General features: G+C 73.1%; 51 protein-coding genes and 1 pseudogene (2 of these 52 cut by a window edge). 29 read left to right on the top strand and 23 right to left on the bottom strand.

Annotation, left to right across the window (positions count from 1 at the left end; translation table 11 throughout):
- The 11 genes and pseudogenes from ctaD to ACZ53K_RS15150 form a co-directional block, all read right to left on the bottom strand.
- Window positions 1–462 (bottom strand): annotated as a pseudogene (gene ctaD, locus ACZ53K_RS15200) (aa3-type cytochrome oxidase subunit I) (its annotated part extends 1,200 nt beyond the left edge of the window); the annotation flags it as partial.
- A gap of 196 nt (window positions 463–658) precedes the next feature.
- Window positions 659–934 (bottom strand): gas vesicle protein K, encoded by a 276-nt coding sequence (locus tag ACZ53K_RS15195; RefSeq protein ID WP_031008978.1) that lies wholly within the window; start codon window positions 932–934, stop codon window positions 659–661.
- A gap of 31 nt (window positions 935–965) precedes the next feature.
- Window positions 966–1,187 (bottom strand): gas vesicle protein, encoded by a 222-nt coding sequence (locus ACZ53K_RS15190; RefSeq protein WP_468835877.1) that lies wholly within the window; start codon window positions 1,185–1,187, stop codon window positions 966–968.
- Window positions 1,184–2,020 (bottom strand): GvpL/GvpF family gas vesicle protein, encoded by an 837-nt coding sequence (locus ACZ53K_RS15185; RefSeq protein ID WP_468835874.1) that lies wholly within the window; start codon window positions 2,018–2,020, stop codon window positions 1,184–1,186. The genes ACZ53K_RS15190 and ACZ53K_RS15185 overlap by 4 nt, the downstream gene beginning before the upstream one ends.
- Entirely contained in the window at window positions 2,017–2,343 is a 327-nt protein-coding gene (locus tag ACZ53K_RS15180) for a gas vesicle protein (RefSeq protein ID WP_468835872.1), read from the bottom strand. The genes ACZ53K_RS15185 and ACZ53K_RS15180 overlap by 4 nt, the downstream gene beginning before the upstream one ends.
- On the bottom strand, window positions 2,340–3,476 hold the full coding sequence (locus ACZ53K_RS15175) for an SRPBCC family protein (protein WP_468835869.1): 1,137 nt from the start codon (window positions 3,474–3,476) through the stop codon (window positions 2,340–2,342). Before ACZ53K_RS15175 ends, ACZ53K_RS15180 begins: the two co-directional genes overlap by 4 nt.
- Entirely contained in the window at window positions 3,469–4,137 is a 669-nt protein-coding gene (locus tag ACZ53K_RS15170) for a DNA primase (protein ID WP_468835867.1), read from the bottom strand. The genes ACZ53K_RS15175 and ACZ53K_RS15170 overlap by 8 nt, the downstream gene beginning before the upstream one ends.
- Window positions 4,138–4,276: 139 nt before the next feature.
- Complete coding sequence (locus tag ACZ53K_RS15165; protein WP_468835865.1) at window positions 4,277–4,522, bottom strand: gas vesicle protein GvpG; 246 nt, start codon at window positions 4,520–4,522, stop codon at window positions 4,277–4,279.
- Between the two features lie 4 nt (window positions 4,523–4,526).
- The gene (locus ACZ53K_RS15160) at window positions 4,527–5,267 is read right to left on the bottom strand and encodes a GvpL/GvpF family gas vesicle protein (RefSeq protein WP_468835863.1); all 741 of its coding nucleotides are present in this window, start codon (window positions 5,265–5,267) and stop codon (window positions 4,527–4,529) included.
- A complete protein-coding gene (locus ACZ53K_RS15155) occupies window positions 5,264–5,695 on the bottom strand; it encodes a gas vesicle structural protein GvpA (RefSeq protein WP_030019468.1) in 432 nt (143 codons plus the stop codon). The genes ACZ53K_RS15160 and ACZ53K_RS15155 overlap by 4 nt, the downstream gene beginning before the upstream one ends.
- Window positions 5,692–6,012 (bottom strand): gas vesicle protein GvpO, encoded by a 321-nt coding sequence (locus ACZ53K_RS15150; RefSeq protein WP_468835859.1) that lies wholly within the window; start codon window positions 6,010–6,012, stop codon window positions 5,692–5,694. Before ACZ53K_RS15150 ends, ACZ53K_RS15155 begins: the two co-directional genes overlap by 4 nt.
- A gap of 401 nt (window positions 6,013–6,413) precedes the next feature.
- On the opposite strand from ACZ53K_RS15150, the gene ACZ53K_RS15145 reads away from it, so the two are divergent.
- On the top strand, window positions 6,414–6,629 hold the full coding sequence (locus ACZ53K_RS15145) for an I78 family peptidase inhibitor (RefSeq protein WP_468835856.1): 216 nt from the start codon (window positions 6,414–6,416) through the stop codon (window positions 6,627–6,629).
- Window positions 6,630–6,747: 118 nt separating this feature from the next.
- Here ACZ53K_RS15145 and ACZ53K_RS15140 read toward each other — a convergent pair whose 3' ends face one another.
- Window positions 6,748–7,770, bottom strand: a complete 1,023-nt coding sequence (locus ACZ53K_RS15140; RefSeq protein ID WP_468835853.1) for a phosphatase PAP2 family protein — start codon at window positions 7,768–7,770, stop codon at window positions 6,748–6,750.
- A 267-nt stretch (window positions 7,771–8,037) separates the two neighbouring features.
- The gene (locus ACZ53K_RS15135; protein ID WP_468835851.1) at window positions 8,038–9,216 is read right to left on the bottom strand and encodes a hypothetical protein; all 1,179 of its coding nucleotides are present in this window, start codon (window positions 9,214–9,216) and stop codon (window positions 8,038–8,040) included.
- 212 nt (window positions 9,217–9,428) lie between these two features.
- On the opposite strand from ACZ53K_RS15135, the gene ACZ53K_RS15130 reads away from it, so the two are divergent.
- Window positions 9,429–11,048, top strand: coding sequence for an MFS transporter (locus tag ACZ53K_RS15130; protein WP_468835849.1), 1,620 nt, complete (start codon window positions 9,429–9,431; stop codon window positions 11,046–11,048).
- Window positions 11,049–11,248: 200 nt separating this feature from the next.
- The gene (locus tag ACZ53K_RS15125) at window positions 11,249–12,445 is read left to right on the top strand and encodes an acyl-CoA dehydrogenase family protein (RefSeq protein WP_468835847.1); all 1,197 of its coding nucleotides are present in this window, start codon (window positions 11,249–11,251) and stop codon (window positions 12,443–12,445) included.
- A gap of 72 nt (window positions 12,446–12,517) precedes the next feature.
- On the opposite strand, the gene ACZ53K_RS15120 is transcribed toward ACZ53K_RS15125, so the two are convergent.
- The gene (locus ACZ53K_RS15120) at window positions 12,518–12,970 is read right to left on the bottom strand and encodes a cell division protein SepF (RefSeq protein ID WP_030019475.1); all 453 of its coding nucleotides are present in this window, start codon (window positions 12,968–12,970) and stop codon (window positions 12,518–12,520) included.
- Window positions 12,971–13,713: 743 nt separating this feature from the next.
- Here ACZ53K_RS15120 and ACZ53K_RS15115 point away from each other — a divergent pair.
- The 10 genes from ACZ53K_RS15115 to ACZ53K_RS15070 all read left to right on the top strand — a co-directional run bounded on the left by ACZ53K_RS15115 (window position 13,714) and on the right by ACZ53K_RS15070 (window position 25,754).
- Window positions 13,714–15,669 (top strand): FAD/NAD(P)-binding protein, encoded by a 1,956-nt coding sequence (locus ACZ53K_RS15115; RefSeq protein WP_468835845.1) that lies wholly within the window; start codon window positions 13,714–13,716, stop codon window positions 15,667–15,669.
- Between the two features lie 21 nt (window positions 15,670–15,690).
- The gene (locus tag ACZ53K_RS15110; RefSeq protein WP_468835843.1) at window positions 15,691–16,731 is read left to right on the top strand and encodes an LLM class flavin-dependent oxidoreductase; all 1,041 of its coding nucleotides are present in this window, start codon (window positions 15,691–15,693) and stop codon (window positions 16,729–16,731) included.
- Between the two features lie 53 nt (window positions 16,732–16,784).
- Window positions 16,785–18,074 (top strand): NtaA/DmoA family FMN-dependent monooxygenase, encoded by a 1,290-nt coding sequence (locus ACZ53K_RS15105; protein ID WP_468835953.1) that lies wholly within the window; start codon window positions 16,785–16,787, stop codon window positions 18,072–18,074.
- A 4-nt stretch (window positions 18,075–18,078) separates the two neighbouring features.
- Window positions 18,079–18,879, top strand: a complete 801-nt coding sequence (locus ACZ53K_RS15100) for a DUF1684 domain-containing protein (RefSeq protein ID WP_468835841.1) — start codon at window positions 18,079–18,081, stop codon at window positions 18,877–18,879.
- A 255-nt stretch (window positions 18,880–19,134) separates the two neighbouring features.
- Entirely contained in the window at window positions 19,135–20,043 is a 909-nt protein-coding gene (locus ACZ53K_RS15095; RefSeq protein ID WP_468835839.1) for a S1 family peptidase, read from the top strand.
- A 219-nt stretch (window positions 20,044–20,262) separates the two neighbouring features.
- On the top strand, window positions 20,263–21,210 hold the full coding sequence (locus ACZ53K_RS15090; RefSeq protein WP_468835836.1) for a slipin family protein: 948 nt from the start codon (window positions 20,263–20,265) through the stop codon (window positions 21,208–21,210).
- 446 nt (window positions 21,211–21,656) lie between these two features.
- Entirely contained in the window at window positions 21,657–22,721 is a 1,065-nt protein-coding gene (locus tag ACZ53K_RS15085; RefSeq protein ID WP_468835833.1) for a S1 family peptidase, read from the top strand.
- 765 nt (window positions 22,722–23,486) lie between these two features.
- Window positions 23,487–24,317, top strand: coding sequence for a GNAT family N-acetyltransferase (locus ACZ53K_RS15080; RefSeq protein WP_468835831.1), 831 nt, complete (start codon window positions 23,487–23,489; stop codon window positions 24,315–24,317).
- A complete protein-coding gene (locus ACZ53K_RS15075) occupies window positions 24,314–25,141 on the top strand; it encodes a lysophospholipid acyltransferase family protein (RefSeq protein WP_468835828.1) in 828 nt (275 codons plus the stop codon). The genes ACZ53K_RS15080 and ACZ53K_RS15075 overlap by 4 nt, the downstream gene beginning before the upstream one ends.
- On the top strand, window positions 25,134–25,754 hold the full coding sequence (locus ACZ53K_RS15070) for a DedA family protein (RefSeq protein ID WP_468835826.1): 621 nt from the start codon (window positions 25,134–25,136) through the stop codon (window positions 25,752–25,754). The genes ACZ53K_RS15075 and ACZ53K_RS15070 overlap by 8 nt, the downstream gene beginning before the upstream one ends.
- Window positions 25,755–25,872: 118 nt before the next feature.
- Here ACZ53K_RS15070 and ACZ53K_RS15065 read toward each other — a convergent pair whose 3' ends face one another.
- Complete coding sequence (locus ACZ53K_RS15065; RefSeq protein ID WP_468835823.1) at window positions 25,873–26,298, bottom strand: subtilase-type protease inhibitor; 426 nt, start codon at window positions 26,296–26,298, stop codon at window positions 25,873–25,875.
- Window positions 26,299–26,794: 496 nt separating this feature from the next.
- On the opposite strand from ACZ53K_RS15065, the gene htpG reads away from it, so the two are divergent.
- Window positions 26,795–28,717 carry a molecular chaperone HtpG gene (htpG, locus tag ACZ53K_RS15060; protein WP_468835821.1) on the top strand — a complete coding sequence of 641 codons (1,923 nt, stop codon included), beginning with the start codon at window positions 26,795–26,797 and terminating at the stop codon, window positions 28,715–28,717.
- A 63-nt stretch (window positions 28,718–28,780) separates the two neighbouring features.
- Here the strand turns inward: htpG and ACZ53K_RS15055 are convergent, their stop codons facing one another.
- The gene (locus ACZ53K_RS15055; protein ID WP_468835819.1) at window positions 28,781–29,434 is read right to left on the bottom strand and encodes a TetR family transcriptional regulator; all 654 of its coding nucleotides are present in this window, start codon (window positions 29,432–29,434) and stop codon (window positions 28,781–28,783) included.
- A 128-nt stretch (window positions 29,435–29,562) separates the two neighbouring features.
- Here ACZ53K_RS15055 and ACZ53K_RS15050 point away from each other — a divergent pair, with 128 nt between their 5' ends.
- A complete protein-coding gene (locus tag ACZ53K_RS15050) occupies window positions 29,563–30,327 on the top strand; it encodes an SDR family NAD(P)-dependent oxidoreductase (RefSeq protein ID WP_468835816.1) in 765 nt (254 codons plus the stop codon).
- Between the two features lie 93 nt (window positions 30,328–30,420).
- Window positions 30,421–30,624, top strand: a complete 204-nt coding sequence (locus ACZ53K_RS15045; protein WP_468835813.1) for a hypothetical protein — start codon at window positions 30,421–30,423, stop codon at window positions 30,622–30,624.
- Window positions 30,625–30,689: 65 nt separating this feature from the next.
- On the opposite strand, the gene ACZ53K_RS15040 is transcribed toward ACZ53K_RS15045, so the two are convergent.
- Window positions 30,690–31,799, bottom strand: a complete 1,110-nt coding sequence (locus tag ACZ53K_RS15040; RefSeq protein WP_468835810.1) for an ABC transporter permease — start codon at window positions 31,797–31,799, stop codon at window positions 30,690–30,692.
- A gap of 244 nt (window positions 31,800–32,043) precedes the next feature.
- Between ACZ53K_RS15040 and ACZ53K_RS15035 the strand changes: the two genes are divergently transcribed.
- Window positions 32,044–35,766 carry a DNA polymerase III subunit alpha gene (locus tag ACZ53K_RS15035; RefSeq protein ID WP_468835807.1) on the top strand — a complete coding sequence of 1,241 codons (3,723 nt, stop codon included), beginning with the start codon at window positions 32,044–32,046 and terminating at the stop codon, window positions 35,764–35,766.
- Window positions 35,763–36,851: a DNA polymerase Y family protein gene (locus ACZ53K_RS15030; protein ID WP_468835804.1), complete on the top strand. Its 1,089-nt coding sequence runs from the start codon at window positions 35,763–35,765 to the stop codon at window positions 36,849–36,851. Before ACZ53K_RS15035 ends, ACZ53K_RS15030 begins: the two co-directional genes overlap by 4 nt.
- Here the strand turns inward: ACZ53K_RS15030 and ACZ53K_RS15025 are convergent.
- Window positions 36,815–37,297, bottom strand: coding sequence for a pyridoxamine 5'-phosphate oxidase family protein (locus tag ACZ53K_RS15025; RefSeq protein ID WP_468835802.1), 483 nt, complete (start codon window positions 37,295–37,297; stop codon window positions 36,815–36,817). The genes ACZ53K_RS15030 and ACZ53K_RS15025 overlap by 37 nt on opposite strands.
- Window positions 37,298–37,521: 224 nt before the next feature.
- Between ACZ53K_RS15025 and ACZ53K_RS15020 the strand changes: the two genes are divergently transcribed.
- Window positions 37,522–38,379 (top strand): esterase/lipase family protein, encoded by an 858-nt coding sequence (locus ACZ53K_RS15020; protein WP_468835800.1) that lies wholly within the window; start codon window positions 37,522–37,524, stop codon window positions 38,377–38,379.
- A 38-nt stretch (window positions 38,380–38,417) separates the two neighbouring features.
- On the opposite strand, the gene ACZ53K_RS15015 is transcribed toward ACZ53K_RS15020, so the two are convergent.
- On the bottom strand, window positions 38,418–39,002 hold the full coding sequence (locus tag ACZ53K_RS15015) for a TetR/AcrR family transcriptional regulator (RefSeq protein WP_468835797.1): 585 nt from the start codon (window positions 39,000–39,002) through the stop codon (window positions 38,418–38,420).
- Between the two features lie 117 nt (window positions 39,003–39,119).
- On the opposite strand from ACZ53K_RS15015, the gene ACZ53K_RS15010 reads away from it, so the two are divergent.
- Window positions 39,120–39,605 (top strand): SRPBCC family protein, encoded by a 486-nt coding sequence (locus ACZ53K_RS15010; protein ID WP_468835950.1) that lies wholly within the window; start codon window positions 39,120–39,122, stop codon window positions 39,603–39,605.
- Window positions 39,606–39,957: 352 nt separating this feature from the next.
- Here the strand turns inward: ACZ53K_RS15010 and ACZ53K_RS15005 are convergent, their stop codons facing one another.
- A complete protein-coding gene (locus tag ACZ53K_RS15005) occupies window positions 39,958–40,965 on the bottom strand; it encodes a lytic polysaccharide monooxygenase (RefSeq protein WP_468835794.1) in 1,008 nt (335 codons plus the stop codon).
- Window positions 40,966–41,292: 327 nt separating this feature from the next.
- Between ACZ53K_RS15005 and ACZ53K_RS15000 the strand changes: the two genes are divergently transcribed.
- The 5 genes from ACZ53K_RS15000 to ACZ53K_RS14980 all read left to right on the top strand — a co-directional run bounded on the left by ACZ53K_RS15000 (window position 41,293) and on the right by ACZ53K_RS14980 (window position 49,101).
- Window positions 41,293–42,579: an ATP-grasp domain-containing protein gene (locus tag ACZ53K_RS15000; RefSeq protein WP_468835791.1), complete on the top strand. Its 1,287-nt coding sequence runs from the start codon at window positions 41,293–41,295 to the stop codon at window positions 42,577–42,579.
- A gap of 74 nt (window positions 42,580–42,653) precedes the next feature.
- Window positions 42,654–44,582 carry an IucA/IucC family protein gene (locus tag ACZ53K_RS14995; protein WP_468835948.1) on the top strand — a complete coding sequence of 643 codons (1,929 nt, stop codon included), beginning with the start codon at window positions 42,654–42,656 and terminating at the stop codon, window positions 44,580–44,582.
- Between the two features lie 92 nt (window positions 44,583–44,674).
- A complete protein-coding gene (locus ACZ53K_RS14990; RefSeq protein ID WP_468835788.1) occupies window positions 44,675–46,456 on the top strand; it encodes an IucA/IucC family protein in 1,782 nt (593 codons plus the stop codon).
- Entirely contained in the window at window positions 46,453–47,748 is a 1,296-nt protein-coding gene (locus ACZ53K_RS14985; protein WP_468835785.1) for a type III PLP-dependent enzyme, read from the top strand. The genes ACZ53K_RS14990 and ACZ53K_RS14985 overlap by 4 nt, the downstream gene beginning before the upstream one ends.
- A gap of 84 nt (window positions 47,749–47,832) precedes the next feature.
- The gene (locus tag ACZ53K_RS14980) at window positions 47,833–49,101 is read left to right on the top strand and encodes a methyltransferase domain-containing protein (protein WP_468835782.1); all 1,269 of its coding nucleotides are present in this window, start codon (window positions 47,833–47,835) and stop codon (window positions 49,099–49,101) included.
- A 13-nt stretch (window positions 49,102–49,114) separates the two neighbouring features.
- Here the strand turns inward: ACZ53K_RS14980 and ACZ53K_RS14975 are convergent, their stop codons facing one another.
- On the bottom strand, window positions 49,115–50,044 hold the full coding sequence (locus ACZ53K_RS14975) for a GNAT family N-acetyltransferase (protein WP_468835778.1): 930 nt from the start codon (window positions 50,042–50,044) through the stop codon (window positions 49,115–49,117).
- Between the two features lie 238 nt (window positions 50,045–50,282).
- Between ACZ53K_RS14975 and asnB the strand changes: the two genes are divergently transcribed.
- From asnB to ACZ53K_RS14960, 3 genes are all read left to right on the top strand, one after another.
- The gene (asnB, locus tag ACZ53K_RS14970; RefSeq protein ID WP_468835772.1) at window positions 50,283–52,133 is read left to right on the top strand and encodes an asparagine synthase (glutamine-hydrolyzing); all 1,851 of its coding nucleotides are present in this window, start codon (window positions 50,283–50,285) and stop codon (window positions 52,131–52,133) included.
- A 175-nt stretch (window positions 52,134–52,308) separates the two neighbouring features.
- Complete coding sequence (locus ACZ53K_RS14965; protein ID WP_468835766.1) at window positions 52,309–52,707, top strand: GntR family transcriptional regulator; 399 nt, start codon at window positions 52,309–52,311, stop codon at window positions 52,705–52,707.
- A 48-nt stretch (window positions 52,708–52,755) separates the two neighbouring features.
- Complete coding sequence (locus ACZ53K_RS14960) at window positions 52,756–53,184, top strand: VOC family protein (RefSeq protein WP_468835763.1); 429 nt, start codon at window positions 52,756–52,758, stop codon at window positions 53,182–53,184.
- A 115-nt stretch (window positions 53,185–53,299) separates the two neighbouring features.
- On the opposite strand, the gene ACZ53K_RS14955 is transcribed toward ACZ53K_RS14960, so the two are convergent.
- The gene (locus tag ACZ53K_RS14955; protein ID WP_468835760.1) at window positions 53,300–53,656 is read right to left on the bottom strand and encodes a hypothetical protein; all 357 of its coding nucleotides are present in this window, start codon (window positions 53,654–53,656) and stop codon (window positions 53,300–53,302) included.
- Between the two features lie 250 nt (window positions 53,657–53,906).
- On the bottom strand, window positions 53,907–55,019 hold the full coding sequence (locus tag ACZ53K_RS14950) for a DUF5925 domain-containing protein (protein WP_468835758.1): 1,113 nt from the start codon (window positions 55,017–55,019) through the stop codon (window positions 53,907–53,909).
- 307 nt (window positions 55,020–55,326) lie between these two features.
- Here ACZ53K_RS14950 and ACZ53K_RS14945 point away from each other — a divergent pair, with 307 nt between their 5' ends.
- A protein-coding gene (locus tag ACZ53K_RS14945; protein WP_468835945.1) for a GH39 family glycosyl hydrolase crosses the window boundary here: on the top strand, window positions 55,327–56,023 show its 5' portion. 605 nt of this gene lie beyond the right edge of the window; the window shows 697 of its 1,302 coding nt (coding positions 1–697); its start codon is at window positions 55,327–55,329; its stop codon lies off the right edge, out of view.

The following is a 56,023-nucleotide window of genomic DNA, read 5'->3' as shown; positions in this document are numbered from 1 at the left end:
GACCATCGAGCTGAGCGGGGCATAGGCGGTCCAGCCGAAGTTCGCGCTGCCCGACGCCAGCATGCTGCCCACCACGATCAGGCCGCCGAAGAGGAACAGCCAGTACGAGAGCATGTTCAGCCGCGGGAAGGCCACGTCCGGCGAGCCGATCTGGAGCGGCATGATCTCGTTGGCGAAGCCCGCGAAGGCCGGGGTGGCGAACAGCAGCAGCATGATCGTGCCATGCATCGTGAACGCCTGGTTGAACTCCTCGTTCGTCAGGATCTGGGTACCGGGGCGGGCCAGTTCGGCACGCATCAGCAGCGCCAGCACCCCGCCGAGCAGGAAGAAGCCGAACGCGGTGATCAGATAGAGATGGCCGATCTTCTTGTGGTCGGTGGTGGTCAGCCAGTCCACCACCACCGCGCCGGGCCGCCGCGCCCGCACCGGCCCCGGGCCCGCCTCCACGGTGTCCGTACCCATCTGCGCCACCTCGTTCGCCAGGAATCACCGGAGCGGCCGGAAGCCGGCGCGCCCGGAAGTCGGTAAGAGACGTGCTCGGGCACAGGCCATGATGGCCGTACGGGCCCGGTCGCGCGAGAGGGTGTGCGCAGCCCGGCCGGATCATTGCGGCGGGCAGCGGCGGGCAGCGGCGGGCAGCGGCGGCGTGGCGCGGTGTTCACTCCCGGGGCAGCAGCGGGCCCAGCGGGCCCAGGTCCAGGTTCAGTTCGTCCTTCCCGATGCCGTACCGCTCGCACAGCTCGCCCATCCGCCGCTCCAGCAGCATCAGCGTCAGGCCGATCCGCTCCTCCTGGTCCTCGGACAGATCGCCCTGGTCGACGCGGCGCAGCGCCTGCCGTTCCATGAGCTGGTGCAGCAGTTCCACCACCGTCAGCACGAGCCGCACCAGGTCGCGCTCCACGGTGTCCTCGTCCAGTTCCACACGCCGGCTCACGGCGCCACCTCCTCCTCGGCTTCCTCGGACCTCATGAATCCAACTCCTCGAACGGCGAGGGAACGTTGGCGTTGACCGAGCTGATCAGGGCCCGCAGATCGATCCGTACGAGATCCACGTCGGCGATGCGCAGGGTCAGGTCGCCCGCGATCACCGCGCCGCCGCCCAGCAGCCGGTCCAGCAGGTCGACCAGCGCGATCTGCCGTTCGGCCAGCGGATTGTCCGGCTGCGGACCGGCCACCGGGGACGTCATACGGCACCGGACCCGGCGTCCCCGCCCGCCTCCGGGGGCTGCGGCGGCTGCGCGAAGGAGTACGGCGCCCACGGCCCGGTCAGCTCGATCCGCACACCCGGGCTGCGGTCCGCCAGCTCGCCGACCAGCCCCGCGAAGGTGCCGGCCTGCTCGCGGGGGATCAGATAGGCGCCGTTGAGCACATTGCGCCCGCTGACCCCGGACAGCCGGGCGTCCTGCGGGCGGTGCAGCCGGCTGCGCTCGGCGAACTTGTCCAGCGCCTCATGGGCGGCGTGGGCCAGCTCGTCGGCGCGCCGCTGGCCCTGCTCCTGGGCCTGCCGGTGGGCGAGCCGCCGGCGCAGGAAGTCACGGCCGGAACCGTCCGCGGGCGTCTCGCGGGCGGAACCGCCGGCCGGCACGGCCGGCACGGCGGGCTTGGCGGTCCCGGCGTCCTCGACGTACGCCTTGACGCCCCACTCCATCCGGCCGTCCAGACTCACCAGCGCGCTCAGGAACTCCTCCGCGCGCTGCGTGAGCACCTGCCGGACCCCGCGCTCGTCGCGGTGGACCGTCACCAGGCGCAGCGGCAGCACACAGAACTCCGCGGCCGCGGTGTCCACCACGCTGCGGTGCGCCCGGGCGGTCCGCTCCAGCCACGCCATGTCCTCCAGGTGGGCGCGGAGTGCCTCCTCCTCGAAGTCGATGGCGGGCACCCGGGAGACCAGGGCGGCGAGCGCGCCCTCCGTGACGGTCTCCACGGGTGCGTCCGCCACGCCGAGCAGGCCGTCCGGCGGTCGGCAGCCGGCCCGGGCGACGGCGTAGGTGTACATCAGCTCGGCGCCGTGCGTACTCAAGTGATCTCCTCTCGCGGCTCCTGCTCCCCTTCCAGGGCGGCGATCCGCTCGCGCAGCCGCTCGTTCTCCCGGGCGAGTTCGCGGCGCCGGGCACCGGACGACAGCGACGGATCGTCACGCCACCAGTCGATGCCCATCTCCTCCGCCCGCTCGACCGAGGCCACGATCAGCCGCAGCTTGATCGTGAGCAGCTCGATGTCGAGCAGGTTGATACGGATGTCACCGGCGATGACCACGCCTTTGTCCAGGACGCGTTCGAGGATGTCGGCGAGGTTGGCGCCGCCGTTGGAGGAGGCGTAGGGGGACGGGACCTGGGAACTCATCGGGCCGGCTCCGGCTCGGGCTCGTAATCGGCGTCCTCCTCGTCCGCCGGCTCCTCCTCGTACTCGTCCGCGGCGTCCTCTTCGTCGGTGTCCTCGTCGTCGTACGCGTCCTCGGGCTCGTCCTCGTCGTCCTCGTCTGCGGCCCCGGCCTCGGTGCCGTCCGCGTCCTCGGTGTCCGCCTCGTCGTCCTCGTACGCGTCCTCGTCACCGGAGTCGTGGGAGCCACCCGGATCACCCGAGTCGTCGGACTCCTCCTCGTACGCGTCCTCGGACGGCTTGCCCGCGACCTCGGTGTCCTGCCCCTCGTGCTCCCGTTCCTCGCGCTCGACGGCCTCGTCGTGGCCGACGACGACCTCGCCGTCCCGGATCTCACCGCGCCACTCGCCGGTCGCCTCGCCCCGCATCATCACGAAGCGGCGGAAGTTCTTGAGGTCGAGCCGTGCGCGGCGGCCCTGTGCCCGCCAGATGTTGCCGGTCTTCTCGAACAGGCCCTTCGGGTAGTACTCGATGACCAGCAGTACCCGGGTCAGGTTGGCGGCCAGCTCGTGGAAGGTGACGACGCCCTTGAGCGTGCCCTTGGCCCCCTCGGAGGTCCAGGTGATGCGCTCGTCGGGGAGCTGTTCGGTGGTGTGCGCCTTCCAGCTGCGGGTCGACCAGAAGATCTTGGCGCGCCAGTTGGAGTCGGTGTCGTCCGCGGCCTCGACCCCCTGCACCCCCTTGGCGAAGGTGCTGAACTCCTGGAACTGCGTCCACTGGTTGTACGCCTCGCGCACCGGTACGCCGACGTCGACGTCCTCGCTGATCGTGACGAACTTGCCCTTGCCGCCACCGCCCTTGCGCCCGCCGGTGAGCTTCTTGAAGGCGCCCTTGACGGAGTTCTTGGCGGTGTCCTTGACCGCGCCCTTCAGCGTGTCCTTGATCACCGGCCCGACCAGGCTGTCACTGCGGCCCTCGGCCACGTCCGTGAGCCGGGTGGTGGCCTCGCCGAGCCGCTTCCCGGTGGCCACCAGCAGGCGCTGGGCCTGCGCGGCGGCGAACGAGACGGCCTCCTCCTTGAGGCGGTCGACGGCCGGGTTGCCGGCCACGGTGTCCTTGACGGCGGCCATCGGGCCGCCGGACTTCGTGTCAGCCACGGTCCTCACCCCCGCTCCGGCGGGTGCCGGCGCGCGCCGTCTTCTTCGCGGCCGAAGCGGTCTTCTTCGGCGCGGCGGCGGCCTGCTTGGCGGGCCGCTTGCGCTGCTCCGGCGCGGCCTTGGCGCCGGAGCCGGACCCGGCACCGGACTTGGCGGGGGTCTTCGAGGACCGCGCGCTCTGCTTCTTGGCGGCGCCGCGTGTCCCGCTTCCGGCCTTCCGCGACCCGCTGCCGCGGCTTCTCGCCGAGGTCTCCTCCTCGCCGTCGTCGGACGCTTCCTCCTCGTCCCGTCCGCCGCCGGCCGCGCCGCGTACGGTGTCGGCGGCCTTGCCGCCGATCTCCCCCGCGTCCAGCTGGTCGCGCACGTTCAGGGTCCGCTCGTGCAGGCTGTCCGCCAGGGAGTCCAGGCGCTTGGTGACCAGTGCGCCGGTCGCCGCCTTGCCCACACCCTTGAGGTCGCCGCGCAGCTGTTCGCGCAACTCCTTGAGCTGCGGGTTGGCGGCTATCTGGTCGTTGACCAGAGAGACCAGTTGCTGCGGGCTCAGATTCAGGCGCTTGCCCAGGACCATGCTGCCGATACCGATGGCGAGCTTGGCCTTCTTGGTGCGGCCGAGCAGATAGCCTCCGGCGACGGCCAGCACCAGTGCCGGCCGGTTCTTCATGTCGGGGATCTCCTCCACGTCAGGTCGCGCCCGTTCGCCGTTCGGGCGTTCGGCGCGATGCTCTTCGGGGATCTCGTACTGTCCGGGTCGGTGATGTCCTTGTGGCGCGGGGCGCGGTGCCCCGCGGGGGCCGGGGCGGTTACGCCCCGGCCTGCCGACGCCGCAGTTCCTCCAGCCGGTCCAGCAGCGCGTCCTCGCGCCGGTCGAACTCGGCCTCGTCGATCTGCCCGTTGTCCAGCTGCTCCGCCAGTTCGCGCAGTTCGCGCTGGACCACGGCCGGGTCGTAGTACTGCCGCTCGGCCTCCGTGAGGACCTGCCGCAGCACCCAGCCGGTCCCGCGTATGGGAGCGGCCGGGAGCAGCAGCAGTTCCTTGATCAGGCCCACCGGTTCACTCCGCGGCGGCGGACTCTAGCGGGCGGACGAAGCTGTACGGCGGGAGCGGCCCGTTGACCAGCAGTTCCAGGTGCGGGTGGTCGGTGGCGAGCCGGTCGGCGGCGTCCAGGAACGCGGCCGCGTCCTCGCGCCGCATCAGGAAGGACAGGTTGACCAGCCAGCCGGAGCCCTCGGGCCCGGGGCAGGACTGCTCCGCCTTCGGCACGAGCGCCGCTTCCACGGTGTGCGCGTCGGCGACCTCGCGGGCCCGTACGGCGTTGGCCACCAGCTCGCCGAGGCGCAGCTTCTCCTGGTACGCGCCGCCGCCGGAGGCCTGGTTGGCCTCGTTGAGGGCGCGGATCTCCGGCTCCTCCGTCAGGACCCGCCGCAGTACGTCGTCCTCGCGGTGGGCGGCCTTGACGTTGTACTCGATCCGTCCGTTGAGGTCGTCCAGCTGCCGCTTGTAGTGCTCGGCGTGTTCGGTCAGGACGTCCTGGACCGCTTCGTCGTCGTCGGAGAGCGAGCCGAAGCGCAGCGGCAGTACCGCTCCGTCCGCCCCGGCCTCGGTCAGTACGTGCTGGTGGGCGAGCAGGTCACGGCGCTTGGGCCGCAGCTTGTCGGGGCAGTCGCTGACGATGGCGGCCAGGTCGCCCTGGCGGACGATGCGGACCGGGCGCGGCGGGTCGCCGATGCCCAGGATCTCCTGGTCGGGCTTCGGGTGGTCGGCGCGGGCGATGCCGTAGACGTACGTGCTCACTCGCTCTCCTCCTTCTTACGGGAGGTGGTGCGCCGCGGCCTGCGCTGCGGTTCGCCTTCGCTCTCGGCCTTGTCCCGTCCCGAGCCGATGGCCTCGGCGAAGGTCTCGGCCGCGCCCGAGAGCGCGCCCTTGGACTTGCCCTTGGCGCCGGACTCGGTGACCTGGCCGACGACGTCGGGCAGGCCGGGGCTCTTGTTGGCGCCGGTCTCCAGGTCGAGGCGGTTGCAGGCCTCGGCGAAGCGCAGGTAGGTGTCGACGCTGGCCACCACCACACGGACATCGATCTTGAGAATCTCGATACCGACCAGTGAGACGCGGACGAACGCGTCGATCACCAGGCCGCGGTCGAGGATCAGCTCCAGTACGTCGTAGAGGCCACTGGTGCCGCCCCCGCCCCCGGACTGCTGTTGTGCCGGGACAACGGTCATGACTGTGGTCTTCCTCTCGCACGCTCGTAGCGGCTGACGCGCCGGTAGCCCGTGAGCATTCCGTCCGGGTCGAGCGAGACCTCGTACAACGCCATGAGGCTCATCGTCTCGGGGACCCGGGCGAGCTCCAGCACCTCGGTCTCCAGGACCCAGCCGTCCTCGGTCTTCTCGAACCGGGACACGGTCTCGGGGGTCAGTCCGGTCAGCTCGGCGAGCTGTTCCCGGGCCGACCGCAGGAGTTCGGGTGTGCTGGGGCGGGCGGACGCCGCTCGTCGGTTGTTGCTCTTGTCCGGTGTGTTCGCTGTGTTGTCTCCCATGGGCTCCTCGGCATCAGCGAGTACCGCACGGCGGGGGACTCAAACCCGTCTACCGGCACCGATGCTCGCGAAATATGCGCGGACGGCGTGCCGTCGACCAATTCCCGGAGAGGCCGGACACCGTAAAATGGAAGGAATGAAAGGCTGCTGACGGGGAATTGATTCGGGCCGCGCCCAGGGCGTCCCGTGAAGGCCGCCCACCGTTGATCAAGGCTGAAATCAGGCCGTTCCCGATTCCCACCCGGTTGGTGCAGTGCCCGGCTCGCACGGGTGACGGAAACGGCGGCAAACACACGCCGTCATGCTGTGACAGAAGTGTGACCAAGGGGGGACCGGGCAGGTACGCGGCTGTGGCACCCCGGCCCTTCCAACCGCCGTGCGCGGCGCCTACGGTGGCTGCCATGGCACCCGTACCGAAGTCCCCTTTCGAACCCGATGACGACCCCGAGAGCTATGTCGGGCTGACGCAGGAGACCGCCGAGGAGCGCGCCCGCGAACGCGGCTGGACCACGGTCCGTTCCCTGGCGCCGGGCACGTTCATCACCATGGAGTATCTGGGGGGCCGCCTGAACTTCGAGGTCAAGGACGGCGCGGTGACCCGCAGCTGGAAGGGCTGAGCCGCCCGCGAAGGCACCCGGACGAGGCGACGGCCCCGGCGCTCCGGGAGGAGCGGCCGGGGCCGTCGGCCGCGCGGGGGAGAGGCTGTGCGTACCGTCCCCGCGGGTCCGGTGGCGGTCAGCTGCCGCCGGTGCGTCCGCGGGCCGGTGCCGGGGCCAGCGGCGCGGTGCGCGGTGCGCGGTCGGCGTGCGGCGGGCGCCGGCTGCCGGTCGGGGTGACCGGGGTGCGCTCCGAGCGGGCCGTGTGCGGCCGCGGCGGGTGGTGCGGTCGGCTGTCCGCGGTACGGGTGGCGGTGCCGGTGCGCGCGGCGCCCAGCGCGTCCCGGACCAGCACCTCTTCCTCGGGTGCCGGCCGCGGCGCGGACAGGCCGGAGCGGGCGTGTGCCGGGGCGAGCGGTGCGGGGCCGGGCAGCCAGCGGGTGCGCAGCCGCAGCCACAGGGCGGTCAGCCGGGCCTCGGCCCATTCCACGCCGGGCTCGAACCAGGGCAGCGCGAGCAGCACCAGCAGTCCGGCGGCCCAGCCGAGCAGCACATCGCTGACCCAGTGGGTACCGAGGTAGACGGTGGTCATGCCCACGCCCAGGGCGCCGAGCGCGGCGATCACCGAGAGTGCGCGGCGGCGCAGCGGCGTGGTCGCCAGGTAGGCCAGGACACCCCAGGTGACGACGGCGTTCGCGGTGTGGCCCGAAGGAAATATATCGCCGCCGAGCCACATCTCGTTGGCGCCGATGGTCGTCGCGTAGTGGGGGCCGAGACGGCCCATGCCCAGCTTGGCGGCGCCCGCGGTGATGTTGAGCAGCAGCAGCGAGGTGCCCAGCACCAGCAGTGGGTGGAGGTTCTTGGTCCGCCAGCAGCGCCAGCCCAGCCAGGCCGCCACGGCGACCGCGGTGGGGCCGCGCTGGCCCAGGACCACGAAGTAGTCGAGAAAGGCGTGGATCTCCGGCCACTGCTTGTAGGGCCGGAAGAGCATGGCCTGCCAGTCGAAGGTGACCAGCCATGAGGTGGCGAGCACGCCCACCACGATCGCCACGTACACCGCGAGCGTGCCCCCGAACAGCCACCAGCGGGTCCGGGTCATGCGTGACGGTGGGCGGTCGGGCGGGTGCTCCTCCATCTGGTCGAGCTTGTCATCGGTACGCACTCAATCGACGTTACCGCGTGTGATGTCGGCGCTTGGTCAAACTGTGAGCTTTGTAATGACGATGTGATGTGCAATCCGTCTCAATCACTACTTTGGCCAGGGGTTTTCGGAGGGAATTCACCAGCCGTCGGATTGTGTCCGCGAGGGGTGTCGGCGTCCGTCCCGGGAGGGCCCTTTCCAATTCTCCGGGGGGAGTTTATCGCCGATTCGCGCGGGTGTCGCGGTCCGTTTCCCCGCGGCGGCGGCCCACGGAAGGGAATATTCCGTTCACGGCGGGCCGGAACCATTCAGCCAGAACGCCCCGTACACCGCCGACCCTGCGCTGACCAGGGCCGTCACCGTCCAGGCCCACGCCGGACGCCACCGCGCCAGCCCCGCGGCGAGCGGCAGCAGCAGCGGATAGGCCGGCATCATCAGCCGCGGCTTGGACCCGAAGTACCCCTTGGCCGTCAGGGCGAGCAGCAGGACGACACCGCCGTAGACGAGCAGCGGCAGCGGCTGTCCCCGGCGCGCGCCCAGCACGTACAGCCACACCACCAGCGCGACGCCGGCCAGCAGCCCGAGGCCCGCCGGAAAACCGAGGTCCCACAGGAACGAGGCGAAGGCCGCACCGCCGTCGAAACCGTTGCCCCAGCCGCCCTGGACCTCCAGATACGCGGTGAGAGAGCCCTCCCGGGCACCGACCCAGAGGAAATACCCGCACCAGCCCAGGGGGGCCAGCAGCACGCCCAGCAGCATCCGCCGGTGCCGGCTCCCGCGCGGGCCGCCGCCCGCCGGGCGGTCCCGCCACAGCGTCACCGCCGCGGTGATCCACACGGCCGCGACCACCGCGGCCCCCACCGGCCGGGTCAGTCCCGCCAGCGAGGCCAGCACCCCGGCGGACACCCACCGCCCGGTCAGTACGCAGTACGCCCCCCACGCCGCGAGCGCGGTGAACAGTGACTCCGAGTACGCCATCGACTGCACGATCCCCACCGGCAGCGCCGCCCACAGCGCGGCCAGCGCGACCCCGGCCCGCGGCCCGTGCAGCCGCTCGCCGGTCAGGTACAGCGCCCAGGCGGCGGCGAGCGACGCGAGCCAGGACACCACCAGCCCGGCGTCGGCGGCGGACAGCTGCGTCACCGCGGACAGGCCGCGCTCCAGCCACGGCAGCAGCGGGAAGAACGCCAGGTTGGAGTGCACGTCCCCGTTGGCGAGCTGGACGCTGTAGCCGTACCCCTGCTCCGCGACGCGGGTGTACCAGAGGGAGTCCCAGCGGGCGGTGAGCAGGGTGTGCCAGCTCTTGCCGTGGGTGGCGGACCAGGCGGCCAGGACGACGAGCCCCAGCGCCCGGATCGCGGCGTACGCCAGCAGGGCGGGGGCGGCCCGGCGCAGCGCGGAGCGCACCCGGTGTGCCCGGCCGGGGCCGGTGCGCTCCGGAACGCGGAGGGGGGCAAGATCGTTCATCCGGTCGATTATCCCGTGGCCGGAGTCCGCCGTCCGTCAGCGGGTATGGGAACCGCCGGGCCCTGCGATGAGCGTCTCATCGTGGGGTGAGCCACGCGTCATGTCACGCGACTCGCGTAGTCTGACGTCTCAACTCGCCCGTCCGCCGGTTCCGCCGGAGCGTTTCCCGCGCCCCGGCCCGCGGCCGCGAGAGCATGACAGGAGGTACGCGAATGTCCGGGACGACCACGTCCGGCAGCGAGCGGACGGCGGGTGTTCCCCGGCATGGAGGCGGCGGCGCAGGCCGCTGGACCGTTCTGGTCGTGCTCTGCGTCAGCCTGCTGTTCGTCGCGCTGGACACCACCATCCTGTACGTGGCGGTGCCGTCGGTCACCGAGGACCTGCGTCCCGGGCCGGTGGAACTGCTGTGGATCGTGGACATCTATCCACTGATCGCGGCGTCCCTGCTCATCCTCTTCGGCACGCTCGGCGACCGGGTGGGCCGCCGCCGCATCCTGCTCCTGGGGTACGGCCTGTTCGGCGCGGCCTCGGCCGCCGCCGCGCTGGCCCCCAACCCGCAGACCCTGATGATCGCCCGCGCGCTGCTCGGCATCGGCGGCGCGATGATCATGCCCGCGACGCTGTCGATCCTGCGCCAGGTCTTCCCCGACCGGCGCGAGCGGGCGGTCGCCATCGGCGTGTGGAGCGCGGTGGCCGCCGTCGGCGCCGCCGTCGGCCCGGTCCTCGGCGGCTTCCTCGTCGAGAACTTCTGGTGGGGCTCGGTCTTCCTCATCAACATCCCGATGATGGCGGTCATGGCCCTGATAGGGCGCTGGCTGCTGCCGGAGTCCCGGGGCGAGCGCAACGGGCCGTGGGACACCGTCGGCGCCGTCGTCGCGGCGCTCGGTGTGCTCGGCGTCGTCCTCGGCGTCAAGCGCATCGGCAGCGGCGAGGCGCTGCTCGGCCCGACCACACTGGGCTCCCTCCTCGTCGGCGCCCTGCTGCTCATCGTCTTCGTACGGCGCCAGCGCAAGCGCGAGCACCCGCTCATCGACATGCGGCTGTTCGCCCGGCCGGCCTTCGGCACCTCCGTGGGCTGCATCGTGCTGGCGATGCTCGCCCTCGTCGGGCTCCAGCTCATAGCCGTCCAGTACCTCCAGCTCGTCCTCGGACTGAGCCCGCTGGAGACCGGGCTGCGGATGCTGCCGCTGGTCTTCGCCGCGATGGCCGCCGGGCTGACCGGCTCGAAGGTGCTGCAGGCCGTCGGGCCCCGGGTGATGGTCTCGCTGGGCTTCGTGCTCACCGCGGCCGCGGTGCTCTGCCTGACCGCGATGGACGAGACGGACCGGCCCTGGCTGCTCGTCCTGGGCTTCGTGCTGCTCGGCTTCGGCTTCCAGAGCACCCTCTTCGGCGCCTACGAGTCGATGCTCAGCGAGGCCCCCGCCGACCAGGCGGGCGGTGCCGCGGCCATCGGCGAGACCTCGTACCAGCTCGGCGCGGGCATCGGTGTGGCGCTGCTCGGCAGTGTCATGAACGCCGCCTATGCGCCGGGGCTGTCCCACGTGGACGGCGTTCCGGAACGGGCGTCCGCCTCGGCCGCGCACTCGCTGGGCGAGGCGTACAAGGTCGCCTCCTCGCTCGGGGGCAAGGCCCAGGGGGTGCTGCGTGATGTCGCGCAGGGCGCCTTCGTCCACGGACTGCACGTCACGCTCGTCACCAGCGCCGTGCTGCTGCTCGTCGGCGCGGCGATCGCGCTGCGGCTGCCGCGGCGGGCCGCGGACGCGGGGGACCGGACGGACGGCGACGGCGCGCACTGCGGCTCGGAGCCGGCGCGCGCGAACTCCGGCCGGTAGCGGAAACGGGAAGCGGGGACCTGGCGGGAACCGCGGGGATACGGCGCTGACCGGGGGCTTCGCGGACCGGCGGGGCGGCCGGGCAGTGGCTCCGGCCACGGCGGGGGCTCTTGCCGCCGCGCCATGGCCGGTCGTAACGTCGGACCCGGATAACTAACACCGCTAGTTTTTGTGCGCGCGCAGCTACCGGAGGCCCCGCCATGTCCGCACCCCCGTCCCCGCAGCTCCCGCCCTTCGACGCGGCCGACCCGCTGGGCCTCGACGACCTGCTCTCCGACGAGGACCGGGCGGTACGCGCCACCGTCCGCCAATGGGCCGGCGACCGGGTCCTGCCGCACATCGCCGAGTGGTACGAGCGCGGCGAGCTGCCCGGCATCCGCGACCTGGCCCGCGAACTGGGCTCCCTCGGCGCCCTCGGCATGGCGCTGACCGGCTACGGCTGCGCGGGCGCCTCGCACGTCCAGTACGGCCTGGCCTGCCTGGAGCTGGAGGCGGCCGACTCCGGCGTCCGCTCCCTGGTCTCCGTACAGGGCTCGCTCGCCATGTACGCGATCTGGCGCTTCGGCTCCGAGGAGCAGAAGCAGCGCTGGCTGCCGGACATGGCGTCCGGCGAGATCATCGGCTGCTTCGGCCTGACCGAGCCGGACCACGGCTCCGACCCCGGCAACATGCGCACCTACGCCAAGCGGGACGGCGCCGACTGGGTGCTGACCGGCCGCAAGATGTGGATCACCAACGGTTCGGTGGCCGGTGTCGCCGTGGTCTGGGCGCAGACCGACGACGGCATCCGCGGCTTCCTCGTCCCGGCCGGCACCCCCGGCTTCACCGCCCCCGAGATCCGGCACAAGTGGTCGCTGCGCGCCTCGGTCACCAGCGAACTGGTCATGGACGAGGTACGGCTGCCGGCCGACGCGCTGCTCCCCGGCGCCAAGGGGCTGGGCGGCCCGCTGCGCTGTCTGAGCCACGCCCGGTACGGCATCGTGTGGGGCGCGATGGGCGCCGCGCGGGCCAGTTTCGACGCGGCGCTGGAGTACTCCCGTACCCGCGAGCAGTTCGGCAAGCCCATCGGCGGTTTCCAGATCACCCAGGCCAAGCTGGCCGACATGGCCGTGGAACTGCACAAGGGCGTGCTGCTCGCGCACCATCTGGGGCGGCGCTTCGACGCGGGACGGCTGCGGCCGGAGCAGATCAGCTTCGGCAAGCTCAACAACGTACGGGAGGCGATCGAGATCTGCCGTACGGCCCGTACGATCCTCGGCGCGAACGGGATCTCGCTGGAGTACCCCGTCATGCGGCATGCGACGAACCTGGAATCGGTGCTCACCTACGAGGGCACCGTCGAGATGCACCAGCTCGTGCTGGGCAAGGCACTCACCGGCTTCGACGCGTTCCGGTGAGCGGGACCGGCCGTGGCCGGGGGCGCGTCGGCCGCCCCGGCCCCGGCCGGAACGACGCACCGGCCCCCGAGGTCAGCTCTGGTTGAAGAAGCCGCCCTCGGGACGGCGCCGGCCGGGCTCACCGCTGAGGATGCGGTAGTCCGCCGGGGTGAGCAGGAAGACGCGCGTGGCGACCCGCTCGATGGAGCCGCGCAGCCCGAACGTCAGTCCGGCCGCGAAGTCCACCACCCGCTTGGCGTCGGAGGAGTCCATCGCGGTCAGATTGACGATGACGGGAATGCCGTCCCGGAACAGTTCCCCGATGCCGCGGGCGTCCCCGAAGCCCTCCGGGGTGACGGTGGCGATACGGGTGCCCTGGTCCTGGGCGCTCTCGTCGGCGACCTGGACGCGCGGGTCGGTCACCCAGGGGCTGTTCCCGGTGCTGCCGGGCTCGGACCCCTCGGCGTAGTCGTCGTCGTAGTAGCGCTCGTCATCGTTGTCGTCGACGAGGCCCAGCCAGGCGCTTGCCTTGCGTACCGATCCCATTGACGCCTCCTCTCACCCGCGGTCTGTGTGTCCGCACCTCTATCGTCGTCCATGATGCGGATGCTCTGCCAAGTGGATAGCCGCCGCACGGGGGGTTCGTGACACATCTGGTGCAAAGAGGGTGGCATGGCGTCAGAACTGGGAAGAGTCGCGGGAACTGACAGTGTGAAGGCTGTCACATCGGGTGTCGGAACGTCCAGTGGCGGACGGGTACCCGATCGTTCTTAGAACCAAACCGGACGGAATACGAACGGCCCGCGTACGAACGGTGTCCCGTTCCGCCCGTACGGGGGGTCAGGTGAACCCGGCCGGACGCAGGGTGAAGGCGCCGCGTTGACCGGGGCGGGTGCTGCGAGGGGAAGGTGCGCCGACGGGGCGCGGGTGTGTGAAGGCGCGGCGGACGGGAGAAGGTGCCGCGGGAAGGCCCGGCCGGGACGACGGCGGGCGGGGGCAGGGGGTCAGCTCAACAGGAGGACGACCACACACGACCGAAGTCGATGTGGTCGCGGGTGACCAGCCGCTGCCATGAGTCCATGCGGCCAAGTGGAACAGGCATCCGGTTTCCCGTCAACCATGTCGTGACCCGCTGCTCACAGTCCGGACAGCCTTGACAGCAGGGCGTGCCGGGCGCATAGCCTCAAGGATCGGCCGCGCTGAGGGGCGTGGTCCGGTGGCGGCCCACGGGCCCGTGTGAAGGCGCTTCACTCCGCAGTGGAAGCACTGCGTCCACGGAGCCTTCACGCATGTCTGCGACCGACAACACCGACAACGCTGTGTACGCCGCGCCGCCCCCGCCTCCCCGGCACCCCCCGTCCCGCCCCGCCGTCGTCCTCGTCGGCGCGGGCCCGCGCGGCACCGGGCTGATCGAGCGGATCGCCGCCAACGCCCCCGAGCTGTACGGCGCCGCGCCACTGGACCTGCACCTGGTCGACCCGTACCCGCCGGGCGGCGGGCGCGTCTGGCGTCGCGACCAGTCGCCACTGCTGTGGATGAACTCGACGGCCGAGGACATCACCATGTTCACCGACGAGTCCGTCGAGCTGCGGGGACCGGTACGGCCCGGCCCCTCCCTCGCCGAATGGGCCGGCCGGGTGCGCGCCGGAACGGTCCCGGTGTCCGTGGAAGTGGCGGAGGCGGTGCGCGGGTTAGGGCCGCAGGGTTTCGCCGGCCGGCGGGTGCAGGGCGCCTACCTGGAGTGGGTGTACGAACAGGCGGTGGCCGTGCTGCCGCCGGGCATCGCCGTGCACCGGCACCGCCGCCGCGCGGTGCGGGTCACGGGCCCCCGCGACGGCCGCCAGCAGGTGTGGCTGGAGGGCGGCGGCACGCCGCTCACCGCCGACCTCGTCGTCCTCGCCCTCGGCCACCTCGACGCCCAGCCCCCGCCGGAGCAGCGGGCCCTGGCCGCCTTCGCCGCCCGCCACCACCTGACCTATCTTCCGTCCGGCTTCACGGCGGACACCGGCCTGGACGGCCTGGCCCCCGGCGAGCCGGTCCTCGTACGCGGCCTGGGGCTGGCCTTCGTCGACCTGATGGTGCTGCTCACCGAGGGGCGCGGCGGCTCGTACCGGACCGGGCCGGACGGCGTGCCGGTGTACCGGCCGTCGGGGCGGGAACCGGTCCTGTACGTCGGCTCGCGGCGCGGCGTCCCGTACCACTCCAAGATCGGCTACGTAGGGGAGGGCGAACGGCCACCGCTGCCGCGGTTCTTCGGGCCCGCGCAGGTGGACGAGCTGCTCGCCCGGCCCGGCGGCTTCGACTTCCGGCGCGACGCCTGGCCGCTCATCGACAAGGAACTGGGCTTCGCGCACTACCACCGGCTGTTCACCGCGCACCCGGAGCGGGTCCGCGCCGAGTGGTCCGCCTTCGAGGAGAAGTACGCGGCCGCCGATCCGCTCGGCGCGGAACTGCGGGAGCTGATCGCCGCCGCTGTGCCCGACCCCGCGGACCGTCTCGACCTGGACGCCCTGGACCGGCCGCTGGCCGGCGTCCGCTTCCCGGACGCGGACGCCCTCCAGGACGGCCTGCGCGGCCGCATCGCGGCCGACCTCGCCCGGCGGCACGACCCCGCGCACAGCCCTGACCTGGCCGTCTTCCTCGCCCTGCTGTCGGTGTACGGGCAACTCGTACGGCTCGGGGACCACGGCCCGTGGTGGCACGGCTTCTTCAGCCACCTCGCCTCCGGACCGCCGGGACCACGGCTGCGGCAGCTGCTCGCGCTGTCCCGCGCCGGTGTGGTGCGCTTCCTCGGCGCCGGCACCACCGTCACGGCGGACCCGGAGCGCGGCACGTTCTCGGCCACGAGCGACAGCGTGCCGGGCATGCGCGTCGAAGCCCGGGCGCTGGTGGAGGCGCGACTCCCGCAGCCCACCGTGACGGACACGAAGGACGCCCTGCTGCGCGGCCTGCACGACGACGGTGCCGCCTCCACCGGCAGCGGCCTGCTCGCCGTCGGCCCCGACGACGGCCGGGTGCTGGACCGCGCCGGGCGGCCGCACCCGCGCCGCTTCGCGCTCGGCCCGCACACCGACGCCCGCGCCTCCGGCGCCTTCGCCCGGCCCCGTACCAACGCGCCCGCCTTCCGGCAGAACGACGCGACCGCGCGCGCCCTGCTGCGGTTCCTGCGCGAGCACGCCGTACCGGAACCGGCCCGGCGCGCGCCCCGCCCAGCAGCACCGCGGCAGTCCGCCACCCCTTCGTGACCAGCGACGAAAGGCCGTCTCATGTCCTTGCCCCCCTGCTCCCTGCGTCCCCTGCACCTCGCCTTCGCGCTCGACGGGCCGCGCCGCAGAACGCGCCGTGACCCCGAGACGTACGACCCGGAGCACTACGTACGCCTGGCCCGGCTCGCCGAGCGCGGCGCCCTGGACTTCGTCACGCTCGGCGACTCCTTCGGCCGGCCGGGACCGGACGCCCTCGCCGTGCTGGCCCGGGTCGCGCCGCGCACCGGGCGCATCGGCCTGGTGCCGTCCGTCACCACCACCCACACCGAGCCGTTCCACGTCTCGACCGCCGTGAACACCCTGGACTGGGTCAGCCGCGGCCGGGCCGGCTGGACGGTGGAGGTGTCCCGGACCCCCGCCGAGGCCCGGCTCTTCGGCCGCCGGGACGCCGCGCCCGCCGACGCGCTGTGGCGGGAGGCCGGCGAGGCCGCCGACGTGGCCGCCCGGCTGTGGGACAGCTGGGAGGACGACGCGGAGATCCGCGACACCGCCACCGGCCGCTTCGTCGACCGCGACAAACTGCACCACGTCGACTTCCGCGGTACGTCCTTCTCCGTACGCGGGCCCTCCATCACCCCCCGGCCGCCGCAGGGCCGCCCGGTCGTCGCCGTCGACTCGACGGCCCGGCCCGCGCGGGAGGTGGCCGCGGCGCACGCCGACATCGCGTTCGTACGGGTGGAGGACCCCGCCACGGCCGGCGCCGCCCGCGCCGACCTGCGCGCACGCGCCCGCGCCCTGGGCCGCGACCCGGACCGGCTGCTGGTGCTCGCCTCGCTGCCGGTCGAGCTGTACTCCTCCGGCGACGCCGTCGGCCTCGCCGACCTGATCGGCGACTGGCACGCGGACGGCGCGGCCGACGGCTTCCACCTGCGGCCCGCCGACCCCGGACGCGACCTCGCCCGCCTCGTCGACGGCACCGTGCCGGTGCTCCAGCACCGCTGCCTGCTCCGTCACTTCTACCCGGGCGCCACACTGCGCGAGCACCTCGGCCTGCCGCGCCCGGCCAACCGCTACGCCCCGGCCCGGAAGGTCTCCTCGTGACCACGTCCAGCACATCGTCCCGAACCCGGCCCACGGCGCCGGGGCCCCGGCGCATGCACCTGGCGGCGCACTTCCCCGGCGTCAACAACACCACCGTCTGGAGAGACGCGGGCGCCGGATCGCAGATCGACTTCGACTCCTTCACACACCTGGCCCGCACCGCCGAGCGCGGCCGCTTCGACTTCTTCTTCCTCGCCGAGGGGCTGCGGCTGCGCGAGCACAAGGGCCGCATCCACGACCTCGACGTCATGGGCCGCCCGGAGTCGGTCACCGTACTGAACGCGCTGGCCGCCGTCACCGACCGGCTGGGCCTGGCCGCCACCGTCAGCGCCACCTTCAACGAGCCCTACGAGCTGGCGCGGCGGCTGGCGACCCTGGACCACCTCAGCGCGGGCCGAGCCGCCTGGAATGTGGTCACCACCTCCGACGCCTTCACCGGCGAGAACTTCCGGCGCGGCGGCTTCCTCGATCACGCCGACCGCTACACCCGCGCCGCCGAGTTCGTCGCCACGGCCCGGGAGCTGTGGGACTCCTGGACCGAGGGGAACGCGCCGCGGCCGGTCGACCACCAGGGCCCGCACTTCCAGGTCCGGGGCGCGTTCACCCTCCCGCGCAGCCCGCAGGGCCACCCCGTCATCATCCAGGCGGGCGACTCCGCCGAGGGCCGCGACTTCGCCGCCGCCACGGCCGACGTGGTGTTCGCCCGGCACCGCACGCTCGCCGCCGGCCAGGAGTTCTACGCCGACGTCAAGGGCCGGCTGGCCGCCCACGGCCGGACCGCCGACTCCCTGAAGATCATGCCCGGGGCCACCTTCGTCCTCGGCGACACCGCCGCCGAGGCCCAGGAGCGGGCCGCCGCGATCCGCCGGCAGCAGGTCTCCCCGCAGAACGCGCTGCTGGCCCTCGAACAGGTATGGGGCGTGGACCTGTCCGCGTACGACCCGGACGGCCCACTGCCGGACACCGACCCGGTCCCGGACTCCGGCCTCGCCCAGGGCCGCGTCCGGATCGCCGACCCCAAGGCGGTCGCCGACCGCTGGCGGGCGCTGTCCGAGGCCAAGGGCCTGTCCATCCGGGAGACCGTGATCGAGACGACCGGGCGGCAGTCCTTCGTCGGCACCCCGGCAGCCGTCGCCGAGGAGATGGCCGCCTCCGTGGCCGCCCGTGCCGCCGACGGCTTCATCCTCATACCGCATCTGACCCCCGGCGGCCTGGACGGCTTCGTGGACCGGGTGGTGCCGCTGCTCCAGGAGCGCGGCGTCCTGCGGACGGAATACGAGGGCACGACGCTGCGCTCTCACTTGGGGCTGCCGGATCCGGTACGTCCCGTAGGGAAGGACTGACCGCATGAGCACCACCAGCACCGGCACCCAGGCCGAGCAGGCCTGGCAGGCCTGGCACGAGCAGCGCGCCGCCGACATCGCCCTGCCGTACGGCCCGCTCGCGCTCACCGCCACCCACTGGCTCGCCGGCTTCCCTGACGGCCGCCTCGACGGCGTACCGGGCCACTGGAGCGCGGACGGCGACGTGGTGCTCCTGCGCGCGGCCGCCGCCGACGGGCTGACCGTCGACGGCGGCCCGCTGGACGGCACCGTACGGCTCGGCACGGACAGCGCCCCCGCGACGGCCCGGGTGGCGCACGACGGCAGGCGGCTGCCGGTGCTGCGCCGCGAGGGGGAGTGGGCCGTACGGGTCTTCGACCCGGGCTCCGCGGCCCGGCGCGCCTTCGGCGGGATCGACGTCTTCCCCTACGACGGGCGCTGGGTACGGCCCGGACTGTTCCGGCCGTACGCCGCCGGGCGCACCGTCCGGGTGCCCAACGCCGACGGCCGGCAGCGCGGCCTCGGACTCGCCGGTGAACTGGCCTTCACCCTGGACGGCGACGAGCACACCCTCCAGGTCGCCGTCGAAGCCGACGGCACGCTGTGGGCCGTCCTCGCCGACGCCACCAGCGGCACGGACAGTTACCGCTTCCGCTTCCTGCGGACGCCGGCCCCCGCGGCCGACGGCACCGTACCGGTGGACCTCAACCGCACCCAGCTGCCGCCCTGTGCCTTCGCCGACCACTTCATCTGCCCCTTCCCGCCGCCCGGCAACACTCTGCCCATCGCACTGCGCGCGGGCGAGCGGAACCGCATCGCGCGCTGAGCCGTCACACCCCCGACCGAGGGGGTCAACCACCGCCCCGGCAGCGCCTGTTGGTGCCGCCGGGGCGAGTGTGAGTACGGGCGCCGGGCGTGCGTCCGAAAGGCACCCTTGCGCGTGCGCGCCGGGCCCTCGAAACTCCCGAGCAGCGCTGTCCGGGGCACGCGCCGAAGGGACGTGCGGAGTCCCGCGTGCCCACCGGGCGGCGTCACACGGACCTGCCCACCGGCAGGTCTTCCGATCCCCTCGGAGGTAGCAGTGAGGTTCGAGCGCACTACCCCCCGGAGCGGCATCGCGAGACGCGGCCGGCTGATCGCCGTCGCGTCCGGGCTGGCCGCGATCGGCGCCATGGCCCTGCCGACCGCCCACGCGGGCGAGCCCGCCCCGCCCACCACGTTCAGCGCCTCCCAGCTCGCCGCCGTGAGCGACTCCGTACGCTCAGCGGACGTCGCGGGCACCGCCTGGGCCGTCGACCCCAAGACCAACAAGGTGGTCGTCCAGGCCGACAGCCGGGTGACCCGGGCCCAGCTCGACAGCATCAAGCAGGCCGCGGGCGCCAACGCCGGCGCGCTGAAGGTCGAACGCATCCCCGGCGTGCTGCGCAAGCTGATCTCCGGCGGCGATGCCATCTACGCGACCAGCTGGCGCTGCTCCCTCGGCTTCAACGTCAAGAAGGGCAGTACGTACTACCTGCTGACGGCGGGCCACTGCACCGACGGCAACCCGCCCTGGTACACCAACTCCTCGCACAGCACGAGCATCGGCCCGACCGCCGGCTCCAGCTTCCCCGGCAATGACTACGGCCTGGTCCGGTACAGCAACAGCAGCGTCTCGCACGAAGGAACGGTCGGCGGCCAGGACATCACCAGGGCCGGCAACGCGACCGTCGGCCAGACGGTCACCCGCCGCGGCTCCACCACCGGCACCCACAGCGGCAAGGTCACCGGCCTGAACGCCACCGTCAACTACGGCAACGGCGACGTCGTCTACGGCATGATCAAGACCACCGTGTGCGCCGAGCCCGGCGACAGCGGCGGCCCCCTGTACGCCGGCAGCACGGCACTCGGCCTGACCTCCGGCGGCAGCGGCAACTGCCGCTCCGGTGGCACCACGTACTTCCAGCCGGTCACCGAAGCGATCAGCGCGTACGGGGTCAGCATCTACTGACACCCGGGGGCCGTCCGGCCTCGGCGCACCGCGCCCGGACGGCCCCACGCCCAGCCTCCACGCAGCCGGCAGCACCGGAGCCCCCGTCCAACGCCGGGCGGGGGCTCGTCCGTTGCGCACCGGCAAGACCGACGCGCACCCTCGACCGTTCCCGGGACCGGTCATACCGTGGTGAGGACGCATGAACTCGGACATGGGCGCATACGGCAGGGGGCCGTGATGGTCGAGGAACTGGTGACGGCCGGGATCGCGCTGGCCGCGGCGGGCGCGGTGTACGTGATGGCGGCGGCGCGGGTGGTCAAACAGTACGAGCGAGGCGTCGTCCTGCGGCTGGGCAGGCTGACCTCGATCCCGCGCGAGCCGGGCTTCACCATGATCGTCCCGGGTGTCGACCGGATGCGTAAGGTCAACATGCAGATCGTCACGATGCCGGTGCCGGCCCAGGAGGGCATCACCCACGACAACGTGACGGTCCGGGTGGACGCGGTGGTCTACTTCAAGGTCGTGGACGCCGCCGACGCGGTGGTCAAGGTCGAGGACTACCGTTTCGCGGTCTCCCAGGTCGCCCAGACCTCGCTGCGCTCCATCATCGGCAAGAGCGATCTCGACGATCTGCTCTCCAACCGGGAGAAGCTCAACCAGGGCCTGGAAGTGATGATCGACAGCCCGGCGCTGGGCTGGGGTGTGCAGATCGACCGGGTGGAGATCAAGGACGTGTCGCTGCCGGAGACCATGAAGCGGTCGATGGCGCGCCAGGCGGAGGCCACCCGTGACCGGCGGGCCCGGGTCATCAACGCCGACGCCGAACTCCAGGCGTCCAAGAAGCTGGCCGAGGCGGCCCAGGCGATGTCCGACCAGCCCGCCGCGCTGCAACTGCGGCTCCTGCAGACGGTGGTGGCGGTCGCAGCCGAGAAGAACTCCACGCTCGTGCTGCCGTTCCCGGTGGAGCTGCTGCGCTTCCTGGAGCGCTCCGGCCTCCAGGCACAGGCGCAGACGGAGGCGTACGAGCGCCGGGGGCCGGCCGCCGCACCGGAGGCCCGGCCGCAAGCCGCCCCGGACGTCCGGCCGCACGTCGCGCCGGAATCCATACCGTTGTCCGGAACCGCGCCGCAAGCCGAAGCGGATGCCGCGCTCGAAGAGCTGCCGGAGGCGGAGCAGCTTCCCTGACACGGGAGCGGCGGCTCCCGGAGGCAGCAGAGTCGTCCTGATGTGCGAAAGGTGTCCCTCAATGGGCTGAATCTCCCTTGCGGAGTTGCGGCTCAGGCAGATGAAGTCCGGCCTGGAGCATCGTTTTTCGGACAGGTGTAGACCGCGCTGAGGCCCGTCCGCGACCACTCCAAAGTGTTCGTTTGGTGTCCGCCCAGGGAAACGACGTGCGCGGATATCGGAACACGAGACGAACGGCCGGTCGGACGGGTCCCGTTCTCCAGACCGGATCTCGGTCTTGTGCGCGAGCGCCGGCCGTCGGAATACTCGGTACCGCGCATTGGCATGGACGCGACTTCCTGCGGCAGGCTGCGCAGGCAACTCCCGTTCCGTGTCTGTTCCTCAACACCTCCCGGGCACGCGGCCCCCCACACACCGCGGCCCATCCCCCCACGGAAGGCTTTGAGTTGAAGCATCGACGGAATACTCAGCGGCACGCGGTCCTGGCCGGCGCGGGCGCCCTGGCCCTCGCAGCCACCGCGACGCTCACCCTGGCCAACGCCAACGCGGCGGACGGGCCGGCCGCGAAGCAGCTGACACCCGCCGCGGCCACCGCACTGGCGTCCCAGCTCAGCGGCCACGCGGCCGGTTCGTACTACGACGCGGGGTCCAAGAAGCTCGTGGTCAACGTCGTCGACCGGGCGTCGGCCGACGCCGTGCGGGCGAAGGGCGCCGAGGCCAGAATGGTCCGGCACAGCCTCGCCCAGCTCGACGCGGCCCGGCAGACGCTCAAGGAACAGGCCACCATCCCCGGTACGGCCTGGGCGATGGACCCGCGGGCCAACAAGGTCGTCGTCACCGCCGACCGCACGGTCTCGGGTGCCAAGTTCGACAAACTGAACAAGGTCGTCAAGAGCCTCGGCAGCAAGGCCACGCTGCAGCGCAGCAAGGGCGAGTTCACCCCGTTCATCGCCGGCGGCGACGCGATCTGGGGGAGCAGCTCGCGCTGCTCGCTCGGTTTCAACGTCACCAAGGGCGGCCAGCCCTACTTCCTGACCGCCGGGCACTGCGGCAACGCCGTCAAGTCGTGGTCGGACAAGCAGGGCGGCCAGGAGATCGCCAGCACCGAGGACTCCAAGTTCCCGGGCAGCGACTACGCCATCGCCAAGTACACCGCGGACATCGCGCACCCGAGCGAGGTGAACACCTACAGCGGCAGCCCGCAGAAGATCACCAAGGCCGCCGAGGCGACCGTCGGCGAGAAGGTCACGCGCAGCGGCAGCACCACCCAGGTGCACGACGGCACGGTCAAGGCGCTCAACGCGAGCGTCAACTACCAGGAGGGCACGGTGGAAGGGCTGATCCAGACCGATGTCTGCGCCGAGCCCGGCGACAGCGGCGGCGCGCTGTACGACGGCGACGCGGCGGTGGGTCTGACCTCGGGCGGCAGCGGCAACTGCTCCTCGGGGGGCGAAACCTTCTTCCAGCCGGTCCCGGCTGCCCTGAAGGCGGTCGGCGCACAGATCGGCTGACACCGGCCGGCGTTGCCGCCGATGTCCTGAGCATGGTCATTCCGTAACGGAACGGCCCCCGGACGCAATTGCCGCCGGGGGCCGTTCGCCGTTCCCGGCCGAGCGGCCGGCAAAAGAATAGGAAAGGAGTCTGTGTAAATACGACGGCCCCGTGGGCACCTGCCGCCGGGCGGGGTTCGGACGGCGGTATCCGGTTCCTTGCCGACGCGGCGGATTCCGAGGGAATCGTTTCCATGGGGCCGGTCAGCCCGTTGAAATATTGACGAGAATGTCATGCAACCCGCCCATTCGAAGGCAGTGTGAGGCACCTCTCAGGCGTGCCGTATTCCAGAAAATTGACCGTTAAATGTCCGGTATGGGGCTGTTTTGACGGTGCGGTTCGCGACGACTTCAGGAAGTCGGGAGGTCATTGCCGAATTGCACTTCCGGCTTTTCCGGTGCGGCGGTCGGAACGGATTTGCCAAGCCCGGTGCGGCTGGCTCTAATGATGCATCAGCCCCGTGGCCGAAAAGAATCCGGCGAGCAGCCGGTGAGCCGCACGCCGTGCCGTTCCGGCGGGCGGTGCGAGGGCTTCCGTGCTGCCGTCCCGTGGAGGGGGCGGGGCGGCAGCACGGTACGCGGCCCGCACCGCGGAGTTCACCCGGTGGACCGCGGACAGCCCGACGAAAGTAGGGGGCGGCGGGTGCCTTTCGGGCAATGTGCGGGCCGAGCGGGATTCCTAGCGTCGTAGGCGACCGGTTTCCCGCACGGAGAACAGGACCCGCCATGCCTCCGACCACCGCGCCCTCCCTGACTGCCGCGCCCTCCCCGCCCGCCGCACCGGCTGGCGGCCACCCCGCATACGTCACCTCGCTCGCCGGGACGCCCGCGCAGGTACGGGCCGCACAGCGGCTGCGGTACGCGGTCTTCGCCGAGGAGCTGGGCGCCGCCCTGCACACCCCCCTGCCGGGACACGACGTGGACGACTTCGACGACCTGGCGGACCACCTGATCGTCACCGAGACGGCCACCGGCGACGTGGTCGGCACGTACCGCCTGCTGCCGCCCGGCCGGACGGAACGCTCCTACGCCGCGACCGAGTTCGACCTGCGCACCCTGCACGGGCTGCGGGCGCACACGGTCGAGGCGGGCCGCTCGTGCGTACGCCCCGACCACCGCTCCGGAGCGGTCGTCAACCAGATGTGGGCGGCGCTCGCGCGCTACGTCACGCTGTCCGGCCACCGCTACCTGGCGGGCTGCGCCTCGGTGCCGCTGGACGACGGCGGGCGGGCCGCCGCGGCGGCCTGGCTGCTGGGCTCCACCCGGCACGCGTCACCGCCGGACCTGCGGGTGCACCCGCGACGGCCGTGGATACCCGGGCCGCCCGACGCGGGAGGACGGCTGCCCGGTGACGGCACGCCGGGCGCGGACCGGGTGGGCGGGCCGGGATACGCGCTGCTGCCCCCGCTGCTGCGCGGCTACCTGCGGATCGGCGCCTGGATGTGCGGCGCGCCGGCGCACGACCCGGAGTTCGGCGTCGCGGACTTCTTCGTCCTGCTGGACATGGAACGGCTCAACGACCGCTACCGCCGCTTCTTCCTCGGGGATGCCCGGTGAACACGTGGGCCGCCGCATCGACCTGCACGCCGCACTGCGCCCGGGACACCGCCCCGCGGGTGTCCGCCCTGTGCCGCGCCGGGCGCTACGCCGCGCTGGCCGGGGCGCTGGCCGGGGGAGCCGCCGCGGGGGAGCGGCTCGCCGATCCGCGCACGATGCGGCAGCGGGCGGGCGCCGTGCTGCGGGCCCTCGGGGTACGGGTGGAGACCAGCAGCTCCGGCGGCCCGCGCCCCGGACCATACGGCGGGCCGCTCAGCGTGCCGCGCCCGGCGGGCGGCCCGGGGACGCTGATCGTCGCCGACCACATCTCCTGGCTGGACGTCATGGTGCTGCTGGCCGTGGAGCCCGCCACGGCGCTGGCCAAACGGGAGGTCGGCCGGTGGCCCCTGCTGGGTCCGCTCGCCAGGAAGGCGGGCACCCGGTTCATCGACCGCGAGGGTGTACGCGAACTGCCGGGCGTCGTGGCGGAGCTGGCGGAAATCCTGCGCGGCGGGCGCTCCGTGCTGGTCTTCCCGCAGGGCACGACCTGGTGTTCGGCGGCGGCCGGGCGGTTCCGGCGGGCGACCTTCCAGGCCGCGCTGGACGCGGGCGCGCCCGTACGACCGGTGACGGTCTCCTACGTACAGCACGGCGTCCCGAGCACGGTGGCGGCCTACCTCGGCGACGAGGGGTTCGCGAGTTCACTGCACCGGGTGGCAGGCGCCGGCGGGCTCACCGTACGGGTGGCCGTCCATCCGCCGCTGGAGCCCACGGGGGACCGGCGGGCGCTGGCCGAGCGGGCGCAGCGCGTGGTGTGCGCGGGGGAGTTGCCCGCCCATGGGTGACGTACTGGGGCAGGCGGTGGAGTTGCTGCGGGGGCAGCTGGACTCGCCGTGGCTGTGGGGGATCGTCTTCGTGGTGGCCGGGCTGGACGCGCTGCTGCCGTTCATGCCGAGCGAGACCACCGTGGTGATGGTGGCGGTGCTGCTCGGCACCGACCTGCCGCGGCTCGCCGCGCTCGCCGCGGTGGCGGCGGCGGGCGCTCTGTGCGGGGACTGCCTCAGCCACGCGATCGGCAGATGGGGCGGGCCGCGGCTGATCGCCAGGCTGCTGCGCGGGGAGCGCGGCAGACGGCGCTGCGACTGGGCCCGCGACGCGGTCGCGCGGCACGCGACGCCGCTGGTGGTCGCGGCGCGGTTCCTGCCCGGCGGGCGGGTGGCGGCGTGCCTGTCCACCGGCGGACTGCGGTTCCCGCTGCGGCGGTTCGTGCTGCTGGACGCCGCCGGCGCGGGTCTGTGGGCGGTGACGAGCACCGCGATCGGCGCGGTCGGCGGTGCCGGGTTCGCGGCGGACCCGGTCAAGGGGATGCTGCTGGCGTTCGGGCTGGTGCTCGCGGTGGTCGCGGGTGTGGCCGGTGTCCGCCGGGTGCGGGCCTCGCGGCCGTCCTCGGTGCGCTGACCGCCCGTCGTGCGGAACGGCAGCGGCCCCCGGGCATCCGCTGGGGATGCCCGGGGGCCGGCCGGTGGTGCGGCCGCGAGGTGTGGGCGGCCGCGCCGTTCAGCGGGTCACCGCCCGGTCAGAACTCGAAGACCAGGCCCTTGCCGCCCTCCATCGCGCAGGGGTTGGCGAAGGTGTGCTCGTAGGCGACGCGGCGTCCCTGCCAGACACCGTTGGCCGTGACCGTGACGGGGTTCCACTCCTTGGTGCACATACGGTCCGACGCGGACTTGGTGATCGCGTCGAAGTCGCCGTTCGCGGTGCGCAGCTGGGCGCAGGCGGCACGCGCCATCGGGTGCGTACCGGTTCCGGACGAGCTACAGCTCAGCGATACCGCGCGCTGGATGGAGGCCGTAGCGGCGTTGTCCCCGTACCCCACGGTGAGGACCAACTCCGAGGGTGCGTACAGGCTCTTCGGCGTCGCGGGCTGAGCCTGGGCCGTGGTGGCCAGACCGCCGAGCACGAGCGCCGCGCCGAGCGCGATCCCCCCAGTGATGTACCGCATTTTCGAACACTCCTTCGTTTGTCGTCTCGAATGCCGGACACGAGGAGTCTGGCCGAGGCGCATCAGGAAAGCACATCGATCGGTGACTTCCAGTCGTTGGTTGAAAACGCTGAGTGGTGGCGTGAAGTGACGCGGCGGGCGTTTCGATGCGTGATGTGTGCTATGCCGTGCGGTCAGCGGGAACATCCGGGGCGAGGGGTTCCGGTCGGGCCGGGTGTGCGGTGAAAAGTGGCCAACTCCCGTGGTTCGCGGGGGTGCAGGGGGCTCGTGGGGGTTCGCCGCTAATGGCCGAAGTGCGGCTGCCGGAGGCGGGTGACGAGGCGTGCGGCGGGAGGTGCGGGGGTGGTGGCGCGTCGTGCGCGGGGAGCTGCGTACGGTCGTCCCCGCGGCCGTCCGTACGGCCGTGCCGAGGAAGCGCGCATACGGCCTGACCGGCTCATCTACGATTCTCGGGACGGTCCGCCACCCCTGGTGACACGAGAAGGAATTGACACTTATGCCGACCGAGACGTTCGAGTTCCAGGTAGAAGCACGCCAGCTCCTGCAGATGATGATCCACTCGATCTACTCGAACAAGGACGTTTTTCTGCGTGAGCTGATCTCCAACGCCTCCGACGCGCTGGACAAGCTGCGCCTCGAAGCGCTGCGCGACGAGTCGCTCGACGCCGATGTCTCCGACCTGCACATCGCCATCGAGACCGACGGCGAGGCCCGGACGCTGACCGTCCGCGACAACGGCATCGGCATGTCGCACGACGAGGTGGTCCAGCTCATCGGGACGATCGCCAACTCCGGCACCGCGAAGTTCCTCCAGGAGCTGAAGCAGGCCAAGGACGCGGCCACCGCGGAGGGGCTGATCGGCCAGTTCGGCGTCGGCTTCTACGCCGCGTTCATGGTGGCCGACGAGGTCACGCTGGTCACCCGCCGCGCCGGAGAGGACGAGGGCACCCGCTGGTCGTCGACCGGCGAGGGCACGTACACCGTCGAGCCGGTCCAGGACGCGCCGCAGGGCACCGCGGTCACCCTGCGGCTCAAGCCGGTCGACCAGGAGGACCAGCTCTTCGACTACACCTCCCGCTGGAAGATCAGGGAGATCGTCAAGCGGTACTCCGACTTCATCACCTGGCCGGTCCGGATGGCCCCCGAGGCCCCGGCCGAGGACAAGGAGGGGGACGCCGAGGACGGCAAGAACCCCGAGCCCGAGACGCTCAACTCGATGAAGGCGCTGTGGGCCCGCTCCCGGGACGAGGTGAGCGACGAGGAGTACCACGAGCTGTACAAGCACATCAGCCACGACTGGTCCGACCCGCTCGAAACCCTCCGGATGCAGGCGGAAGGCACGTTCGAGTACCAGGCGCTGCTGTTCCTGCCCTCCCGCGCGCCCCAGGACCTGTTCGCGCGCGAGCACCGGCGCGGCGTGCAGCTCTACGTCAAGCGCGTCTTCATCATGGACCACTGCGAAGCGCTGCTGCCCGAGTACCTGCGCTTCGTCAAGGGTGTCGTGGACGCCCAGGACCTCTCGCTCAACGTCTCCCGCGAGATCCTCCAGCAGGACCGCCAGATCCAGCTCATGCACCGCCGGCTGGTGAAGAAGGTGCTCTCCACCGTCAAGGAGATGATGGCGCAGCGCCCGGAGAACTACGCCACGTTCTGGGGCGAGTTCGGCCGGGTCGTCAAGGAGGGCCTGCTCAGCGACCACGAGAACCGCGACGCCATCCTGCGCATCGCCTCGTTCCCCACCACCCACGACCCGGAGAAGCCGGCCACCCTCCAGCAGTACGTCGAGCGCATGAAGGAGGGCCAGGAGCACATCTACTTCATGACCGGCGAGTCCCGTACCGCCATCGAGAACTCGCCGCACATGGAGGCCTTCCGCGACAAGGGCTACGAGGTGCTGCTGCTGACCGACCCGGTCGACGAGGTGTGGGTCGAGACCGTCCCCGAGTTCGACGGCAAGGAGCTGCGGTCGATCGCCAAGGGCGAGGCGGACCTCGCGAAGGAGGAGTCCGAGGAGGACAAGGCCGAGCGGGCCAAGCGGGAGGAGGACTTCGCGGGGCTGCTGTCCTGGATGACGGAGCGCCTCGGCGACGAGGTCAAGGAGGTACGGCTGTCCTCCCGGCTGACCGTCTCCCCGGCCTGCGTCGTCTCGGACACCGACGACGTGACCCCGGCGCTGCGGAACATGTACCGCGCCATGGGCCAGGAACTGCCCGAGGCCAAGCGCATCCTGGAGCTCAACCCCGGCCACCCGCTGGTCGAGGGGCTGCGCAAGGCCCAGGCCGAGCGCCCCGACGACGCGGACCTCGCCGGGACGGCCGAGCTGCTGCACGGCATGGCGCTGCTCGCCGAGGGCGGGGAGCTGAGTGACCCGGCGCGCTTCACCAAGCTGGTGGCGGAGCGCCTGGAGCGCGCGCTGTAGGCGCGTCGGCAAGGCTCGTCCCGTAAGACTGCCGCCGGGTCCTTCACGGGCCCGGCGGCAGTGTCATGTCCGGCGCCGGTCCAGCCCGGACAGGCCGGCCGTCAGCGCGCGCATGCCCCGCACCACCAGCTCGGCGGGGTCGTCCGCCCGCCCTTCCGGCGCCTCGTCCGCCGCCCAGGTCTCCACCGCCACCCGCATCGCCGTGTTCGCGGCCGCCGCCGCGAGCCGTACCTCCGCCGGGCCGCCGTCCGTCATCCCGGCGAGAACCGGGACCAGCGCCTCCTCGGAGTCGTGGTGCACGCGGTGCCAAACCGCACGCAGCGCCGGATCGTCCCGCATCACCAGCAGCAGCCCGCGCGTCCACCGCAGCGCCTCGGCGGCCCGATCGCCGGACGGCGTCAGCGCCTGCCGCGCCGACCGCTCCAGCACCTCCCGTACGGGCAGGCCGTCCGCCTCCGCGGCCAGCCGGCGCAGGTCCGCGAGCCACTGCCGTACGCCGACGGCGAGCAGCGGCGCGACCGCGTCCTCCTTGGTGCGGAAGTAGCGGTAGAAGGTGCGCAGGGCGACCCCGGCGGCACGGGCGATGTCGTCGGCGGTGACGGCGCTGCCGCGCTCGGCGAACAGGGCCGCCGCGGCGCGGGCGATCTCCAGCTGGGTCTCCGCCTTGCGCCGCTCGGTGAGGGAGGGGGTGACGGGCGGCAGGGGTGCGGGGGACATGGGACGAGCTTACGTCGCCCGTACGCCGAAGTGGCACCCCATGCTGGTGTGGCACATTGTGCCACCTAGGCGTACGGTGCCGGTGTCGTCCGCGGCGGACGCGGACACCGAGAGCGGGAGAGAGCCATATGGAGCGCTTCGACGGACGCCGCGTCCTGATCACCGGGGCCGGGTCGGGCATCGGGCAGGCCACCGTCCACCGGGTCCTGGCCGAAGGCGGCCGGGTGGTGGCCGCCGACATCAGCGAAGCGGGGCTGAAGGCCACCGCGGAGCGGGCCGCGGCGGACGGCCACGGTGACCGGCTGAGCACCGCGGTCCTGGACATCGCCGACGAGGCCGCGGCGCGCGCGGGCGTCGCCGCCGCCGTCGGGGAACTGGGCGGACTGGACGTCCTGGTCAATGCCGCGGGCATCCTGCGTGCCTCGCACACCCACGAGACCAGCCTGGACGCCTTCAACCGGATCATCGCGGTCAACCTGACCGGCACCTTCCTGATGATCCGCGAGGCGCTGCCCGCGCTGCTGGCGGGCCGGGCACCGGTGGTGGTCAACTTCAGCTCCACCTCCGCCGCCTTCGCACATCCCTACATGGCGGCGTACGCGGCCAGCAAGGGCGGCATCCAGTCCATGACGCACGCCATCGCGAGTGAGTACGCCAAGCAGGGGCTGCGTGCGGTGTGTGTGGCGCCGGGGTCGGTGCGGTCCGGCATGACCGCGGACCCGGGTCTGCCGGCGGACGCCGACATGAGCCTGTTCGGAAAGCTGATGCCCGCCATCGGCGAGGGCTTCGCGCCCCCGGAGACGGTCGCGGGCGTCATCGCGATGCTGGCCTCCGAGGACGGCGCGTTCATCACCGGTACGGAGATACGGATCGACGGCGGTACGCACATGTGAGAGGTGGGGGAGCTTTTCCGTACTCGCTGGACCGAGTGGGCCGCCGATCGGTGGCCGTCCTTCACGTAGTGGGGGCGCTGGGACAATCAGGGGATGGCCGGCAATGAGATCCAGTTCGACTGTCAGCGCCGCGACGATTATGGCGACGGGCTTGAGGTCATTCCCCGCATCGCCGTGACAGGCGAGTTCGTGATCTGGGACTCCTTCGGGCAGCCCTACCGCCCGGAACGCGACTACACGGCGTTCGGTCCCTTTCGGTTCGACCGGAACCAGTACGGTGACGCCTGCAGGCTCTGAGCGCGAAAATCAGATCCGACAACGCATGATCACATTCCATCCGCCCCTCCGCGGGCGTTCCGCCGTCACTGCCGCACCTCGCTGCGGTTGATGGCCGTACGGCCCTTGGTGAGGGCGGAGAAGACCAGCGTCAGGACGGTGCCCGCGACGGCCCACGCGGACAGCACCAGCAGCGGGCCGGTCACCGCGTTGCCGTGGAAGTACGCGATGGAGCGGGCCACCCAGGTGCCCGCGCCCGGCGGCAGCGCGGGGCCGATCGCGCGCCAGAAGTCCGGCAGCAGGGGGTAGGGGTAGGCGCCGCCCGCGCTGGGGTTGCCGGCGACCACCACCACGAGGATGGTCAGGCCGATGCCGATGATCCCGGCGATCGCCTGGAAGGCGAAGGTGGTGGCGCCCACCGCGAACACGATCAGCGCGCCCAGGCCCCACAGCCCGTACAGGCTGCCGGGCATGGCCCCGAGGATGGGGCCGATGACGATGGCGCCGGCCAGGCCGGTGAGGATCGAGTAGACGGCGAGCGCGCCCAGCCGGATGACCGCCCGCTTGAGGTTGACGGGGCGGGCGCCGAAGCTGATCGCGAGGATCGCGGCGCACAGGTAGCCGCCCACGCACCAGCCGACCACCAGGTAGAACGAGGACAGGCCGCGGGTGTCGTCCTTGTCGGCGGGGGCGATGTCCTTCACCTGGACGGTGCGCTGCTGTGCCTTCTCGGCCTGGGTGACGACCTGTTCGACGGCCTGGGAGAGCGAGGCGCCGGAGCCGCCGGCCACCAGCAGCTTGTCGGTGCTGCCGCGCGGGTCGACGATCAGCGCGCCGTCGATGTCCCGCTCCTTGATCTGCCGGGCCGCGTCCGCCTCGGAGGAGGCCGCGCGCGGGTCGAGGGGGGAGCCCGGCAGCTTGTCGAGGCGTTCGACGAGCTGTCCGCTCAGCTGCTGGGGCGCGACGACCGCGAGCGGCACGTCCTTCGGCTTGGGGGAGTGGAAGGCGCCCGCGTACGACGCGATGAACAGGGCCGTCAGGGCCAGTACGCCGATCATCAGCAGGGCGGCCCGCCCCGAGATCGCGTCCTTCACCTCCCCGAGGAAGCTCTTGTCCCGGGTGCCCCGGTCCTCGGTGCCGGGGCCCCGGGTGCCCTCGCCCCGGATGCCGCGGGTGCCGTCGTCCGCCGTGGCCATGCGCCGCTCCCTCGCCCTGTGTGCTGAGTGGATCCATCGTTCCCGGACCTTTTGCCCCATATCTTCCGGCCCATTACGGATCTTCGCAGGCCGGGCGGGCTGATCGGGGTCGGAGGGGCGTTCAGGGTGGCCGGCGGCGGGCGCTGTTCGAATTTCGTACGGTTGTTCGATAGAAGGGTTATGCTGGAACCGCGACGGGGGACGCAGCAACGGTCAGGGGGTGTACGAGCGGCAGGAGGCGCGGATGCCACGGTTCACGCATCTGCACACCGCCTCGGGTTTCTCCCTGCGGTACGGCGCCGCCCATCCGGAACGGCTCGCCGAGCGCGCCGCCGAACGCGACATGGACGCCCTCGCGCTGACCGACCGGGACGGCCTCGCCGGAGCCGTCCGCTTCGCCAAGGCCGCGGCGCGGGCCGGCGTCCGCCCCCTGTTCGGCACCGAACTGGCGGTGGCCCCGCCCGAGAACGGCCGTACGGTGCCGGGCGCCGCCCCGGGGACGGCCCGGCCGCGCAGCCCGGTACGCGGCGGCGCCTTCATCGACGAGTCCGCGGCCCGCGCCGTCTTCCTCGCCCGAGACGGCGCGGCCGGCTGGGCCATGCTCTGCCGCCTGGTCTCGGCCGCGCACGCGGCCACCCTGCCGGGAGACTCCGCCAAGCCCGTCCTGACCTGGGCCGCCCTCACGGACGCGGTGCGCGCCGGAGCGCCGGACGCGGTCACCGTCCTGCTCGGCCCGGACTCCGAGACCGGCCGCGCGCTGGCCGCGGGACGCCCCGACCGCGCCGCCCGGCTCCTCGCCCCCTGGCGCGAGCTGTTCGGTGACGCGCTGCGCCTGGAGGTCGTCGACCACGGCCGTACCGGCACCGGCCCCGGCTCGCTGCGCCTCGCCGCCCGCACCCTCGGCTTCGCCGTCGAACACGGCGTCCGGGCCGTACTGACCAACGCCGTCCGCTACGCCGACCCCGGCCAGGGCCCGGTCGCCGACGTCCTGGACGCCGCCCGCCGCCTGGTGCCCGTGGACCGGCACCGCCCGGAGGCCCGGGACAGCGGTGAACGGTGGCTCAAGGACGCGATCACGATGGCCCGCGCCGCCGAGCGGATCGCCGAGGCGGCCGGCCTCGGGCGCGGCACCGCGCAGCGGCTGCTGGAGATGACCGAGGAGACGGCCGCGCGGTGCCGGGTCGATCCGGAGGGCGACATCGGGCTGGGCACCGTCCACTTCCCCGAACCCCGGCTGGTCGGCGCCGCGCGCCGGACGGCCGGGCGGGTGCTGCGCTCCCGCTGCGCCGCCGGGATGGTGCTGCGCGGCTACGACCGGCGCCGCACGTACTGGGAGCGGATGGACCACGAACTGGACATCATCGAACACCACGGCTTCCCGTCGTACTTCCTGACCGTCGCCAAGGTCGTCGAGGACACCCGGGGCCTGGGCATCCGGGTCACCGCGCGCGGCTCCGGCGCGGGCTCGCTCGTCAACCACCTGCTGGGCATCGCGCACGCCGACCCGGTCGAACAGGACCTGCTGATGGAGCGCTTCCTGTCCAAGCGCCGCGCGGTGCTGCCCGACATCGACATCGACGTGGAGTCCGCGCGCCGCCTGGAGGTCTACCGCGCGATCTTCGACCGGTTCGGCACCGAGCGGGTCGCCACCGTCGCCATGCCCGAGACCTACCGGGTACGGCACGCAGTACGGGACGTGGGCGCCGCCCTGGGCATGGACCCGGCCGAGGTGGACCGGCTGGCCAAGTCCTTCCCGCACATCCGGGCCCGCGACGCCCGCGCGGCCCTCGCCGAACTGCCCGAGCTGCGCGGCGTGCACGCGGAGAAGTACGGGCCGATGTGGGACCTGGTCGAGGCGCTGGACGCGCTGCCGCGCGGTATCGCCATGCACCCGTGCGGGGTGTTGCTCTCGGACGCCTCACTGCTGGACCGCACCCCTGTCGTCCCCACCCGCAGCGAGATCCCGCACCGCGACGGCGAGGGCGGCTCCCCGCTGCCGATGTCGCAGTTCGACAAGGAGGACGTGGAGGAGATGGGGCTGCTCAAGCTGGACGTGCTGGGCGTACGGATGCAGTCCGCGATGGCGCACGCGACCGCCGAGATCGGGCGGACCACCGGGCGCGGTGTCGACCTCGACGACCCGGCGCAGGTGCCGCCCGGCGACCCCGCCACCTACGGCCTGATCCGCTCCACCGAGACGCTCGGCTGCTTCCAGATCGAGTCGCCCGGCCAGCGCGACCTGGTCGGCCGGCTGCAGCCCGCCACCTTCCACGACCTGGTGGTCGACATCTCGCTGTTCCGCCCCGGACCGGTCTCGGCCGACATGGTGCGGCCCTTCATCGAGGCCCGGCACGGCCGCCGGCCCGCCCGCTACCCGCACCCGGACCTGGAGGGGCCGCTGCGCGAGACCTACGGCGTGGTCGTCTTCCACGAGCAGATCATCGAGATCCTGCGGATCATGACCGGCTGCGACCGGGGCGAGGCGGACGAGAAGCGGCGCGCGCTGTCCAAGCCGGAGGTCCAGGGACAGGTGCGCGCCTGGTTCACCGAGCGGGCCGGCGGGCGGGGGTACACGCCCGAGGTGGTCGGACGCACCTGGGAGATCGTCGAGGCGTTCGGCTCGTACGGCTTCTGCAAGGCACACGCGGTCGCCTTCGCGGTACCGACGTACCAGTCCGCCTGGCTCAAGGCCCACCATCCGGCGGCCTTCTATGCCGGGCTGCTCACCCACGACCCGGGGATGTACCCGAAGCGGCTGCTGCTGGCGGACGCGCGGCGGCGCGGGGTGCCGGTGCTGCCGCTGGATGTGAACCGGTCGGCGGCCGCTCATCGAATCGAACTGGTGTCTGATGGTGCGGGTGTGGGTGCGCCCGCCGGTCAGGGAGGCGGAAGCAGCGCCCTCTGGGGCCTGCGGCTCGCCCTGGCCGACGTGCACGGCATGAGCGAGGCCGAGGCCCGGCGCATCGAGGACGGGCAGCCCTACTCCTCGCTCCCCGACCTGTGGCAACGGGCCCGGCCCAGCCGCCCGGTGGCCGAACGCCTCGCCCGCGTGGGCGCGCTGGACGCCTTCGGCGCCAACCGGCGCGATCTGTTGCTGCACCTGGCCGAACTGCACGGCCGGCAGCGGGGCGTGGCCGCGGGACAACTGCCCCTCGACGCCGGGTACGGCGCCGGCGCACCCGCCGAGGCGGTCGAACCGGCCGGGCTGCCCGACCTGACCGACGTCGAAAAGCTCAGCGCCGAACTGGGCGTCCTCGGCATGGACACCACCCGGCACCTGATGAGCGACCACCGGGAGTTCCTCGCGGAGCTGGGCGCGCTGCCCGCCAAGCGGCTGCGCGACGCGGAGGACGGGGAGACGGTGCTGGTCGCCGGGGCGAAGGCGGCCACCCAGACGCCGCCGATCCGCTCCGGCCGCCGGGTCATCTTCACCACCCTCGACGACAGTACGGGCCTGGTCGACTGCGCCTTCTTCGACGATTCCCACGAGACGTGCGCGCACACCGTCTTCCACTCCTGGCTGCTGCTCGTGCGCGGCACGGTCCAGCGGCGCGGGCCGCGCAGCTTCAGCGTGGTCGGCGCCGCCGCCTGGAACCTCGCCGAGCTGGCCGAACTGCGCCGCGAGGGCGGCCTGGAGGCGGTCACCGCGCGCCTCGCGGCAGGGGGGCGGGCGGCGGCGGACCCGGCCGGGCAGGCGGACGGCGGGCCCGGCCCGCAGGCGGTGCCGCAGCCGGTGCCGCGCCGGGTGCACAGCGAGCCGGGCCGCACGGGCTCGGCCGCCGCCGAGGCGACTTGGACGGGCACGGACACGGAACCACGGCCGGTTGCGGAACCGGCCGCCGCCGGCCGCACCATCCGGCTGGAGACCGGCTACGAACTGCACCCCTGGGCCGACCTCCGCCCGGCGGGCGAAGGCGTCGGCACCGGACGCAAGTTGTGGCACGCCAGTCCGGGGAGCGCGGGATGACCGGCGGAAGCGGGACGCCCGCCGGGTCCGGCGCCCCCGCCGGGATGCTGTACGTACGGTTCCGCGCCGCCGGGGACCGGGAGGGGGGCGGGGCCGCGGACGGGGACCGGGACGCTCCGCTCGACGAGGAGACGTACGGCCGTCTCCTGCGGCTGCTCGGCCAGTTCACGCCGGTGATCGAGGCGCTGCCGCCGGACGCCGCACTGGCCGACGTACGGGGAGCGCTGCGCTACTTCGAACGGGACGCCGCGGGCATCGCCGAGCTGATCCGGCTGCGGGCGCTGGCCTGGTACGGCGTACGGTGCACCATCGGCGTCGCCGGCAACCCGCTGCTCGCGCGGATGGCGGCGCAGGGCGCCGCGCCCGGCGAGGTGCGCCGGGTCCCCGGGGACGCCGTCGCGGACTTCCTCGACCGCAAACCGGCCGCCGCGCTGCACGGCGTCGGGCCGGCGACCGCGCGCGCCCTGTGTGCGTACGGGCTGGACAGCGTCGGCCGGATCGCGGCCGCGCCGCCCGCGACCCTGCAGCGCATCCTCGGCGCGAAGACCGGCCGGGCGGTGTACGACAAGGCCCGCGGGATCGACCCGAGCCCGGTCACCCCGAACGCCGCCGCGCGCTCGGCCGGCGCCGAACACCGCTTCGCCCACGACGAACTGGACCCGGACCGGCGGCGGCGCGCGCTGCTCTCGCTCGCGGACGACCTCGGCGCCCGGCTGCGCGGCAGCGGCCGGGCGGCCCGCGTGCTCACCCTCACCGTGCGCTACGCCGACCGCTCCACGACAACGCGCACCCGGCGGCTGCCCGAACCGACCGCACACGGACCGGCACTGACGGACGCGGCGTACGCGCTGCACGCGGCGCTCGGGCTGCAACGGGCGCGGGTACGCTCCGTGGCGCTGCGGGCCGAGGACCTGTGCCGCGCCGAACTCGCCTCCCGGCAGCTGACGTTCGACCCGGCCGAGGACAAGGCGCGCCGCATCGAGGCCGCCGTGGACCGGGCGCGGGAGCGCTTCGGCGAGGCGGCGGCCCGGCCCGCGGCGAAGCTCGCTCAGCCGTACAGCCGGTCCGCGTACCGCGGGCCGTAGTGCGCCTCCAGTTCCTCCAGCGGGGTGTCGGGGACCTCGACGCCCTTGGCTATCCGGGCCCGGCCGTTGATGCGCAGGGTGTCGCCGCGCCCGGGGAGGACGTAGTTCAGCCCGACCTGGGGGTTGGCGAGGATGTTGCGGAAGCCGTCCAGCCGCTTGTTGCCGGGGCGGTCCGGTATCGCGAGCGTCGTGTCGTCCAGCACCAGGGTGAAACCGGCCGGGTCGCCCTTGGGGGAGACGTCGCACCGGCCCCCGGCGTCCGCGGTGGCCACGTAACAGAACGGCGAGCGCGCCAGCCACTGGCGGTCGAGGTCGTGCAGCCGGTCGCGCACTTTGTACAGCGCGTGGTCGTTCGGCTCGCCGATCAGCTCCCGCAGCTCGCGCTCGGGCACGACCTCCGCGACCTGCCGCGTCCTCGGGTCCTCCGTCCGTTCCACCGCCGTCACGACGGCCTCCCCTCGGCACGTGGCCAACTGCTCCGACTCTAGGGGACCCCACTGACAACGGCCCGGGCGGCCCTTGCTCCGCACGCCCCTCACCCGTGCGGCGGACCGCGCCGTGACGTGACCGAAGTGCAGTCGTTGCGCCGTGCGATCCGGGCCGCAGGTGAACGGCGTGCCGGACCCGGCCCTCTCCCGGCGTGCCTCTCCCCCCCCCGCAAGGAGCCCCCGTGAAGCTGCTCCGCACCCGCCTGCTCGGCCTGATTCCCGCGCTCGCCCTGACGGCCGGCCTCACCACGGCTCCGGCGTCCGCCGCGCCACAGACCGTGGACCGCGGCTGGAACAACTACGCCTGCAAGCCGTCAGCCGCCCACCCCAGGCCGGTGGTCCTGGTGCACGGCACGTTCGCCAACTCCGTGGACAACTGGCTCGCGCTGGCTCCCTACCTGGTCAAGCGCGGCTACTGCGTCTTCTCCCTCGACTACGGCCGGCTGCCCGGGGTGCCCCTCGTCCACGGCCTGGGCCCGGTGGCGAAATCCGCCGTTGAGCTGTCCGCGTACGTCGACCGCGTCCTGGCCGTGACAGGCGCGCGGAAGACCGACATCGTCGGGCACTCGCAGGGCGGCATGATGCCGCGCCAGTACCTCAAGTTCCACGGCGGCGCTGCCAAGGTGAACGCCCTCGTCGGCATCGCGCCCGACAACCACGGCACGGACCTGATGGGCCTGACCCGGCTGCTGGACGCCACCCCCGCGGCCAAAAAGGCCGTGCACGGCATCGCGCCCGCCCTCACCGACCAGATCCGCGGCTCGGCCTTCCTGCGCCGCCTCAACGCCGGCGGTGACACCGTGCCCGGCGTGCGGTACACGGTCATCGCGACCCGGTACGACTGGATCGTCACGCCGTACCGCAGCCAGTTCCTGACCGGCCCCGGCGTCCGCAACGTCCTCGTCCAGGACCTGTGCCCGCTCGACCTCTCGGGGCATGCGACCATCGGCCTCCTCGACCGCGTCGCCTTCCACGAGACGGCCAACGCCCTCGACCCGGCCCATGCCACCCCGACGACCTGCGCCTCCGCGGCGGCCTGACGGACGGCAGCACCGGAGGCCCGCGACCCGCCCCCCGCTCAGCCCGCCAGCAGCGCAGCCGTGCACTGTGCGGCGAGGTCCTCGGCGTGGGCGGGGAGCGGGGTACCGCCGCGCAGATGGCGGCGTACCAGGGACAGCGGTACGTCGATGACCGCCAGGGAGACGCGCTCGGCGTCCTGCGGGGTGCGCGCACCCAGGTCCCGGGCCAGCGCGCCCACCGAGTCCCGTACCCGCCGGTGGCCCTCGTCGGCCCGTGTGGCGTACACGGCCGGCCAGCTGTCCCGGCCGAAGTCCCGGGCGCCGTAGAGCAGGAGAGCCGCTTCCTGGGGATGGGCGCGGCTCCAGGAGACGACGTGCCGGGCCGCCGCCGCGCCGGCGGAATGCGGGTCCGGTGCCGACCGGAGTGCGGCGAAGTACCCCTCCTGGAACCGTTCGACCGTGCGCAGCCACACCTCGGCGAGGAGCGCGGGACGGCCGGCGAAGCGGTGGTAGACCGATCCGCTCGGCGCGCCGACGGCCGCGGCGACCGCGGACATGGTCACACCCGCGGGGCCCGCCTCGGCGGCCAGCCGGACGGCGGCGTCCAGGAGCAGGGTCATGTCGAAGAGCGGTGGTCTGGCCATGTTCTGGAGGGTACTCTCCAGAAAGCAATTGGAGGAGGGCCTCTAATAGGGTGTCTCTGAGTAGGAGCCCCGGTACGGAGACCCGTACGGAGTCGCGGCATGCGGAGGTGGACGGACATGGCGGTCTGCAATGTGCACGAGCGTGAACTGGCGGTGCCAGTGGGCGTGGCCGGTGCGCTGATCGACGGCCTGGCAGGGGCGGGCGATCCGCTCTGGCCGCACGGCGACTGGCCGCCGATGCTGCTCGACCGCCCGCTGGGCCCGGGTGCGGCCGGGGGCCACGGGCCGGTCCGCTACACGGTCGTCGCCCATGTGCCGGGGACCTGGGCGCGCTTCGCCTTCAGTGGGCCGCGCGGTTTCGACGGCTTTCACGAATACACCGCGCACGCTCTCGGAGAGGGGCGCTCGGTGCTGCGGCACACATTGGCGATGCACGCCCGCGGGCCGGCCAGGCTCAGCTGGCCGCTGGCCTACCGGCACCTGCACGACGCGGTGCTGGAAGACAGCCTGGACCGGGCCGAACTCGCCTGTACGGGGGCGGTCGCGCGCCCCGCGCGCTGGAATCCGTACGTGCGCCTGCTGCGGCGCCTGTACCCGAAGTAGCCGGATTTCCACGCCGGAACGGGAAGCTCCGGCGCGTCGCCCGGCGCTGAGGGATGACGAGGGGCGCGCAACCATGGCCGGGTGGGCCCGGCCTGCTCGCTCGCCGCACCACAGGGGAGTGCGGCGCGGGAGCGGGGCGCGCGCGGAGGCGCCGCCGCCCCCTGAGGTGAAGGAAAGGGGACGGCGGCGCCAGCTGTGGGGGGTGCCCCGCGAGGCCAGTGGGGGATGGCCGCACGGGGGGTGCGAGGCCAGTGGGGGATGGCCTCACGGGACCTGCGGGGCCAGTGGGGGATGGCCTCACAGGGTGGGCCCTGTGTGTGGGGGAAAGAGCCCTGGGGAGAAAGTGTGTGGATCAGCCGCGCTGGCGGACCGCCTTGCGGCGCGCGCTCGCGAACAGGACCGAGGCGCCCAGTGCCAGGACGGCCGCGCCGCCGATGGCTATCGGCGCGGTCGAGCTGTCGCCGCCGGTCTCCGCGAGGCGGTTGCCGGCCGCCTGCTGGGCACCGGCCTTCCCGGCGTCCACCTCCTTGGCCGCGCCGCCGTTGGGGTGCGGCGCGTTGCCCGCGCCGTCGTCGCCCGGCGCCTTGCCGTCGGCACCGGCCGCCGGAGCGCCGTGGCCGCCGTGGTGCATGTGGTCCATGGACGACTTGGCCGCCTCCGCGGCGATCTGCTGATCGCTCGGCGCGGCGGCGGACGGTGCCGATGCCGCCGCGCCCTTACCGCCGCCCTTGCCGAAGACGACGTCGGAGCAGGTGTAGAACGCCTCGGGGCTGTCCGAGCGCTGCCAGATGCTGTAGATCAGGTGGCGGCCGGACTTGGCGGGCACCTTGCCGCTGAAGACGTAGTCACCGCCGGTCAGCTTCGGGTTGGTGACCTTGGCGAACGGTTTCGCCTCCAGGTCGGACCACTTGAGCGGCTTGGTGGGGTCGTAACCGTCCTTGGTCATGTACAGCTCGAAGGAGCCGCGGTGCGGGGCGGTCGCCTTGTACCGGAAGGTGTGGCTGCCCGCCTTCAGGTTCGAGGACGGCCAGTCCGCCCGCGGCAGATCCAGGCCCTTGTACTCGGGGCTGTTGGCGCTGCACAGCTTGCCGTCCGGGATGCGCTTCTTGGACTGGCCGCCCGCGTTGCCGTCCCGTACGCCGTTCCAGTCGTACAGGGCCTGGGTGCCGCCGGCCGCGACCATCGCCTTGCAGGCCGCGGACTTCGGGTGCTCGGGGCCCTCGGCGAAGCAGGCGGAGATCCGGCTGACCGGGTCGGTCATCGAGCCGTGGGCGACGGCCGGGGTCGCGGTGAGCGCGGTGAGCGCCAGCGGGGCGATGCCGGTCAGGGCGATCCCGGCTGCCTTGCGGCGAGCGGTCATCGTGGGGGTCTCCTTCGTCGGATCAGGGGGGAGCGGCACCGGCCAGGGCGCCTGGCCCGGTCGGTGCGATCAGCACGCTAGCCCCGCTGAACTGCGCATTTCGGGCCGGAAGCCGGTTCGTGGCGATCTTTATGGCCCCGTTAAGGGAGATCTGAGGAGGGGTTAAGCACCGGGGGTTCCGAGGGCCCCGGAACCTCGGAACGGGTGTGTCAGGGTGGCAAAAAGGGGGTGAAGCGAAGGTGGGGAAGAGGGGGTGGGGAGGGGTGACGCGGCGGCGGATCGACGCGAGTTGACAAGGTTAGGTATGCCTAACCTAATCTTCCGCATGTGAACGAGGCCGCAACCCCGAACGACGCCTGCGCGGGCCTGACCCTCCTCGCCCGCAACCCCACCGACTCCGTCACGGAAGGCTTCCTGCCGGCCGCGGCCCGCCTCGGCCTCGCCGTGACGCTGCTGACCGACCAGCCGGATGCCCACCGGGAGGCGTACGGGCGATACGCGCGTGACCGGCGCGGGGGCGGGCCACCGGCGGGAGCGCTGCCCGGCGGACTGGAGATCGTACCGTGCGACGTGCAGGACTTCCGTGCCGTGATCGCGCTGACCTCCGCACGGGCCAGCCGAGTTGGCCCGCCCGCTGCGGTCTTCACCAACAGTGACCATCTCCAGGCCCAGGCCGCCCTGGCCGCTGACTATTTCGGGCTGCCCGGCAAGGACTGGCGGGCGGCGCTCCGCACGAAGAACAAGGCCGAACTGCGGCGCAGCCTGGCATCCGCCGGGCTGGACACCGTCAGATCCGCCGAACTGACGCCGCGCGACGACCCGGCCGGGCACGGACACGGCGTCCCGTACCCCTGTGTCCTCAAACCGCGCGAAGGAGTCGCCAGCCAGGACGTCTTCCTGGTGGCGGATGACGCGGAACTGGCCGCGCGGTGCCACGAGATCCGGACACGGCGGCCCGGCGCCGCGCTGCTCCTGGAGGAGTACCTGGACGGCCCGCTGCACACCCTGGAGACCCTCGGCGACGGACACGTACTGCACCCCCTGGCCTCGTTCCGTACGGACATCTCACCGCCGCCGCACTTCATCGAGGAGCGACTGCGCCTGCTCCCCGAGCCGCCCGGCCCCTGCACCGGCCGGGTACTGGAGCAATTACGCGCCCTCGGCGTCGGTTTCGGCGCCTGCCACACCGAGTACGTGGAACAGGGCGGCCGGCCCCGGATCATCGAGGTCAACTACCGGGCCATCGGCGACCGGTGCGACCTCGCCCTCGCCGAGGCGCTGGACCTCCCGCTCTTCCAGCTGATCCTCCGTACGCACCTGGGGGAGCCGCTGCCGGACGCCCTGCCCGTGCGGCGCGGCGCGCGGGTGCGCATGGAGTACGTGTGTGCCGACCGCGCCGGGACGCTGAAGGCCGCCCCGGAGGCACACATACGGGAGGCGGACGGTGTCCGCCTCGACTACCGGCCCTTACGTGAGACGGGCGAGCGGCACCCGCTGTACGGCACCAACCGCGACTTCCTCGGGGTGCTGCGGGCGTCCGGCCGGGACGAGGGGCGTATCGACGCGGCCGTATGGGAGTTCCTGGCCGCACACTGTTGGGAGATCGTGCCGTGACGGCGGTGACGGGAGGCGGCGTACCGGACACCCTGCGGGGTGCGGCCCCGGAGGGCGCTGCGGAAGAGGAGCTGATGCGGCGCGTGGTGAGCGCGCTGCTGCGCGAGGACGCGTACGGGCTGCGCCGCTACGCCGGGGCGGTACGCCGCGCGGACGGGGACTGGCTGCGGCTGGCCCTGCCGGACGGCCCGGCCCTCATCCCGGTCGGGCCCGACGGCTTCCAGTGCGAGATCGCCGCCCGCAGGGGAGAGCTGGAGCGCGCCGACGGCACACGGGTGACCGGAGTGGACGGCGTCATGGGGCTGCTGCGCACCGCCGTTGCCCCCGAGGACCGGCCGGGCTTCGACGCCTTCACCGCCGAGTGCCACCAGGCGCTGGCCACGGCCCGGATGCAGGCCGCGGAGCGCCGGACGGTCATCGGCCGGCTCGGCCCGCACGCGGGCGGCGGGGCGTACGGCGGAAACAGTGGCGCCTACGGGGGGAGCGACGACGGGAACAGCGGGGCGGCGGCCGACGGCGCCCGGGGCGCGGCGGCCCACGCGTACGGCGAAGAACGCGGCACGCCGATCGGTGCGTACGACGGCGACCGCGCCTGGTGCGGCCCCGGCGGCGCACTCGACTACGACACCCTCGCCGCGTACCGCGACCACCCCGTCTACCCCACCGGACGGGCCCGCATCGGCCTGACGGAAGCCGATATCCGCGCCCACGCGCCGGAGTTCGCCCCCGGCTTCGCGCTGCGCTGGCTGGCCCTCCCGCGCGAGGCCGTCAACGGCGACCCGGCGGCGCTGCCCGCCTGGTGGCCCGCCCCCGGGGACCTGGGCCTGCCCCGGCTGGACGGCAGTCACCTCGCCTTGCCCGTCCACCCGCTCACCGCCGGCACGCCGCTGGCCGAAGCGCTGCGCGCCCGCGGCCTGACGGACGACGCGCGGCTCGCCGACCGCGCCTGGCTGCCGGTACGGCCCACCCTGTCGATGCGGACCGTCGCCGTCACCGACGACCCGTACACCCACCTCAAACTCCCGCTCGCCACCGCCACCCTGGGCCGCCTCAACCGGCGCGGCATGAAACCCGGCACACTCGTGGACGGCGCGGTGGGCCAGCGGCTGCTGGAGACCGTCGTCGACCGGCACCCGCGCTTCGCCGAGACCGTGCTCCTCGCCGACGAGACCACCTACCTGGACGCCGGACACGACCTGCTGGCCACCCTGGTACGCCGCTTCCCCAAGGGCAGCGGCGGCGCGGCGGCGGTGTGCGGCAGCGCCGACGGGCTCAAGGGGGCGCGCAGCCTGCGCGGTCTGCGCGGCTCCAGCGGACTGCGCGGCGCCCGGGTCGTGCCGCTGGCCGCGCTCGCCGCCCGGATGCCGGACGGCTCACTGGTCGCCGACGACCTCGCCCGCCGTTTCTACGGCGGCGACCTGCTCGCCCTCCTCGACGCCTACCTGGCGCTCCTCCTGGACTGGCACACCACCCTCTTCGCGTACGGCATCGCCCTGGAGTCGCACCAGCAGAACACCTCCCTCGTCCTGGACGAGGTGGCCGGCCGCCCGCGCCTGCGCCTGCTGCTCAAGGACAACGACGGGCCCCGGGTGAACACCGTACGGCTGGCCGCCGTCCTGGGCGGGGAAGCCGCCGACCTGTGCGGATTCGACGACAAGCGCATCCTGGTGGGCAGCGACGCCCCGGTGGCGGACGTCTTCGCCACCATCACCGTCCACCTGTGCGCCGGAGCCCTCGCCTTCGAACTGGCCCGGCTCGGCCGCGCGCCGCTGCCGGTGCTGCTCGGGCAGCTCAGAGCGCGGCTGACAGAGGCCGTCGACCGGCTGGAGGCCGCACCCGGAGCGGCCGCCGCCGTACTGCGCCACCGCGTCCTGGACGCCGACCGGCTGCCGGTCAAGGCCATGGTCACGGCCGGCAGCCTGTTCACGAAACGCCGGCCGGGGGCGTCGGACATCAACAAGCACTACGTCACCGGGCCGAACTACCTGACGCCGGGCCGGTGACCGCCACCCCCACGCCGTGACCCGGCCGGCACCCGGCCGGGCCCGCCGCCGGTCCGGCCCTCTTCTCCCCACCCCTCGTTGGAGTCCCCGCAATGCCCCTCGCCCCCTCCCGCACGGCCGCCACGGACCGGACGGTCCCCCTCTCGGCGGACGAACCCGTGGCCCACACCCTCCTGAACTGCCTGCTGCGCGAGGTCTGCGGCCCGGAACGGCAGACCACCGTGGCCGGTGCGCACCTGCTGCTCCGGCTGCCGCGCTGTGGCGAACTGCTGCGGATCGGACTGCGCCGGGCCTCGCTCACCGGCACACACCGCTTCACCGGCCCGGCCGGGCGGTGGTGTGACGGCAACTGGCAGGAACTGGGCTGGGAGGAGCTGGCCGCGTGCACGCAGCGGGAGCTGGAACTGCGCACGGGAGTACGGAACGAGGAATTCCGCGCACAGGTCGCGTCGAGCCACGCGGGCGTCACCGCCGCCCTGCGGCACGCCGCCACCCCCGGCCGGGCGGGCAGCCGGGGCACCGGCCCGCACGCCCGCTACCTGCGCTCCGAACAGTCACTGCTGTTCGGCCACCGGTTCCACCCGACGCCCAAGTCCCGTACCGGCAGCGCCACCGACTGGGCCCGCTACGCACCCGAGGCCGGGGCCCGCTTCCCCCTGCGCCACCTGGCCGTACGCGCCGACCGCGTACGCGAGGAGAGCGCCTCCCCCGGGGCGCTGACGGCGCTGGACCGGCAGGGCGCCGTACCGGACGGGTACCGGCTGCTGCCCGCGCACCCCTGGCAGTACGCCATGCTCCGCGCGCACCCCGCCCTGCGGGACGCCGTACGGCGCGGTGACGTGCTCGACCTGGGGGAGCGCGGCGACGCCTTCGCGCCCACCGCATCCGTCCGCACGCTCTACGACGGGCGGGACTTCCTCAAGTTCAGCCTCAACACCCGCATCACCAACTGCGTCCGCAAGAACGCGGACTACGAACTGCGCGGCGCCGTCGCCCTCACCCGCCACCTGGAAACCGCCGCCACCGCCCTCGCCACCCGCTTCCCCGGCTGCGACCTGCTGCGCGAACCCGGCTACCGCACCGTGGACATGGGCGACCGGGAACTGGCCGAGGGGCTCGGCGTCATCGTGCGGGAGGGGCTGGACGCCCGGCTGCGGCCCGGCGTCACCCCGCTGCTGGCCGCCGCCGTCGCCGACGAGCACTCGTCGAGCGACGCCCAGTTCGGCGAGCTGCTGCGCGGCTGCGACCCGGTGGCCGCGCTCGGCTGGTGGGACGCGTACCTCTCGCTGCTCGTCCCGCCCGTGCTGGCCGCCTACTTCGACCACGGCGTGGTCCTCGAACCCCACCTGCAGAACGTCGTGCTCGGTGTCGACGCCCTCGGCATGCCCGTACAGATCCTCTTCCGCGACCTGGAGGGCACCAAACTGCTGCCCGGCCCGCACGACGCGTTCCTCGGCGGGCTCCCGCAGGAGGTGGCCCGCCCCCTCGTGTACGAGCGCGAGCGCGGCTGGGACCGGGTCGTCTACTGCCTGCTGGTCAACCACCTCGCCGAGATGGCCGCCGCCGTCGCCGACCTGCACCCGGCGCTGGAAGGCGAACTGTGGCGCGCCGTACGCGGAGTGCTGCGCGAACGGAGCACCGCACACGGCGAACCGGCCGAACTGCGCGCCCTGCTGGCCGGCGCGCCGCTGCCCGCCAAGGCCAACCTGCTGACCCGGTGGGGGCGCGCGGCGGACCGGGAAGCGGGGTACGTACGCCTCACCTCGCCCGTCGGCCCCGGCCCGGCTGACGGTACGGTGTCCGACGGCCTGGCAGCGCCCCGCACGCGCGCCGCATCCCGGGCCGCCTTCCCCCGCCCCCGGAGCACCTCATGATCACCGAGCTGGCCGCGCGCCAGGTGGACACCCTTACGGCCGGCCACCCGGGCCCCGGCGGCACACTCGACGGACCGCTGCCCGCCTACGTCTACGACCTGGCCGACCTCGCCGCCCACGCGGCCTCCGTACGGGCCGCGCTGCCACCGGGCGTCGAGCTGTACTACGCGGCCAAGGCCAACCCGGACCCGCGCCTGCTGCGGACGCTCGCCCCGCACACCGACGGCTGCGAGGTCTCCTCCGCGGGCGAGGCCGCCCATGTGCGGGCGGCCGTGCCCGCCCTGCCGCTGGCGTTCGGCGGGCCGGGAAAGACCGAGGCGGAGCTGCGCGCGGCCCTGGACATGGGAGTCGAGCGCTTCCACCTGGAGAGCGAGCACGAACTGCGGATGCTCTCCGCTCTCGCCGGAGAGACCGGCCGGACCGCTGACGTGCTGCTCCGCGTCAACCTGCCGGTCGGCCCCGGGGCCACCGCCGGCGCCGCCCTCGCGATGGGCGGCCGGGCCACGCCCTTCGGCCTCGACCCAGCGCGCGCGGAACACTGCCTTCCACTGCTCTGCAACGGGCCGCTGCGGCTGCGCGGTATCCACGCCCACCTGGCCAGCGGCCTGGACGAGCCTGCCCAGCTCGCCCTCGCCGCCCGGATCACCGAATGGGCCCGGCACTTCGCCGCCCGGCACGGCCACTCCCTGTGCGAGATCGGCCTCGGTGGCGGCATGGCGGTCGACTACACGACCCCCGGCACCCGCTTCGACTGGGCGGAGTACGGCACCGGCCTCGCCGGGCTGGCCGACCGCTACCCCGAGTTCACCCTGCGCATCGAACCGGGCCGGGCACTGACCGCGTACTGCGGCTGGTACGTGACAGAGGTCCTGGACGTCAAACACAGCCACGGCGAGGCGTTCGCCGTACTGCGCGGCGGCACCCACCACCTGCGCACCCCGGCCGCCAAGGGGCACGACCACCCCTTCGTCGTCCTGCCCGTCGAGGAGTGGACCCGGCCCTGGCCGCGCCCCGGCGCGCACGGACAGGAGGTCACACTGGCCGGGCAGTTGTGCACCCCGAAGGACGTACTGGCGCGCCGGGTGCCCGTCGACCACCTGCGCGCCGGGGACCGGGTCGCCTTCGCCCTGGCAGGGGCGTACGCCTGGAACATCTCGCACCACGACTTCCTGATGCACCCGCCACCGGCCTTCCATTACGTGGGCGACGGCGAACCCGCCGGCCTGCCCGCGGGACCGGCCGTGCCCGCGGCGCGCGGGTGGCGCGTGGGCGAGGGGCGGCCCCGCGCCTGATACGCCCGGCGTGAAACGGCTGGCCGGACGGCTGTGACGGCGCTGGGAACGGCTGTTGTCAGTGGTGCCTGTCACGATCGGGACATGGACACGAACGCACCAGCCGAGCCAGGGGACGACGAGCGGGACCACCGCCAGGCGGCTTACTGGGACGCGGCAGCCGCCGACTTCGACGACGAGCCCGACCACGGCCTGCGGGATCCCGCCGTACGGGCCGCGTGGGCCGCGCGGATACGGTCCTGGCTCCCCGGGACGCCCGGTGCGGTGCTGGACCTGGGATGCGGCACGGGCAGCCTGGCCGAGCTGGCCGCCGGACAGGGCCACCGGGTCACCGGCGTCGACCGGTCCCCGCGCATGATCGAACGGGCCCGCGCCAAGCTGGCCGGCCGCGGCGTCACCCTGCTGGTGGGCGACGCGGCCGAGCCGCCGGTGGGGGAGCGGCGGTTCGACACCGTCCTGGTGCGGCACGTGCTGTGGGCGCTGTCCGACCCGGCGGCAGCGCTGCGCCGGTGGGCGGAGCTGCTGGCCCCCGGCGGCCGGCTCGTGCTGGTCGAGGGCCGCTGGGGCGAGGCGGAGCCGATCGGCCTGACGTCTGCCGAAGCCGTCCGCCTGGTCGCGCCCCTCGCTTCCCGTACGCATCTCGAAGAGCTGTCCCACGACGCGGCGTTGTGGGGACGGCGGGTGCGCGACGAGAGATACGCGCTGATCGTGTACCCGAAGCCGGTCACGGCTCCGGCCCCGGAGCCCGTCATACAGCCGGTCCCGGCCCCGGCCGCCGCCCGGCACACCGAAGTGGTGGACGTCCACCTGGTCCTGCGCCGCGGCGACGAGGTCCTGCTCGCCCGCCGGACCGGCACGGGCTATGCCGACGGCCTGCTGCACGCGCCGTCCGGGCACGTCGAGGACGGCGAGGACGTACGGGAGGCGATGATCCGGGAGGCTGCGGAGGAGACCGGGCTGCGCCTGGAGCCGGACGATCTGCGGGTGGCGCTGGTCATGCAGCACCGGGCGCCCGGCGGGCAGGCACGGATCGGCTGGTTCTTCGAGGCCGCGTACGGCGCCGGCGGCGAGCCGGTGAACGGGGAGCCGCACAAGTGCGCCGAACTGGGCTGGTACCGCCTCGACGCGCTGCCGGACGACATGGTCGCGTACTGCCGCGCCGGTCTGGACGCCTACCGGGCGGGCCACCGGTTCCTGCTCCACCTGCACCGGCCCGGCGACACCATCGCGTACGACCCGGCGGGGCCGGACCGCGCCGCGGCCCTCGACAGCGGCACCGCCCTCGACCGTGGCGCAGTCCCTCGGGATGCCGGCCGGCCCGGCGGGCCCGGGGCCATACCCGGGGGTGCCTGACGGCGCACCGGCGTCAGGCACCCGGCAGTTCGCGCACGCAGTGCCACTCGGCGGCGAAGGGGCGGTAACCGAGCGCGGTGTTGATGGCGAGCATCGGGGCGTTCTCGGCGTCGTTGGACGTGAACGCCTCCGTGCAGCCGGCCTCGCGGGCCCGGTGCAGGGAGGCGGTCTTGGCGAGCTTGGCCAGCCCCCGGCCCCGGTGGGCGCGGCGGGTGCCGGTCATCTCCGAGCCGTACCGGCCCCGGCCGTCCGTCCTGGCCAGACTGAACGCCGCGATCTCGCCGCCGACCGTCACCACCGTCGTCAGGTCCAGGTCGATGTCCGGGTGCTCCCAGGTGTGGCCGATCCAGTCCTCGTAGGTCATCGCGTCGATGGTCAGGTCGTCCGGCTCGTCGACCGTGACCTCGACGTCCGCCTCGAACAGCGGGCGGGGATCGGCGCCGAGGTCGGCGGCGGTCCGCAGCTCCGTACCGGGCGGCAGGTCCGCGGGCAGCGGTGGCAGTGCGGCGTGGGCGAGATCGAGGCGGAGGGTCCGGGACGGGCGCAGGCGGTGGTAGCCGCGGCGTTCGGCGAAGGAAAGCGAGCGGGGGTCGTCCTGGGGGTGGGCATGGAGGTGGGTGGCGCCGAGACCGGCCAGATGGTTCTCCGCCGCGTCGAGCAGGGCGCTGCCCACCCCTTGCCCGCGATAACCGGGGTCCACGAGCGGGGCGGCCAGGCCCTGCCCGGGCGTGCTGCTGTCGTGCTGGATGCCCGCCTTCGCCGCGCCGACGACCCGGCCGTCCGCTTCGGCGACGAACAGCCGCAACTGCCGGGCGGCGGGCGCCTCGGCGACTTCCCAGGCGACGGACTGCGGAGTGGAGATGTTGTACGGCAGCACACGACGACGCACGTCGCAGACGTCCCGGGCGTCGGAGCGGCGGAAAGGGCGCACAGTGATGGTCATCAGCGGGACGGTACGCCCGCCGGTCGCGCGCCGCCTCCGAATATCCGGGGAGCGGCCGGGCCCGGCGCGTGCCCGGAGCCGGGGCGCGGCCGGCTCGTTCCGGACGGTCGCGCGCGGCACGTACGGAACGCACAACCGGTCCCGGGCGTACGGTCGTCGGCGCGGGCCCCCGGCCGGTACGCCGAACCCCCGCCGGTACGCGCGGCGCCCGCCGCCGAACGAAGGAGGAGCCGCGACCGTGTGTGGCATCACTGGATGGATCTCCTACGACCACGACCTCGGCACCGAGCGCCCCACGCTCGACGCCATGACCGCGACCATGGCCTGCCGCGGCCCGGACGCGGCGGGCACCTGGTTCGCCCCCCACGCCGCGTTCGGGCACCGGCGGCTGGCGGTCATCGACATCGAGGGCGGCCAACAGCCGATGACCGTCGAACGGGATGGCCGGACGCTGCTCGCCCTGACCTACAGCGGCGAGGTGTACAACTACCGTGAGCTGCGCGCGGAGCTGGCCGCCCGCGGGCACACCTTCCGTACCAGCAGCGACACCGAAGTGGTGCTGCACGCCTACCTGGAGTGGGGCGAGGAGTTCACCGGGCGGCTCAACGGCATGTACGCCCTGGCCCTGTGGGACCCGCGTACCGAGGAACTGCTCCTGGTGCGGGACCGGATGGGCATCAAGCCCCTCTACTACCACCCCACCTCCGACGGCGTCCTCTTCGGCTCGGAGCCCAAGGCGATCCTCGCCCACCCCCGGGTGCGCCCCGTCGTCGACACGGAAGGCCTCGCCGAGCTGATCAGCTTCACCAAGACCCCGGGCCACGCCGTCTACCGGGGCATGTACGAGGTCCTGCCCGGCCACACCGTACGGGTCCGCCGCGGGGGCCTGATCACCCGCCGCTACTGGGCCTTGGAGCCCCGCGAGCACACCGACGACCTCCGCACGACCGTGGCACATGTGCGCGGACTCCTCGACGACATCGTCGAGCGCCAGCTGATCTCCGACGTACCGCTGTGCACCCTGCTCTCCGGCGGCCTGGACTCCTCGGTCATCACCGCGCTGGCCGCCCGCGCCCTGGCCGCGCAGGGCAGCGGCCCGGTGCGCTCGTTCGCCGTCGACTTCACCGGCCATACGGAGCACTTCCGCGCCGACGACCTGCGCGGCACCCCCGACGGCCCGTACGCCACCGCGCTCGCCGCGCACGTACACGCCGATCACGAGGCCATCGTGCTGGACACCGCCGACCTCACCGACCGCGGCCACCGCTCGGCCGTCCTGCGCGCCCGTGACCTGCCCAACGGTTTCGGTGACGGCGACACCTCGCTCTACCTGCTGTTCAAGGCGATCCGGGAGCAGTCGACCGTCGCCCTGTCCGGGGAGTCCGCCGACGAGGTGTTCGGCGGTTACCGCTGGTTCCACGTCCCCGAGCACGTGCACGCGGACACCTTCCCCTGGACGGCCGCCGGCATCGCCGGCCGGTTCGCCGGCGGTGACGCCACCCCCGAGGCGCTGCTCGACCCCGGCCTGCTCGGCAAGCTCGACCTGGTGGGCTACGAGACCCGGCGCTACCGCGAAGCCCTCACCGAAGTGCGCTACGCGGCCGGTGAGACGGGCCTCCAGCGCCGGATGCGGGAGGTCAGCCACCTCCACCTCACCCGCTTCGTGCAGTCGCTGCTCGACCGCAAGGACCGGGCCAGCATGGCCGTCGGCCTGGAGGTACGGGTGCCGTTCTGCGACCACCGGCTCGTCGAGTACGTCTACAACACCCCCTGGACGATGAAGACGTTCGACGGACGGGAGAAGTCACTGCTGCGCGCCGCCACCCGCGACGTGCTGCCCGGCCTCATCGCCGACCGGGTCAAGAGCCCGTATCCGACCACCCAGGACCCCCGCTACGCCGAAGCCCTGCGCGCCGGACTGAAGGAGGTCACCGCCGATCCGGCCGCACCGGTCCGGCCGCTGCTGGACGCGGACGTGGTGGCCCGGGTGACCGCCGACGGATCGACGGAGGACATCAGGCCGGGCGCCGAACTGGCCCTCGGACTCAACGAGTGGCTGGTCACGACCGGTACGGCACTGGAGGTGTAGCGCACGGCGCATCCGGGGAGCGCGCGGAACCGGCGCGCGCTCCGCACGGACCGGCGCGGGGCCGGTGCCGCGGTACGACATGAGCGGCCCTGCGGACACGGCGGGCACCCCTGGCGCACAATGGGGGCGACCCACCCCCTGCGTCCCGCACCACCCCCGTACCAGGAGCGCCACCGTGGCCGTCCAGCAAGCGCCGCCCCTGCGGCTGACCATCGACCCGGAGGCGGCGGACGCGCCGTTCGAGCAGGTCCGGGCCCAGATCGCCGGGCAGGCCCGCGCCGGCGGCCTGCCGGTCGGCCGCAAACTGCCCACCGTACGCGGCCTCGCCGAACAGCTCGGGCTGGCCGCCAACACCGTCGCCAAGGCCTACCGCGCCCTGGAGACGGACGGCGTGATCGAGACGCGGGGGCGCAACGGCACCTTCATCGCGGCGGCCGGCGAGGCGGCCGACAAGGAAGCGGCCGCGGCCGCCGCCTCGTACGCGCGGCGCGCCCGCCGGCTGGGCCTGGACCACGCCGCCGCGCTCACCGCCGTCACGGACGCCCTGCGCGCGACCTACGGGGACGACGCGTGACCGCCACCGGAGGGGACGACGTATGACCGCCACCGGAGGAGAGGACGCATGACCGCCATCGCCCGCGTCCAGTGCACCGCCCTGGACTGCCCCGACCCCCAGCGGCTCGCCCGCTTCTACGCGGAGCTGCTCGGCGGTGAGATCAACCGCCGGACCTCCCTGTGGACCACCGACGACGACTGGGCCACCCTGCACACCGAAGGCGGCACGGTCCTCGCCTTCCAGCGCGCTCCGGACCACCGCCCGCCCCGCTGGCCGGACCCGGAGCATCCGCAGCAGTCCCATCTGGACCTCGGCGTGGACGACATGGAATCCGCGCACCGGCGGGTGCTCGACGCGGGCGGCACCCTGCTCGACGCCACCCACGGCGGCGGCCCGCACGGCTTCCGTGTCTACGCCGACCCCGCGGGCCACCCCTTCTGCCTTGTGCAGGAACTCCCCGGAGACCGGCAGGAGTACGGGAACGGCACCGCCTGACTGGCGGGCCCTCACCCGCCGGTCCTCGTAGGCCGCCCCTCACACGCGGCGCTCATACGCCGACCCGGTCCGCGCAGCGTTCACCGCACGGACCGGGCCAGGCCCCACGCAGCGTTCAGCGCAGCCAGGCCGGGTGGCCTTTGGGCCGTGGAAGGCCGGGGTATGGGGCCGGGTAGGCGACGCGCGTGACGATGTGGCAGTGGTTGCACCACCACAGGCAGCCGTCCGCGTCCACGTCGTCCCCCTCACACGCCATACAGGTGTCGCCCGCGATGTTGGCTGCCACTCCGCGGTGGTTGCCGTTGGCCATCCGCCGCTCGTACGCCGTGCGTTCCAGTGCGTAGCAGCGCAGGCACAGCGCCTCGTTCAGGCCCGGCAGCTTCACCGTGCCCCGGCCGCACGGGCACAGCAGCACGCCGACATGGCGCGGGTCCAGACCGACCGGTCCGCCGCGCGGCCTTCCTTGACTCATGCCGGAACCTTTCCTGTACCGGCGCATCCACCGCACTGCGTGGTCACGGTGGTGCCGCCCTGCGTCTCCCACTCGACCTCACCGGCACCACCGCAGTCCGGACAGTCCTTCTCCGGCGGCATCCGGTCAGCCATGGCACCCATCCTCCTCTCCGCCGCGGGGCGCCGCTGAGCTTTGGGTGGATCAGTGGAGCGGCGCGCCCGCGGTGCCGGCCGGAGCCGTACACGCGGGCCGCGGCGCAGCCGTGCCGCTACAGATACAGCCCCGCGTCCGCCCCCGAGTCCTGTGCCGGTACCGAGGCCGGGCCGGTGCCGCGGCGCAGCGCGTACAGCTCCGCCAAAGTCGCCCCGTCGCGGCTGATGCCCTCCTCCCTGCCGAGCCACCGCACCGCCTCCGTACGGTTCAGCGGCCCCACCTCGATACGGGCCAGGCAGCGGCCGGGGCGCACCACCGCGGGGTGCATCCGTTCCAGGTCCTCGTTGGTGGTCACGCCGACCAGGACGTTGCGGCCCTGGCCCAGCAGTCCGTCCGTCAGGTTCAGCAGCCGGGACAGCGCCTGCCCCGCCGTGTGCTTGGCCTCGCCGCGGATCAGTTCGTCGCAGTCCTCCAGCAGGAGCAGCCGCCAGCGGCCCTTGCCCGCCGCGTCGTCCTCGCCGATGGCGATGTCCATCAGATAGCCGATGTCGTTGAAGAGGCGCTCCGGGTCGAGGACGCAGTCGACCTGGCACCAGTCGCGCCACGAGCGGGCGAGGGTGCGCAGCGCGGAGGTCTTGCCCGTGCCCGGCGGTCCGTGCAGCAACAGCAGCCGCCCGGAGATCTCCCCGGGGGCGACCTTCATCAGCCGGTCCAGGGCCTCGGCCACCGGCTCGGTGTAGTTGGGGCGGATCTCGTCCCAGGTGCCGGCGGAGATCTGCCGGGTCGTGCGGTGCGGGCCGCGCCGGGGGGAGAGGTACCAGAATCCCATCGAGACGTTCTCCGGCTGCGGCTCCGGCTCGTCCTCCGCGCCGTCGGCGGACTGTCCCAGCACCTTCAGGGCCAGCTCGTCGGTGGTGGCCGTGACGGTCACGTCGGCGCCGCGGTTCCACCGCGACACCAGCAGGGTGAAGCCGTCGCCCTCGGCGAGGGTCGCGCTGCGGTCGTCGTCGCGCGCCGAGCGCAGCACCTTGGCGCCAGGCGGCAGCAGCGTCAGCCCGGATTTGACGCGGTCCACCGAGCGGCTGCGCGCGTACGGCTGCTCACCGCTGGCGAACCGCCCCAGGAACAGGGCGTCGACGACATCGGACGGCGAATCGCTGTCGTCCATGTTCAGACGGATCGGAAGGGACTCCTCGGCGGCGGACGGCTGCACGTGGTCGGCACACATGACCACCATGATCCGGCAACACCGGCCGCCGCGTACACGGAATTTCCCCTGTCACCGGGTCTTTCTCCGGGAACAGGGGAAGAAGGCGGACCGTGGCTGCGCACTTCCCCCGAAACCGGCCGTCCCGCCCGGGAAGCTGGCTAGGCTGGCCCGTCGTGGGACGTCATGGGGAAAACGTCACGGTGGGGACCGGCACGGCGGTACGGAAACGGTGCGGCCGCCGAGCCCCGCGAGGGCACCGGAAGGCGGCGGCACCAGGGTGAGGCGCAGAATCCGCAACCGGGCCCGGGCCACCGCTCTGCTCACGATGGGTGTGGCGATCCTGGCGATGGCACTGGCGATGTGCGGCTTCCCGCCGGAGAGCGGCGGCAACGGCGCACGGCCCGGCACATCGCCCGACGCGCAGGTGGGCTGGGGCTTCACCCACACCGAGTACAGCGCGGACCACGGTGACAAGGCCGCCACGCGCAGCGCCGGACGGCTGCTGTCCGCCGACCCGATGCCACAGAACCAGCACATCATGGGCTGGGGCGCGCAGAACCCCGAACCGAGCCCGGGAAAGTACGACTTCAAGGAGCTGGACAGCCGCGTCGACCTGATCCGCCGCACCGGCGGCACGCCCGTACTGACCCTGTGCTGCGCCCCCGACTGGATGAAGGGCGGCAAGGCCGGACAGACCGACTGGAGCGAGCTGGAGAAGGCGCCGAGCCCGGAGCACTACGCGGACTTCGCCGCCCTGGTCGGCACGGTCGCCCGCCGTTACCCCGACATCCGGCACTTCATCGTCTGGAACGAGCTGAAGGGCTTCTTCGACGAGGCCAGGAACCGCTGGGACTACGAGGGGTACACCCGCCTGTACAACATGGTCTACCGGGAGCTGAAGAAGGCCGACAAGGAGAACCAGGTGGGCGGGCCGTACGCGGTCATGGACAGCCATCCGCCCGGCGACGACACCCAGGCCTCCGACGTCGAGGGGCCCTGGGGCAGCCTGGACCGGCGCACCG

The organism is Streptomyces sp. NPDC033221, from assembly GCF_055577005.1.
Note: the sequence above shows the minus strand (reverse complement) of the source record. Positions and strands in the feature narration are given on the sequence as shown.

What these genes read in the sequence shown, in the direction of transcription:
- htpG (WP_468835821.1), top strand. Translation starts at nt 26,795, where the DNA reads ATGCCGACCGAGACGTTCGAGTTCCAGGTAGAAGCACGCCAGCTCCTG.
- ACZ53K_RS15090 (WP_468835836.1), top strand. Translation starts at nt 20,263, where the DNA reads ATGGTCGAGGAACTGGTGACGGCCGGGATCGCGCTGGCCGCGGCGGGC.
- ACZ53K_RS15065 (WP_468835823.1), bottom strand. Translation starts at nt 26,298, where the DNA reads ATGCGGTACATCACTGGGGGGATCGCGCTCGGCGCGGCGCTCGTGCTC.
- ACZ53K_RS14985 (WP_468835785.1), top strand. Translation starts at nt 46,453, where the DNA reads ATGATCACCGAGCTGGCCGCGCGCCAGGTGGACACCCTTACGGCCGGC.
- ACZ53K_RS15130 (WP_468835849.1), top strand. Translation starts at nt 9,429, where the DNA reads ATGTCCGGGACGACCACGTCCGGCAGCGAGCGGACGGCGGGTGTTCCC.
- ACZ53K_RS14955 (WP_468835760.1), bottom strand. Translation starts at nt 53,656, where the DNA reads ATGAGTCAAGGAAGGCCGCGCGGCGGACCGGTCGGTCTGGACCCGCGC.
- ACZ53K_RS15125 (WP_468835847.1), top strand. Translation starts at nt 11,249, where the DNA reads ATGTCCGCACCCCCGTCCCCGCAGCTCCCGCCCTTCGACGCGGCCGAC.
- ACZ53K_RS14990 (WP_468835788.1), top strand. Translation starts at nt 44,675, where the DNA reads ATGCCCCTCGCCCCCTCCCGCACGGCCGCCACGGACCGGACGGTCCCC.
- ACZ53K_RS15180 (WP_468835872.1), bottom strand. Translation starts at nt 2,343, where the DNA reads ATGAGTTCCCAGGTCCCGTCCCCCTACGCCTCCTCCAACGGCGGCGCC.
- ACZ53K_RS15040 (WP_468835810.1), bottom strand. Translation starts at nt 31,799, where the DNA reads ATGGCCACGGCGGACGACGGCACCCGCGGCATCCGGGGCGAGGGCACC.
- ACZ53K_RS15115 (WP_468835845.1), top strand. Translation starts at nt 13,714, where the DNA reads ATGTCTGCGACCGACAACACCGACAACGCTGTGTACGCCGCGCCGCCC.
- ACZ53K_RS14950 (WP_468835758.1), bottom strand. Translation starts at nt 55,019, where the DNA reads ATGTGTGCCGACCACGTGCAGCCGTCCGCCGCCGAGGAGTCCCTTCCG.
- ACZ53K_RS15050 (WP_468835816.1), top strand. Translation starts at nt 29,563, where the DNA reads ATGGAGCGCTTCGACGGACGCCGCGTCCTGATCACCGGGGCCGGGTCG.
- ACZ53K_RS15150 (WP_468835859.1), bottom strand. Translation starts at nt 6,012, where the DNA reads ATGGGAGACAACACAGCGAACACACCGGACAAGAGCAACAACCGACGA.
- ACZ53K_RS15055 (WP_468835819.1), bottom strand. Translation starts at nt 29,434, where the DNA reads ATGTCCCCCGCACCCCTGCCGCCCGTCACCCCCTCCCTCACCGAGCGG.
- ACZ53K_RS15190 (WP_468835877.1), bottom strand. Translation starts at nt 1,187, where the DNA reads ATGACGTCCCCGGTGGCCGGTCCGCAGCCGGACAATCCGCTGGCCGAA.
- ACZ53K_RS15100 (WP_468835841.1), top strand. Translation starts at nt 18,079, where the DNA reads ATGAGCACCACCAGCACCGGCACCCAGGCCGAGCAGGCCTGGCAGGCC.
- ACZ53K_RS15015 (WP_468835797.1), bottom strand. Translation starts at nt 39,002, where the DNA reads ATGGCCAGACCACCGCTCTTCGACATGACCCTGCTCCTGGACGCCGCC.
- ACZ53K_RS15105 (WP_468835953.1), top strand. Translation starts at nt 16,785, where the DNA reads ATGCACCTGGCGGCGCACTTCCCCGGCGTCAACAACACCACCGTCTGG.
- ACZ53K_RS14975 (WP_468835778.1), bottom strand. Translation starts at nt 50,044, where the DNA reads ATGACCATCACTGTGCGCCCTTTCCGCCGCTCCGACGCCCGGGACGTC.
- ACZ53K_RS15005 (WP_468835794.1), bottom strand. Translation starts at nt 40,965, where the DNA reads ATGACCGCTCGCCGCAAGGCAGCCGGGATCGCCCTGACCGGCATCGCC.
- ACZ53K_RS15145 (WP_468835856.1), top strand. Translation starts at nt 6,414, where the DNA reads ATGGCACCCGTACCGAAGTCCCCTTTCGAACCCGATGACGACCCCGAG.
- ACZ53K_RS15110 (WP_468835843.1), top strand. Translation starts at nt 15,691, where the DNA reads ATGTCCTTGCCCCCCTGCTCCCTGCGTCCCCTGCACCTCGCCTTCGCG.
- ACZ53K_RS15070 (WP_468835826.1), top strand. Translation starts at nt 25,134, where the DNA reads ATGGGTGACGTACTGGGGCAGGCGGTGGAGTTGCTGCGGGGGCAGCTG.
- ACZ53K_RS14960 (WP_468835763.1), top strand. Translation starts at nt 52,756, where the DNA reads ATGACCGCCATCGCCCGCGTCCAGTGCACCGCCCTGGACTGCCCCGAC.
- ACZ53K_RS14995 (WP_468835948.1), top strand. Translation starts at nt 42,654, where the DNA reads ATGCGGCGCGTGGTGAGCGCGCTGCTGCGCGAGGACGCGTACGGGCTG.
- ACZ53K_RS15155 (WP_030019468.1), bottom strand. Translation starts at nt 5,695, where the DNA reads ATGACCGTTGTCCCGGCACAACAGCAGTCCGGGGGCGGGGGCGGCACC.
- ACZ53K_RS15010 (WP_468835950.1), top strand. Translation starts at nt 39,120, where the DNA reads ATGGCGGTCTGCAATGTGCACGAGCGTGAACTGGCGGTGCCAGTGGGC.
- ACZ53K_RS15120 (WP_030019475.1), bottom strand. Translation starts at nt 12,970, where the DNA reads ATGGGATCGGTACGCAAGGCAAGCGCCTGGCTGGGCCTCGTCGACGAC.
- ACZ53K_RS15170 (WP_468835867.1), bottom strand. Translation starts at nt 4,137, where the DNA reads ATGAAGAACCGGCCGGCACTGGTGCTGGCCGTCGCCGGAGGCTATCTG.
- ACZ53K_RS14980 (WP_468835782.1), top strand. Translation starts at nt 47,833, where the DNA reads ATGGACACGAACGCACCAGCCGAGCCAGGGGACGACGAGCGGGACCAC.
- ACZ53K_RS15030 (WP_468835804.1), top strand. Translation starts at nt 35,763, where the DNA reads ATGACCGGCGGAAGCGGGACGCCCGCCGGGTCCGGCGCCCCCGCCGGG.
- ACZ53K_RS15135 (WP_468835851.1), bottom strand. Translation starts at nt 9,216, where the DNA reads ATGAACGATCTTGCCCCCCTCCGCGTTCCGGAGCGCACCGGCCCCGGC.
- ACZ53K_RS15045 (WP_468835813.1), top strand. Translation starts at nt 30,421, where the DNA reads ATGGCCGGCAATGAGATCCAGTTCGACTGTCAGCGCCGCGACGATTAT.
- ACZ53K_RS15035 (WP_468835807.1), top strand. Translation starts at nt 32,044, where the DNA reads ATGCCACGGTTCACGCATCTGCACACCGCCTCGGGTTTCTCCCTGCGG.
- ACZ53K_RS15080 (WP_468835831.1), top strand. Translation starts at nt 23,487, where the DNA reads ATGCCTCCGACCACCGCGCCCTCCCTGACTGCCGCGCCCTCCCCGCCC.